Raw genomic sequence first — 57,671 nt, forward strand, 5'->3', positions numbered from 1 at the left:
ACTGGGCGGCGATCACCGTGTCCAGCAGGGCCAGCGCTTCCGGCTCGGGCAGCGCGCGCACCGTGTTCAACACGCTCGCACCGCGCAGAGCGCCGTCGAGCACCGCGGTCAGCGACGGTTCGTCCAGCTGCAGCACGACGTGCGCGCCGAGGCGCTTGCGCACCTCGGCGACGTGCTGGGCCAGCCCCTCGGCCAGGGAGGCGGAAAGGTCGCGCACCGCACCGGGATCGGTGAGCACGCGGTGACCACCGGGCAACTCGACCTGCGCGGCCAAGGTCAGCGGGCCCGCCGATTGCAGCTTCACCACACGGCCGCCATCGGACAGACCGGCGTTCTCCCACGCTTCCTCGAGCGCGTCCAGATCGGTCCGCAGCAGGTCATGGGCCCGCCGGGAGACCGAACCCGGGCGCTGCGCGAGCCGGTAGCCGCGCGGCGTGGTGTCGAAGCGCAGGTCGACCAGCAGGGCGGAGGCCCGGCCGATCAGGTCGGCGCCCGCGCCGCGTCCCGGCAATTCCACCAGGTGCGGCAGGTCGCCGAGTTCACCCACGATGGTCGCGGCGGCCTCGCGCGGGTCGAGGCCCGGCCAGGAGCCGACGCCGGTGGCGATTCCGCCTGGAAGGCGCACCGGCTCGGTCGCCACATCGGTCCCACTGTCTTGCGCCACGTCATCCGTGCCGATCTCGTCCACCGCGCCGTACTCCGTCCGTTCGATTCCGCCGTCACGCGATCCCGCAGCCGTCAGCGGCCGGACCCGTCTTTCGGTGCCTCCACAGCGCACAGGCCGTGAGGGACAAGAGCGCCGGAGGCCGCACCGCGCAGGCAGGTCCGGATCACCGGCTCGCGTCGGCCCTCGCTTCACTCGCGCCGGACTCGCGCGCGGTGCCGGAGATGGTCCCGCTGCCGATCACCTCGTCGCCCTCGGGATCCGGACGGTAGAGCACCACGGCCTGACCGCGCGCCACACCGGTCAACGGCTCGCGCAGTCGCGCGACCAGCCCGTCGCCCACCGTCTCGGCGACCGCGGGCGCGGTGCCGCCGTGTGCGCGCACCTGCACCACGCACTCGATGGGGCCCGCGGGCGCGGAACCGGAGGTCCAGATCGCACTCTCCGCCTCGATCGTCCAGACCTCCAGGTCCTCGGCCGAACCGACGCGGACGGTGCCGGAATCGGGATCGATGCCGGTGACGTACCGCGGCTTGCCGTCGGCGGCCGGGCCCGGCAACCCGAGCCCCTTGCGCTGGCCGATGGTGAAACCGTGCACGCCCTCGTGCCGCGCGAGCACCTGGCCGTCGGAGTCGACGACCGCACCGGGCCGGACGCCGATCTTCGCGCCGAGGAAGGCTCGGGTGTCACCGGAGGGGATGAAACAGATGTCGTGGCTGTCCGGCTTGTTCGCGACGGCGAGGCCGCGCTCGGCGGCCTCGGCGCGGATCTGCGGCTTGGGGGTGTCACCCACCGGGAACATCGCGCGCGAAAGCTGCCGCGCGGTCAGCACCGCCAGCACGTAGGACTGGTCCTTGTCGGCGTCGACGGCACGGCGCAGCACGCCGTCCGCCAGCCGCGCGTAGTGGCCGGTGACCACCGCGTCGAAGCCGAGCGCCACCGCGCGGTCGGCCAGCGCCGAGAACTTGATCTTCTCGTTGCAGCGCAGGCACGGATTCGGCGTCTCGCCCGCCGCGTAGGCCGCGACGAAATCGTCGATGACGTCTTCCTTGAAGCGATCGGCGAAATCCCAGACGTAGAACGGGATGCCGAGCACGTCGGCGGCGCGCCGGGCGTCACCGGCGTCCTCCTTCGAGCAGCAGCCGCGCGACCCGGTGCGCAGCGTGCCCGGCGTCGCGGACAGCGCCAGATGCACGCCGACCACCTCGTGACCGGCGTCGACGGCACGCGCCGCCGCCACGGCCGAATCCACACCACCGCTCATCGCGGCGAGTACCCGCATCAGACACCTCCTTTCGCACCGGCCAGACCCGCGGCCTTGGCCCGTTCCACTACCTGCGGCAATACTTCCAGCACGGCATCGACGTCGGCGCGCGTCGAGGTGTGCCCCAACGAGAAGCGCAGCGATCCGCGCGCCTGCCACGGCTCGACGCCCATCGCGATCAGCACGTGACTGGGTGTGGCGACACCCGCCGTGCACGCCGAGCCGGTCGAGCATTCGATCCCCGCCGCGTCCAGCAGCATCAGCAGCGAATCCCCTTCGCAGCCCGGGAAAGTGATGTGCGCGTTGCCGGGCAGACGCCGCTCGCCGACCGGCCCGTTGAGCACCGCGTCCGGCGCGGTCGCGCGGATGCCGTCGATCAGCGCGTCTCGCAACGTGACCAGTTCGGCGGTGCGAGCGGGGAGTTCGACCGCCGTTTGGCGCAGCGCAGCGGCGAGCCCCATGGCCGCCGCCGTATCCGAGGTTCCCGATCGCAGGTCACGCTCGTGCCCGCCGCCGTGCAGCAGCGGCACGCACGGCACCTGCCTGCCCAGCAGCAGCACCCCGACGCCGTGCGGACCGCCGACCTTGTGGCCGGCGAAGCTCGCCGCGGCCAGGCCGCTCGCGCCGAAATCCATGGGCAGCTGAGCGGCCGCCTGTACCGCGTCGCTGTGCATCGGCACGCCGAATTCCTGTGCCACCGAAGCCAGTTCGCCGATCGGCTGAATGGCGCCGACCTCGTTGTTCGCCCACATGACGGTGACCAGCGCGACGTCGTCGGGATCGGCGGCGAGCGCCGCCCGCAGCGCGCCGGGCGCGACCACGCCCTCGGCGTCCACGGGGAGCCAGGTCACCTCCGCGCCCTCGTGCCGCTGCAGCCACTCCACCGCATCGATCACCGCGTGGTGCTCGATCGAACTGGCGACGATCCGGTTCCGGCGCGGATCGGCGTCGCGGCGCGCCCAGAAGATGCCCTTCACCGCCAGGTTGTCGCTCTCGGTGCCACCGGAGGTGAAGATGACCTCCGAGGGCCGGGCGCCCAGGTCGGCGGCGATCGACTCGCGCGCCTCCTCCAGCAGCCGCCGGGCGGCACGCCCCGAACCGTGCAGCGACGAGGCGTTGCCCGTGGTGCGCAGGGCAGCCGTCATCACCTCGATGGCCGCGGGCAGCATCGGTGTGGTGGCCGCGTGATCGAGGTAGACCGTCTGGGGCGCAGCACCGTTGACCGGACCCGAAAAAGCCGACTTCATGACCAGTTAAGGATAGCCGTCACGGTCAGCCGGTTATTCCCCCCTCCCGCGCGCCCGCGCGGGCCACGTTCGGCGGCGTGCGCGGCCCTGTGAGCGGGCGAATCCGGTGATTTCTACCTATTGAATGTACCGCTAAATAGCGGTACGTTGTTTGATGTATTGATCGCGAGACGCCCGTTCCGCGGAGCGGATCGAGGGCACGCCGAGCGGTCGACTACCGGACGAATCGATCAGTGAGGAAGTTCCGATGGACCCACGCACCCATGGACGTACGCGACGTGTGCTGGCGCGCGCCGCCGCCGCGTCCGTACTGGCCCTGATGCCGATCACCGCCGTCGCGGTGCCCGCGCTCGCCGCACCGATCGTGCTCGAGCCCGCCGCCCCGATCGACCAGATCGACCCGGCACACGGCCGCCACGGCCACGGCCACGGCAGGCACGGCCACGACGGGTGGAACCACGGGCGGCACAACGACTGGAATCGGGGCCGGCACGACGACTGGTTCCGGGGCCGCAACCGCCACGACGACTGGGATCACGGCAGGCCGGGCTGGCACCACGGATTCCGGCCGCCCACGGGCAGCGGTTTCTGAGTCCCTACCGTTTTTCGGGGCGAGCCGACATCGGCTCGCCCCGGACTCGTATGCAGCGCGTCTCCACTCGACGCGGGGTCCTCACGCAGAATCGTTACCGGCTCCACCGGTCGAGATCCTCCTGGTAACGTCCGCTCCATGAGCGATGGGGGGACACCAGCCTCGATCACGAACCTCTCTGTCGTGCCGGAGAAGGTGCGCGAAGTCGGCATATATGTCTATGAGTTGGCGGAGGCGTTGCGCACGGCGTTGGATTCGGCTGCGAAGGACGTCAGCTCGCTGACGGATGGTTCTTGGACCGGCGACTACGCTACGGAGTTCGCCAACGGGTGGACTGATGTCCGCGAGGGCGGCGGCAAGATCATAGCCGCGTTGGCCGAGATCGCGGAGAAACTCGGCGTCACGGCGGATGCCTATCAGGCGCGTGACGAGAGCAACGCCGCACCGCTGAACACCTCTAGTTTGGATCTGCCGTGAGCTCAGAATTCTCGGTGGATTTGGACCACCTCGATGAGATCGTCACCAAGTTGTCCGCCCTTGCGGGGTTCATCGGTGAGCGCCTCGATGGGATCGATGACCGGGTTGCCACATTGACCGACACCGGCTGGGAAGGTGTTGCCGCGCAAGCTTATACAGAGGCGCACCGCGAATGGGTCACCGGTGCGCGCGAGTTCGTTGAAGGGCTCAAGGATATGAGCGATGCAGCCAAGAAGGCGCATGAGAACTTCACGCACGCGGTCGATCTCAACAGTAAAATGCTCAACGGGGGATAATCATGGCGCTGGCCGTCGACTGGCAGGTGTACTACGAAGCCGCCAAGAAATGTCACGACTTGGCCAGTGCGCTGCGCACCGCCGACAAGCCGCTGCACGACATGAAGAACGAATGCGTGGGCATGGCGGGCGATGCCAACGGCTGCAGGCAATGGGGCGAGAAGTATGACCAGGTGGCACGTGACACCATGCAGGCCTGCACCAACCTCGCCGACGCTTTGACGAATTTTGGGTACGTCCTCTACGCCGCTGGATATAACTACGGGACCCGTGGCAAAACCGATCCAGCGCCTGATCGGCCCACCGTTCAGGCGATATCGATGCACAAGGTGACGATCCCATCCTCGATCGGTAGCAACGGAAACGGCGTCGACAAGCACGACGACGGCATCGCCGAATTCTACAACGAACTCGTCGACAAGATCGCCGAGGAATTCGGCAAACTACCCAACGGAGACGTCGGCAAACTGAAGAAAGCAGCCGACGAGTGGAAGAAGTTTGCCGAAAATAGCACCGTGCTAGATGCCGAGCGGCAGATCGCAACGATCAAGTCCCTCTTCGACAAAATTCAAGACAAAACTAATCTACCCCCGGTCTACGAAAATCTGGACACACTCGGCTTCAGCGCGAAACAAGTCGCCGGCGGCTCAACGATCCTCGCCGGTCTCGTCGGCGACTACCACACCAGCACCGTCGCTGCGCGCAGCAGCTTCGAGAAGGAGATCAACGTCGCGGTCGCGGCCGCAGGAATAGCCGTGGCCGGCGCTTTGGTGTTCGCGGCCATCAGCTTCGGTGGCTCACTCCTTGCCGGAGCGGGAGCAGTCGGCACCATCGTCCTCAACTGCATCAACGCGATACGCACCGCCTACCAAGCCAGCAACCTCATCAAGGTTGTAGGACTCACGGCTGCCGCTGCCGGCGCTAGCGTAGTCCTCACCCATTTCGACAAAGTCCCCGGACTCGATGATCTCGTGACCGAAGGCGGAAAACTCGGCGCCATCATCCTCATGAAAGTATTTATCGACGGCGTCGACCCCTTTTGGGACCTGCCGGCAGCGCCGAACAATCCCGCGCCGGGCATGACTCAGGGGGCAGAGGATTACATACTCGGGAAGCACATCAAAGATGCTGCAAATTATGACCAATCGAAGGGTACTTGGCCTGACGGTACTACAGGCAAAGAACTCGACGATCTAGCCGATGCCGCCGAAAGCTCCCCTGCGCGAGGGCCGAATAAGGACGGAAATTATGAACGGGAAGTAGATGCCGGAAAAGCAATCGGCAGTGTGTCAGAGCAGTTGGGCGGTCACGTAACCAGCCGGTACAAGGTGGTTACCGATCGGTTTGGCGGCGTCATTACCATGTATCCAATCCCATAGAATTATGAGGTGAAAAATTGGGAATCGCGATAGTTATCCAAAATCAAGTTCACCAGAAGATCGAGACAATTACCGGACGGCCGTCGGAAACTCTCGAGAAGATGATCTGGGAGGCGCCGACAGGGTCGATGATTTGGGCTATTCACGGGCACGCAGATACGATGTTCAATACGACTCAGTTGAATGCCTTTCTGGATGAAATCGCGGGACTATCGCCGAGGGATGACAGGGAACAGGAGCTGTTCTCCGTGTTGCGCAACGCTGCGGAAACCGCGATCCGCCAGCGCGGATATCTGTGGTTCAGCGGGGACTAGACAGTCGTGCGCTTCAGCTGACTGATCTGCTCCTTCGCGGCGGAGGCAACGCGAAGAAGTGCCGCGCGACCGCCACCACCTCGTTCGACCGGTCAGCGGCGACGCCATGACCGATCAAATAGAAGAATCCGGTTTCGTGCGTGGCCGACAAAAGATCGAGCGGAACCGCTCCGGATCGCAGTCGGCGGCGGCGAGATCGAGAACTGCGAGCATACGAACCACTATCGCGCGGTATGCCGCGCCACAAAGCCCGACTGCGCATTCGTCGCCTACTGCGCGGCGGCGCTCCGGCGGCCGCGCAACATCGTGCGGCGGCGCGGCCTGCGCACCTCCGGGGCGCCAGCGGCGACCGACGGGTCCTGCACCCGGGTGTGCCCCGCCTCGATCCACTCTGTGGAGTCCAGCGCGCCGTGCCGCGGCAAGGCGGTTCCACGGACCGCGGCCTCACAGCGCCGGGCCAGTTCGCGCCGGTCGCTGCCGGGCTCCTGCACCGGTTCCAGCACCACTTCGGCGATCATCCCGCGCGAGCGCAGCACCCGCCGCGCGGAGGAGCCGAAGGTGTCGACGCCGACGAACCCGGGCACCGTGCACGGCACGCCGTGCCGGTCGAGGTAGCGCAGCCGCACCGGCTGGACCGGAGTGCCGGTGTCCACGGCCGCTTGGAACAACGCGGGTCGCATGGTGCCGTAGGCGCGGCCACACCAGGTGGTGCCTTCGGGGAAGACGCCGATCCGCTCGCCCGCCGCCAGCCGCGCCCCCACCGCGGCCACCACGCCGGGCAGCTGTCGCAGGCTTTCGCGCTCGATCGGGATCACCCGCATCAGCTCGGCGAGTCTGCCGATCAGCGGCCACTCCACCATGTCCGCGCGCGCCACGAAGCCCAGCGGCTGCACCGAGGCCAGCGCGACGATGTCGGTCCAGCCGATATGCCCGGTGACAACCAGTACGCCACGGTCCGGCGCGCCGAACCCGGCCGGTGCGAGCGCGGGGCCGCCCTCATCGACGACCCCCCGCTCCTCCGCGGCCCCCCGGTTGTCGACTATGCGCAGCCGCATGCCCAGACAACCGAGCAAGAGGCGCGCGTAGCCGCGCTGCAAGGGCACGCGCCTGCCACGCGGCGTCACCGCGTTCGCCACCGGGAAGCTGAGCAGCAGTCCGGCGACCCCGGCCAGCCGGGCGGCCACCCGTCCCGGCCCGACTTCATCGATCGAATCCAGGCAGCCGGGTCCACAGGGGCTCGACGGCATCCATGCGTGCGCGGTGGACATTGCGGGCGGCGCGTCGAAAACCACGGTCCTCACCGTCCCCCGTCGAGGGTCGCGGCGGCTTCCTGTAGTCGATCGAGATACCGGGTGTTGATGGTGTCCAGCCCGAGCAGCGCGACGAAGTCGGCGACCGCGAACGCGGGATCGTGCGCGGGCTCGCCGCAGATCTCCGCGCCCAGTCGCAGGTAGCCGCGCACCAGCGGCGGCAGTTTCGGCCGCGAGGGCGGCGTCAGTTCGTCCAGGGTCTTGCCGTCGACGACCACCGGGTTGTACGGGTGCACCCGGCGCTCCGGGTCGGATGCGTGGCGGCCGAGCAGCATGTCGCGCACCCCGCGCACGTTCACTCCGGGCGCGTCGGCCGCGGTGTCCTGCATCGGCACCGACACGCAGCCCATCACCCACTCGTAGCCGGTGAGCTGGATGTAGTGCAAAATGCCCGCCCACATGAGGGTGAGCACCGAGCCGTTGCGGTGGTCGGGGACGACGCACGCGCGCCCCATCTCCACGATGCGCATGCCCCCGGGATCCAGCTGGGCCAGATCGAATTCCGTTGCCGTGTAGTACCCGCCCGCCGCGGCGACCTTGTCCGGCGGCAGCATCCGGTAGCAGCCGACGAACTCACCGGTCGCCTCGTCACGCACCAGCAGGTGGTCGCAGTGCTCGTCGAAGTGATCGGCGTCCAGGCCGGTGCCGTCATCCGGGATCCGGAAGCCGGGCTCGTTGGCGAACACGTTGTAGCGCAGGCGCTGCGCGGCGACGCGGTGGTCGAGGTCGGAGGAGACCACCAGCGAGTAGCGCGACCGTTCCTCCCCGGAGTCCGTCGCTCGAGCCGGGGCTGTCAACACGGACGAAATAGTCATATCCATGATGAAGCCAGTCCGACAATGCGCCGCAGCAACCTCGAAGTGTCGCGACGATGCCGGTTCGGTTAACGAGACGGCTGTCACACCGAGCGTTCACCGAACAGTTCCACCGTGTTCGTCCATCGGCTTCGAAGTCGCCTCCGACGTGGGGATATCGAGCAATTACCGGATTGACCGGCAACCCTCACGATCACCAGGTTATCCGGAACGAACTCCGCGTTGACGACCCGAGAACACCGCAACCCCGGATAGTGCGACTACCACCTCACGCGCCCCGCTGACCTCAGCTCCCGGTTTCGAGCGAAGCGAGACCGAGCATGCGCCGTTGGCGCTGGACAAACAAACACAGCTCAGGCGGCGCGGCTGTGTTCGGCGAGTACGTTCGTCGAAGTCGCCTCCTCGGCGAAGCCGGGGCGTCCGGTGCCGATGAACGCGACCAACCACGAGGCGACCGCGGCGAAGCGGTTACGGAAGCCGACCAGGTAGAACAGGTGCACCGCGAGCCACATGAACCAGGCGATCACGCCGCGGAAGGTGATGCGCTCGTTGAGCTTCGCCACCGCGCTGAATCGGCTGATCACCGCCATGCTGCCCTTGTCCCAGTAGGTGAAGGGGGTGCCGGGCTGCTTCTTGCGACGGATGATGTCGGCGGCGTGCCTGCCCTCCTGCATGGCCACCGGCGACTGCCCGGGGTAGCCGTTGAGCGAGGTCATGTCGCCGATGGCGTAGATGTCGGCGTAGCCGCCGACGGTCAGGTCGGGGTTGATCAGCAAGCGGCCTGCCCGGTCGGTCGCCACGCCCGTGGCCTCGGCCAGGATCTTCGCGAATCCACCGGCCTGCACGCCCGCCGACCAGACCACGGTCTCGGCCGCGATGCCGTGTTCGACGCCGTCGCGCCCCTTGACGGTGACCTTGCCGTGCTCGATGTCGGTGACGAAGGTACCGAGCAGCACGTCCACGCCGATGCGGGTCAGCGACTTCTTCGCGTACTCCGACAGCCCGCCGCCGAACGGCGGGAGCACCTCGCCCGCGCCCTCCACGAGCGTGACCGAAACCTCTTGGTGGTAGTGCCGTTTCGCGAGTTCCTTCAGCTGGCCCGCCACCTCGACGCCGGTCGCACCCGCGCCGACCACCACGAAGCTCAGCAGCCTGCGCCTGGTCGGCTCGTCGGCGTGCGCGGCTTCGGTGAAGACGCGCTCGATCTGCGCGCGCAGCCGCCGCGCGTCATCGATGGTCTTGAGCGAGAAGGTCTTCTCGGCGAAATCGTCCCGGCCGAAATAGGACTGGCTGGCGCCGGTGGCCGCGATCAGCGAGCCGTAGCGGATGCGGTGGCGCACACCCTCGTGCTCATAAGTGACGATGGCCCGGTCGGGATCGACGTCGACCACCGTGCCCAGGCGCACGTCGGCCTCCCGATGGCGGCGCAGGATGCCCGCGATCGGCGGCGCGATCTCCTCCGATGCGAGCACACCGGTCGCTACCTGGTACAACAGCGGTTGGAACAGATGCTCGGGCGTGCTGGAGATCAGCACATAGTCCACCCCCGACTTGGCCAGCTGCTTGGCGGCGGCGAGCCCGCCGAACCCCGATCCGACAATGACGACACCCGCGGTTTCGATTCCCGCTTCCACGTACTGCATGACAGCCTCCTTCTCTCATTACCAACCGCGATCCGGAGGGCGGATATTTCAGGTGTGTGGGCGCATAATCTAGATGACTCTTATCTCGATTCGTAATTAATAGGAGGCCGCTGTGGAACTTCGGCAGCTCACCTACTTCGTCGCGGTGTGCGAGGAGCTCAGCTTCAGCGGCGCCGCGGCGCGGTGCTTCATCTCGCAGTCGGCGATCAGCCATCAGATCTCCCGGCTCGAGCGCGACCTCGGCGTGCAACTGTTCGAGCGCTCGACCCGCTCGGTGGTGCCCACCGACGCCACCGCACGGCTACTTCCCCTCGCGAAACAGATGTTGAGCCTGGAGTCGGCGATCCGCGCCGCCGTGCGCACGGTGGGGCCGCGCATCCGACTCGCCGCGAACATGTCCTTCGCCACCCGCTCGCTGTCGGCGATCGCGGGCGCGCGCGCCGCGCACTCGGAGGCGGAGATCGAGTTCGTGATCAAGCCCTTCCGTCAGCGCATCACCGCGGTCACCGACGGAGACTGTGATCTCGCGCTCATCCGCGGCCGCGTCGACCAGCCGGGCCTCGTGGTGGAACCACTCTGGGTCGAGGACCTCGTGATCGCCACCTCCAGCGCGCATCCGCTGGCGACGAAGGACACGGTGACCCTGGCGGACCTGAGTTCGTATCCCCTGCTGCTGCCGCCGGAGCAGGAACAGGTGTTGCTGCACACCGTGATTCGCAACGCGTTCGCCGAATTGCCCATGGGCCCCACCTTCGGGCCGCCCATTCCCCCGGACCACACCGCGACGATGGAGCTGATCAACCGGCCCGACGCGTGGACCGTGCTCTACGCCGAGAGCACCACGGAGGGACTGGTGGTCCTGCGATTGGCCGAGCACCAGCTGCGCATCCCGGTGTCGGCGGTACTGCGCGCCGACGCGCGGCGCTCGCCGATCCTGAACACCCTGCTCGAAGCGCTGCACCGCTGCTGAGCACGGTCATTCGTCAGCGGGCCGTCCATCGCTGCGAGACGACGGCGGTAGACGGTCGCCTAGCACCGGTCACGGAACCTGCTGGACCGTGCACAGCAACGATCGCTGCCGAGTTGATCGAGCGCGGCATCTTGCTCGACACCGTCGACCCCGGCGATCACGGAAGCGGAGTGAATCCGATTCCGATCGTGCCCGATCCTTGCGCTGCGATGTCATCCAGAATTCCGTGAATACCGGTGAACTGGAATGGCGCCCACGGTTTGAGAGGATTGATTGCGGAGGTGATCCCAACCAGACCGCTCCGCGTGGTCACCGGTCCACCGCTATCGCCCGGAATGACCGCAGCCCATGAACTGATGACATTGTTCTGGTACTCGATCACGAGCCCGCATGTCGTTCCGGACACCTGACCGTACTTGCACATGATGTCCGAGAGCGGAACCGGATGCACTCCGATCCGGCTGATCACGGTCCCGTTCGGCGTCGTATTGACCGGATTGATCTTCGTTTCGTCCAGCTTGATGACCGCGTAATCTTTGGAAGAGTCGGCCGGAAACCGCATCGACGGAAAGCCGGGCCAATTCGTCGGCCACGTGGCGTAGTACCCGATCGGACCCAGTCGGCGATTCCCCGTGAGGAATACTTCCTGAGTTCTGGTGCTCCGAGTCATCATGTGCCCGGCCGTGATAGCCACCAGGTTGCCGAGTCCGTCATATCCGACAGCCCCTACGGTGCCCCAGCTTCCGCAGGGCGGGCCGCCATCGGAGACGATCGACGTTCCCGGACCGAAATTCACACCGGATGACGGGGGCGTGCCGACATACGTGAACAAGACGCCGTTACTCGGCCCGCTCGGCGCGGTGACGGTGATGTGCACAACTCCCGTCGCGGCAGGAGAGACAGCCGTGATCTGCGTTGCGGAGTCGATCGTGAATGAGGTCGCCGGAATGGTTCCGAACCGGACCGCGGTAGCTCCGGTCAGATTCGTCCCGGTCAAGATGACCGTGGTTCCCCCGATGATCGGCCCCGAACCTGGGCTCGCCGAGATCAGAGTCAGAGCCGTAGACCGGGAAGTACTGGCAGACATAGTGCAACCTCCTCGACCCCGGCGGGGGTGGTTCCGCTGCGCCAGGGTCGCGAACCCGCTCGGGTCCTGGCTCTCTTCAGTAATGCGCCTACACCGGTACGTGGGCAATAGAAATCTCGATCCGTTTTCTTCCGTTTTCAGATTGATCCAGTGGTCGAGGAAGGTCGATGGCGCGGACGCAGTTGTGACCAGAAGTCGTGGCGTACCGCGTCCCACAGTCCGGTCAATTTCGGCAGCAGTTCACGGGCTTGCGCGAGGTCGGGGTAGGAACCGGGGCCGTACGAGGCGATCGGCGTCACGTCGGAAGTGCCGCGCACACCATGATCGCGATGCGGTGGCCTTCCAGCCGCCAGATCGTTTGAAAGCCCTCGGCTTCGGTGTTATGGATCTCGTGCATTCCGCATCAGTCCCGCTCTCTCCGCATGACGTCGAATGGTCCGGATGCCGGGTTGCGGGAATCCGCGACAGAGGAGGTGAGTGCGTCCAGCACATTCAGCAGTGTTTCCATGTCGGGGCCGGGAGATACGGCAAGTCGATCGGCGGGCGGTTCGAACGCCAGGCCACGGGCGGAGGCACGTTCGCGTGGGCTGGAGACCGGCGGAACGAGCTTGCCCGCCCGCACCAGACAGCTGAGCGCCGATGCCTTCCGTGGACAATTGGCGGCACGACATCCCCTGTGCTGCTGCATGATGCGATGCGACTCGGCGATCGTGAGGGCGTGGTCGGGGTGGGTGTGGCCGGAACCGATCGCACCGGGCTGAGCACGCGCCCAGGTCACCGCGGGGCACACCGTCTCGAGGTCGCATGTCTCGCAGACTCGGGCGGGGGTGTTGTCCACTGTGGTCAGGTCGTGGACGACGAGGGCGGCGGCGTGCACGCCGACCGCGATGGCCAGCGCATATCCGACCGGATCGACTTCTCTTGCCGGGGGTCGGACGGTGTAGAGGTAGTGGTATCCCAATTGTTCGGCGTGGCGGCATATCTCGGTCGCGTGCCGAGGTGCGTGCGGGCCGGACATGTCGATCCGTACCAGCCCTACCGCATTCGGTTTCCGTATCTTCTGTGTGGCGCGCCGGCCGGTCGTGGGGACCTTCTGGGTGTGCATCGTTGCTCCCGGATCATGGTGGTGGCGTGCGGTTTCGGCTTGGTTGAGAAGGCACCCTCGGCGGGTTCCACCTCGAACGCCGAAACCAGCACACCACCTGCGACCAGCGGATACGCTCGAAAACGAGTACCCATTCCTGATCTGCTCAATTACCCAGGACGGTGCTCGGTTCTCGAGCAGAACGAGTTCGATTTGCAATCCCGCACGACTCACTTCAAGGAGACCTGCGTGACCAGCCCTGATGAAGAAGGCCCCTCGTCCACCCTGCCGCGTCGCCAACTCGGACGCTTCCTGCGTGACCGCCGCGAAGCGGCGGGCTTCACCATCGCCGAGGCCGCCAAACTGGTCGATCTGTCCCGGGCCGTCCTCCAGCGCCTGGAGACCGGCCAGATTCAGAAAGTCCGCAAACAGGATGCACAGGCGCTATGCGAGGTGTACGGCGTCGATGCCACAGACACCAAGGCCGCGGTCGACCTCGCGGTGCAAGCGAAGGCCAAGAGCTGGTATCACGCGTATGGCGGTCTGTATAGCGGCGCTTTCAACATGTATGTCGGGCTGGAAGCCGCCGCGCGGCGGCTGACCACGTACCACGAACACGTCCCTGGCTGGTTGCAGACCACAGACTATGCACGCGCTGTGATCGGGGCGTCTCCGGGATTCAGCAGCGAGGATATCGAGCGGCGTGTGGAGCACCGCCTGAGGCGGCAGGCCATCGTCACCCGCAAAACCAAGCCGGTCGCTTTAGAAGTCCTGCTGCACGAATCCGCGCTCCACCGCATGATCGGCGGACCGAAGATCATGTCTACCCAGCACCGGCACATGGCCGAAGTCTCGAAGCTGCCGAACGTCACGCTGCGGATACACCCCTTCAGCGCGGGGCTGGCCTGGGGGATGCCGCATGGCCTGTTCATCATCATGGAGTTCGACTCGAACGCCAAAGGCGTGCCGGTCGAACCGCCGGTCGTCTACTTGGAGGGAGGACCGGCGCAGGATGTATACCTGGAGAAAGCCGAGGAAATTCGGCTCTACAGTGAGCTCGCCTCGGCCATCCGGGATACGTGCCTGGGTGAAGTGGAATCGCGAGACCTGCTCCGGCGGGTGGCAAGGAGTTACGAGCGGTGAACGATGACCTATCCGGGGCGAATTGGTTCAAGAGCAGCCGCAGCGCCAGCGGTTCGCAATGCGTCGAAGTGGCATGGCTCCACGGCGGCATGATCGGCGTCCGGGACAGCAAGAACCCGACCGGCCCCGCGTTGGTATTCGCACCAGGCGAGTGGGACGCCTTCACCACAGGCGTGCAGGGCGGAGAATTCAACCGCCCCGCCTGACGAGAACTCGCACACACCCAACGGAAACGACCGGCCCCGCACCGCCCACCATATGGCCGGAGCGGGGCCGCTCCACATGCGTCCATCGAATCCCACTAGCGCAACAACCATGCTGCGCATCTGAGCTGAACCATCCGTCAACCGCAGTCCGACTCCTCGCCGGACGAAACCGGCCCCGGCCCAACCGGGGCCGGTCGTATGACTCACCCCAGGTCAGACGCCCAATTCCGTCGATGCCAGCGCCGTACCCTCGATGCGCGCCCGGATCTTGGCGAATGCGGTCTCCCGAGAGGTGGAGGTGTCGTCGGCGAACGGCGAGAAGCCGCAGTCGTCGCAGGTGCCCAACCGTTGGACGGGAAGGAAGCGAGCGGCGAGCAGCACCCGGTCGCGGACCTGTTCGGGTGTCTCGACCTGCGGGTCGATCGGGTCGGTGACACCGATGAACACCCGCGCCTCGGCGGGCAGGTGCTCGGCCACCACGGCGAGCACCTTCTCCGGGTCCGGCTCGCTGGCGAACTGTAGGTAGAACGCGCCCACCCGCAATTGCAGCAGCTTCGGCAGCAATTCGACGTAGTCCACGTCCAGGCTGTGCGTGGAATCCTGGTCGCCGCCCGGGCAGGTGTGCACGCCGATCCTGGCCCGCTCCTCGTCCGAGAACCGGTCGAGCACCGTGTTGTTCAGTTCGATGAACTGGTCGAGCACGCCGCCGCTCGGATCCAGCTTGAGCGACAGCCGCCCCTCGGTGAAGTCGAGCTGCACCAGGTGCGCGCCCGCCTCCAAACAGCCGCGGATGTCGGCCTCGGCCGCGTCCGCGAGGTCGGCGAGGAACTGCTCGCGGGGGTAACCCTCGATCCCGTCGGCCGGATACAGCAGGCTCAGCGCCGACGGCGCGATGACGGCCTGCTTCACCGGCACGGTGGCGTGCTGCTGGGCGGCGCGCAGGTAGTCCGCCGCGTGTGCGGCGTAGCGGAACGGGCCCGAGGCCAACCGTGGCAGCTGTCTCTGATGTCCGTCGGCGAACGGGATGACCGCCCCGTCCGGAGCCAGATTCTCCAGCCCGGCAATCGGATAGGTGGCGAAGCTCGGCTTGGACTGCTCGCCGTCGGTGACAACGGGAGAGCCGAGTTCCTCCAGCTTGCGGACGGTCTCGGCGACCGCGCTCCGCTGGAGTTCGGCGAGCGCGGCGGCGTCGCCGGAATCGTCGGCCATGGCGGCCAACAGGTCGTGAGGTCGAGGGATGCTACCGATCGGTTCCGTTGGGATGCTCACCGGCCGAGTGTAAGTCCGCCACCTCCATCTCCGACGCCAAATCACCTGCACCGTAATTTCTTTCGCTTCGGCCACGATTTTCGCTCACCTGGCCTCGAGAGTTCGCACGAATTTCGCGCCGACCTTTTCCTGACCGAGCACAACAAACCAAGCGCTCGCTGATCGCGGGACTCGAGTTGCCGGTCGGCCGCCGCCGAACCGGCCTGCCTCGCAGCTTTTCGACAGGCCATCATCGGTCTCACACTCGAGTTCCGGCGGCCCGACCAGGCCGAATGGCGGTCGGAGGCGAGTATTTCGGGGGTGGTCGAAAACGGAACAGGACCACCGCGCAGCAATCGACGCGGTGGTCCTGGGGTCGTGCGGCAGATCATGCGGCAAGGGTGGTGCGGACTAGCTCAGCCCGCCCTCAGCACTTCGATCAGCGGAAGATGCCCACTCGCCAGCCGTTTCCTTCGGCCTTGCAGCTGTAATGGGGGACGTTGATGTCGCCCTCAGAAACGCGCCGCGCCTCCTCCTGCTTAGCGGCGACCAAGCATTCCTTTTCGTTCGGATACACCTTTGCCTGCGCCGCAGGTGCCAAGGCGATCAAGGCCCCCGTGGCCAGCGCGCCCATCAGCAGTCCCGTAACCGTCTTTTTCACTTCTGATCCCCTAGTGTCGATGACTCCCCCCCTTCGGGGGACTTGACGCCAATCAAACTAGCAAGCAACGCATGAGATCGGCGGATGGAGTCGACAACCGCGCCGACCACGGATCACGCTGTCGGGGCCGAGTGGGTCGCGGACGGCTTCGACGCGGGCGAGGTCTTCGGACAGCGACTCGGGGTGGTCGGCGATCTTGACTTTCGTGGTGCGGCAGCCGGAGCGAGTGGTGATCTCATGGGCGCGTTCGGGATCGAGCACCAGAACCGCAGACTGACCAACTCAGCAAAAGGCGGCCCCGGCCAGAAGATCGGGGCCGCCTTTCGACCGGCCGAAGGGTGTCAGCCCTTGTGCGACTTGACCGCTTCGGTCAGCTGCGGTGCGACGTTGAACAGGTCGCCCACGATGCCGTAGTCGGCGATCTCGAAGATCGGTGCCTCTTCGTCCTTGTTGACCGCGACGATGGTCTTCGAGGTCTGCATGCCCGCGCGGTGCTGGATCGCGCCGGAGATGCCCAGGGCGATGTACAGCTGCGGGGAGACCGTCTTACCGGTCTGGCCGACCTGGAACTGGCCCGGGTAGTAGCCCGAGTCCACCGCGGCGCGCGAGGCGCCGACGGCCGCGCCGAGCGAGTCGGCCAGCGCCTCGACGACCGAGAAGTTGTCGGCCGAGCCGACGCCGCGGCCACCGGAGACCACGATGCCGGCCTCGGTGAGTTCCGGACGGTCACCGGCCACGACCGGCTCGCGCGAGGTCACCTTGACCACGCCTTCTTCCTGCGCGGGCACCTCGACGGTCACCTTCTCGCCCGCACCGGCCTGCGCCGAGGCCTCGACGGCGCCCGGGCGGACCGAGATCACCGGCACGTCGCCGGTGGCCTTGGCGTCGACGGTGAACGCGCCACCGAAGATGGAGTGCACCGCGGTGCCGTCGGACTTCACGTCGATCACGTCGACCAGCAGGCCGGAACCGATGCGGGCGGCGAGGCGGCCCGACACCTCCTTGCCCTCGGCGGTGGCGGCGACGATGACCGCGGCGGGCGAGGCCGCCTCGGTCAGCCCGGCCAGCACGTCGACCTTCGGGGTCACCAGGTAGTTCTCCACATCGTCGGACTCGGCGATGTAGATCTTCTCGGCACCCGCGGCGGCCAGCGCCTCGGCCAGCTTCTCGCCGGTGCCCGCCGTGCCGAGCACGACGGCGGCGGGCTCGCCGAGGGCGCGGGCCGCGGTGAGCAGTTCAGTGCTGACCTTCTTGATCGCACCTTCGGCGTGCTCGACGAGCACAAGTACTTCTGCCATTTGTGTTCTCTCCTAGGAAGTCTGCAGCGCTGCCGAGATCAGATGATCTTCTGGCCGATCAGGTACTGGGCGATCTTGGTGCCGCCGTCGCCTTCGTCCGCGATCTTCTCGCCCGCGGTGCGCGGGGGCTTCGGCGTGGCCGCGGTGACGGTGGTGCCCGCGTTCGCGACGCCCACGGTCGTCGGGTCGACACCCAGGTCGGCCAGCGTGAAGGTCTGCACTTCCTTCTTCTTCGCGGCCATGATGCCCTTGAAGGACGGGAAACGCGGCTCGTTGATCTTCTCGGTGACGCTGACGATCGCCGGCAGGGTGGCCTCCAGCTTGAACACGCCGTCGTCGGTCTCGCGCTCGCCGGTGATCTTCTCGCCGTCGACGGTCAGCTTGCGCAGGTGCGTCAGCTGCGGCAGGCCCAGGTATTCGGCGATGATCGCGGGCACGGCGCCCGCCCGCCCGTCGGTGGCCTCGTTACCCGCGATGACCAGCTCGACACCTTCGACCTGACCGAGCGCACTCGCCAGCACCCACGCCGTCTGCACGGCGTCGGAGCCGTGGATGGCCGGGTCGTTGATGTGGATGGCCTTGTCGGCGCCCATGGACAGCGCCTTGCGGATGGCCTCGGTGGCGCGGTCCGGACCGGCGGCCAGCACGGTGACCTCGCCGCCCTGGGCCTCCTTGATCAGCAGCGCCTCTTCGACGGCGCGCTCGTTGATCTCGTCGAGAACGGCGTCGGCGGCCTCGCGGTCGAGGGTGTAGTCACCATCGGTCAGCTTGCGCTCGGACCAAGTGTCGGGAACCTGCTTGATGAGTACGACGATGTTCGGCATCGGTCTTCGTCGACCTCCTGTTCTGGTTACGCGTATGTGGTGGTCGCACGAGCTGCGCCGTACGTCCGGGTGGGTGGCTCAGGCCGTGACATTACCTTACGTTAAGTTACCCGTGGGTAACTTAGTGGCTTCTCTCTCACAAGTGGTTACCACGCGATACAGTGCGCCGGTTCGGCGACCCCTTCCAGGGCCGTCCGAAGCCGCGCTTCGGGGCCGACCGGGTGGGGTGTCCCGCGCGGATGCCGTGCCAGTAACGTCGGAACGATGAGCGAGGCTGTGATCCCTGCCGCAGTGGTCGACCCGACCGGTATCAGCGCGGACCCCGAGACGAGCACCGGCGCCGTCGAACCGCTGCCGCTGACCGGCGAGCGCACCGTCCCCGGCATCGCCGAGGAGAACTACTGGTTCCGCAGGCACGAGATCGCCTACGCCCGGCTGCTCGACCGCTGCGCCGGGAAGACCGTGCTGGAGGCGGGGTCCGGGGAGGGCTACGGCGCGGACATGATCGCCGAGGTGGCCGGCAAGGTGATCGGCCTCGACTACGACACCAGCGCCGTCGAGCACGTGCGCGCACGGTACCCGCGCGTGGAGATGATCCAGGGCAACCTCGCCGAACTGCCGCTGGAGGACGCCTCGGTCGACGTCGTGGTGAACTTCCAAGTGATCGAGCATCTCTGGGACCAGTCCCAGTTCCTGCGGGAATGCCTGCGCGTGCTGCGGCCCGGCGGCGAACTGCTGATCAGCACGCCCAACCGGATCACCTTCTCCCCCGGCCGCGACACTCCGCTCAACCCGTTCCACACCAGGGAACTGAACGCGGCCGAGCTGACCGAACTGCTGGTCGACGCCGGTTTCGAGGTCTCCAGGATGGTCGGCGTGCACCACGGCCCCGGACTGAAAGCCTTGGACGCAAAGCACGGCGGGTCGTTCATCGACGCCCAGATCGAACGGGCGCTGGCCGGAGAGCCCTGGCCGCCCGAACTGACCGAGGACGTCGCGCGCGTCACGGTGGAGGACTTCGTGCTGGTCGAGGCGGACATCGACGCGAGCTTGGATCTGGTCGCCATCGCGGTGAAGCCTTGACCGATCGCAGTACCGTGCCCGGCGGGCACGCCGCAAGCCCCGTGCCGGGCCAGTTCACCCTGGTCTTGCACTCCCACCTGCCCTGGCTGGCCCATCACGGCCGCTGGCCGGTCGGCGAGGAATGGCTCTACCAGTCCTGGGCCGCCTCCTACCTGCCCGTGGTGGAGGTCCTGCGCACGCTCGCCGCGGAGGGCCGTTCGCATCTGCTCAGCCTCGGCATCACTCCGGTGCTCGCGGCGCAGCTGGACGATCCGCACTGCCTGGCGGGCATGCACCACTGGCTGGGCAACTGGCAGCTGCGCGCCGACGAGGCCGCCATGGCGGGCAATGTCGCGCTGGGCAGGCACGAACACCGCCTGGCCGCCGCGGCGCTGGCCGAGTTCGAGCAGCACTGGCGGCACGGCGCGGCGCCGGTCTGGCGCGCGCTCGTCGACGCGGAGACCATCGAGCTGCTCGGCGGCCCGCTGGCCCACCCGTTCCAGCCGCTGTTGGATCCGCGACTGCGCCAGTTCCAGCTCACCGAGGGCCTGGCGGACGCTCGACACCGCTGGGGCCGCACACCCACCGGCATCTGGGCGCCGGAATGCGGATACACCCCGGGCATGGAGGCCGGTTACGCCGCCGCCGGTGTGACACATTTCATGGTCGACGGTCCCGCGCTGCGCGGCGACACCACGCTCGGCCGTCCGGTGTGGGATTCCGATGTGGTCGCGTTCGGCCGCGATCTGCAGGTGAGCTACCGGGTCTGGTCCCCCAAGTCGGGCTACCCCGGCCACGCCGCCTACCGTGACTTTCATCACTATGACCATGCGACGGGTCTCAAACCCGCCCGGGTCACCGGCAAGACCGTCGCCGGCCCGGACAAGGCTCCCTACGATCCCGCACTGGCCGCCGCCACGGTCAGCCGGGACGTGGAGGACTTCGTGCGGACCGTCCGAGAGCGGTTGATCTCCGAGTCCGAGCGGATCGGGCGGCCCGCCCTCGTCGTCGCGGCGTTCGACACCGAACTGTTCGGTCACTGGTGGCACGAGGGGCCGCAATGGCTCGCGCAGGTGCTGCGCGCGCTGCCCGAGGCAGGCGTCACCGTGGGCACCCTCGACGACGCGCGAACCCGCGGTTACCTGGGCGAACCGGTGCCGCTGGCCGACTCGTCCTGGGGTTCGGGCAAGGACTGGCGGGTGTGGGCGGGCGAGCAGGTCCGCGATCTGGTCGAGCTGAACGACGACATCGTGCGGCTGACTCTCGACACCGTCGACAAGATGCGCGCGGCGCAGGGCGGCGCCCCCGGTCTGCGCGACCAGGTGGCCGATCAGCTGCTGCGCGAGGCGATCCTGACCGTCTCCAGCGACTGGGCGTTCATGGTCAGCAAGGACTCCGCCGCGGGCTACGCGCGCGACCGCGCGCACCGCCACGCGCACGCGGTGCGGGAAATCGCCGCGGCCGTCGGGGCGGGCCAAGTCGCCAAAGCACGGCAGTTGGCGGCAGGATGGGGGGCGGCTGACGGACTCTTCCCCGGCGTGGACGCGCGACGACTCACCTCCGCGGGGTCCGTACCCAGCGTCACCGGGGCGATATCCGCCGCCGCGCCAGGACCGGGCCCCGCCACCGCGGACCACGGACCGGAACCGGCGGACCCGGGCTCGGCCGCAGAAGGACTTGCATGAAGATTTTGATGGTGTCGTGGGAGTACCCACCGGTCGTGGTGGGCGGGCTCGGCAGGCACGTGCATCACCTCGCCGTCGAACTGGCCGCGGGGGGCCATGAGGTGGTCGTCCTGTCCCGCCGGCCCTCCGGCACCGACTCCTCGACGCATCCCACCCACTCCTACATCGCCGACGGGGTGCTGGTGGTGGCGGTCGCGGAGGACCCACCGCTGTTCGACTTCGGCGAGGACATGCTCGCCTGGACGCTGGCCATGGGCCATGGCATGGTGCGCGCGGGCGTCGCCCTGGGCAAGCCGGGCATCGGCGACGGCTGGACGCCCGACGTGGTGCACGCGCACGACTGGCTGGTCGCCCACCCCGGCATCGCCCTGGCCGAGTACTACGACGTGCCGCTGGTGTCGACCATCCACGCCACCGAGGCCGGGCGGCACAGCGGCTGGGTCGCGGGCAAAGTCAACAAACAGGTGCACTCGGTGGAGTGGTGGCTCGCCAACGAATCCGACGCGCTGATCACCTGCTCCTCGTCCATGCAGGACGAAGTCGAGCGGCTCTACGGTCCGGAGCGGATCCCGATGACGGTGATCCGCAACGGAATCGACGTGGGCGCGTGGACGTTTCGTCCGCGCTCGCCGCGCAGCGGTCCGCCGCGGCTGCTGTACGTGGGCAGGCTGGAGTACGAGAAGGGCGTGCAGGACGCGATCGCCGCGTTGCCGCGCATCCGCCGGGCCCACCCCGGCACCACGCTGACCGTGGCGGGCGTCGGCACCCAGTTCGAGTGGTTGCGCGAGCGCGCCCGGGTGCACCGCGTCGCCCGCGCGGTGACCTTCGCCGGTCAGCTCGACCACGCGGAACTGCTCGGCTGGCTGCACGGCGCCGACGCGATCGTGCTGCCCAGCCGGTACGAGCCCTTCGGGATCGTCGCCCTCGAGGCGGCCGCGGCGGGCACCCCGCTGATCACCTCGACGGCCGGTGGCCTGGGCGAGGCCGTGATCGACGGCGTCACCGGCGCCTCGTTCGCGCCCGCGGACGTGGACGGCTTGGTCGAGGCGGTCCGCGCCACCCTCGACGACCCCCCCGCCGCGCAACAGCGGGCCTACGCCGCCCGGGACCGGCTGACCGCCGATTTCGCGTGGGACGTGGTGGCCGCGGAAACCGCCCAGGTGTACCAGTCGGCCAAGCGGCGGGTACGCAACCCGCTGGGCCGCCCGACCATCGTGGAACGTCCGCTGCCGGAACGCGATCCGAAGTAGCCCCGCCCGGGGTCAGGCCGCGAGCTTCTTGACGATGCGCTCGACGGTGAGCCAGGTGCGGGTGGTGATGTCTTTGCCGTACGTCTTGTCCAGCCAGGCCATGAAGTCCGGCGTCTTGCCCGGCTCGCTGTTGTCGATGACGGCGAGGAAGGCGCGCGCGGCCTCGTCGTAGCCCACGATCCGGGTGAGCGGGTCGGGTTGCTCGGGCAGGGTGGCCGGCGCCTTGGCTTCGTCCTTGAGGAACGTCGCGATAAGGTACGTCCCGCGCCCGTGGGTCAGGCCGGGGAACGGGTCGCTGTCCAGCAGCGCGCGCAGTTCGTCGTGGCTGCGGATGATCGTGCCGCCGCCGATCCCGAGTTCGCGGACCAATGCCTGCTGGATGCGCTCCTCCAGCGCGGGTACGTCGGTCTCCGCGCTGTGGAACACGATGTTGCCGCTGGCCAGCACCGAACCGACGCCCTCGAAACCGAGCGACTCGAACACCGCACGTAGCTTCTCGTTGCTCATGTTCGGATTGCTCGGCGCGATCCCGCGCAACAGGGCGGCGTAGGCAGTCATACCGGCGAACCTACTCGCCCGCACCGACGAAGCCGCGCGTCCACCGAGCGGCCACCCAGCCGAGCAGCGCACCGGTCAGGCGGACTGCGTGGCCCCGTTCTTCTTGCGCGCGATGTCCTCCAGCGCCGCAAGGTATTCGGCCCGCTGCTCGGCTCCGGCCTCCCAGGCCGCCTTGCGGTTCTTGACCACCTTGGCCGGTGCGCCGACGGCGATGCTGTAGTCCGGGATCTCGCCCTTGACGACAGCGTGCGCGCCGAGCACGCAGCCGCGGCCGACGCTGGTCTCGCGCAGCACGGTCACCTTGGCGGCGATCCAGGTGTCGGGGCCGATGCGGACCGGGCTCTTCACGATGCCCTGATCCTTGATCGGAACGTTGATGTCGTCCATCTTGTGGTCGAAGTCGCAGATGTAGCACCAGTCGGCGACCAGGGTCGATTCACCGATCTCGATGTCGAGGTAGGTGTTGACGACGTTGTCCTTGCCGAACACCACCTTGTCGCCGATGCGCAGCGAGCCCTCGTGGCAGCGGATCGCGTTGCCGTCGCCGATGTGCACCCAGCGGCCGATCTCCATCCGGCTCAGTTCAGGCGTCGCGTGGATCTCCACGCGCCGGCCGAGGAAGACCATGCCGCGCAGGACGATGTGCGGGTTGGCCAGGCGGAACTTGAGCAGCCGGTAGTAACGCACCAGATACCAGGGCGTGTACGCCCGGTTCGCGAGCACCCAGCGCAGCGACGCCGGCGTCAGAAAACGCGCCTGCTGCGGATCCCGGCGGCGCGATCCCCGCCAGCGCGAGCGCAACGGTGCGCCCCACATGCTCGTCACGAACGGCTCTCCTGTCGTGGTCCTACCGGCCGTCGTCCGCCTCGGCGGCGACGGATAGAGCCTATCGCCCGGGACGAGCGCCGCGACGGGCACCCGCGCCGACAACGCCGGGACTCGTTCACCCCGCATACGGGCCTCCCGTACAGTGACTCGTGCGCCGGAGACGGCGACGGCGAACGCCAACTACGACAGGAGTACGGCAGGTGCGAAGCGGCGGCGTACTGGCTACTTCCATGTGGCGACCGTCCCGGAAACGTGCCGCGGCCGTACTGGCCGTGCTGGTCACGGGCGGCGCGCTGGCATTGACCGGCTGCGGCACCGACTACGACGACATCACGGTCGGCACCGGCAAGGGCTGGACCGCCGCCTACCACGACGGCCGCAACAGCGGCACCAGCCCGGTCAGCGGATCGCGGAAGGTCGCGCTGAACTGGTCGCGCCCGGTCGGCGGACCTATCGCCCAGCCGGTCACGCTGGGGCCCGACAGCCAGCTGTTCGTCACCACGCGGCTGCCGAACTGCTCGATCTTCTCTTTCCAGATGGCCACCGGCCGCAAACGGTTCTGCAATGCCTTGGGGTCGAGCGCGATCGCCGCGCCGTCGGCGGTCGACGGGATGACCAACGTCTACGTCGGCGACGACAGCAGGGTGATCTCGTTCAACTACCTGGGGCAGCCGCGGTGGGCCACACCCGTCGCGGGGACGCCGGTCTCGGTGCAGTTCACCGGCGACGGAAAACTGCTGACGGTCACGCAATCCGGCCAGGTCGACGTGCTGTCGCGGCAGACCGGCGATCGAATGGTGCCGACCGTGCAACTGCTCGGCGAGCCGGACTTCCTCGCCCACGCCGGCCTCAGCTGGCCTGCCGCGGGTCAGGGACTGGACGACTGCGCCGCCGGTGGGCCGCAGTGCCCCGTCGCGAACATCTCCCCGATCGACACCGCCAGCGGCCGTTTCTACGTGACGTTGTGGCAGCCGGGGCGGCCCGCCGCCGCCTTGGTCGCGCTGCGCTACGCCGACGGCAAGGTCGAGCAGCAGTGGCGCGCCGAACTGCTGCAGCGCGGCAGCGCGACCAGCCCGGCCCTGTCCGCCGACGGCGGCACCCTCTACGTCGGCGACAACAGCAATCGGCTGATCGCCCTCGATACCGCCGACGGGCGGACCAAGTGGGTCCACCAGTTGGAGTGGTCGCCGCGCGGCGGAATCTCGGTGTCCGGCGACGGCCTGATCATCCCGTCCGGCGACGACGGCTACCTGCTCGCGCTGCGCGACAACGGTGACGCGGTCGAAACCGTCTGGGAGCGAAAGGACCTCGCGCTGCGCGGCCCTGCGGCGCAGACGGCGGGCGACACCGGATACGCGGCCGCGGCGATCGGTGACGGCCTCAACCTCGTCACCTTCGACGCGCGCACCGGGGCCACCATCGACTCCGACGTCCTGCCGGGCGCGAAGGGGACCGTCACGGGCACGTCGGTGGGCTCGAAGGGCGAGGTCGTGGTCGCCACCCGGATCGGCGAGATCTTCGCGTTCGAACCGGAGTAGAGTCACCTCGATCTTGTTGTGTTCTGGCTCGAGCGGGGGGAACTATGGCCAGGGGCGGAATTCTCGCGCGGCTCGGTAAGGCGACCGTAGTCGCGATCGCTCTACTCACGTCTACCGCCGCGTGCGCTGCCACGGTCGACGGGCATCCGGTGGCAGTGCCGCGAAGCCCGGCCGCGACCACACCGGCGAAGGTGACCGACGAGCCGTTCGTCGAACACGCCGTCGACGACGAGTGCGTGCTCAGCGGTGCGGAGATCAGCGCGCTCGCGGGCGTGAGCCTCGGCGACGGGCGGGACACCAGCACCAAACGCGACGACGGTTCCTATGGTCGAAGCTGCACCTACTACCTCACAGCCGGTGGCATCCTGTCCTTCACCGCATCCATCAAAGTGATGCGGCCACAACAGGGTTCGGTGACCGACGCGACCATCGCGCGGCTGACGAATCCGACCACCCGCAAACTCTCGGGGATCGGGCGATCGGTCCTCATCGACCCGAAGCCGGACTTCCCGCAGGCATGGGTCCTCACCGACCGGTTCGCTGTCCGCATCTTTCTCGTCGGCGGCAATCTGGCCACCCCGCCGACCGACCAGCGGTGGGCGGCCGCTGCGCGACTCGTCGTGGCCGAACTTCCCGCGTAGGAGCGCTTCGAGCGAACACCCGATGATCACGGGGTGGAACAGAGGAAGACCGTCGCGGCGCGGCCGACGCGAGTGATCACCAGCGTGTGCGGCCGGGTGCCGCGGAGTTTGAGGCGCGAACGAAGAGCATCAGGGTCGACGTCGACGCCCCGGGCGAGGACTTCGAGGGGGCCGCAGTCGCGGCGATGGAGTTCGGCGCGAAGGGATTTCTCGCGAAAGTCCAGGCGATCGAGGATGCGGAAGCCACGTACCCCGTCGGGGACGGTGTCGCCGGTGAGATAGGCGATGCGCGGATCCAATTGCCACAGGCCGTGTTTCGAGGCGTAGTGACGGACGAGACCGGCGCGCACGACAGCGCCGTCCGGGTCGATGATCCATTGCCCCGGCCCGCGCTCATCGATGTCGTCGGGGTCGGCATCGGTGATGGTCCACGCGGCGCCCTCGGACGAGAGCACCGTCGCGCGACGGGTGACACCGGGCTCGGTGAGTCCGGAAGACCACAGGCATGCCTCACGCACCGCGCCGTCGAGCGAGACCACCTCCACCTCACCGGACCAGGCCAGCCGGTCGAAATCCAAACCGGGAGCGCATTTCACGGCGAGATCGCGGTCCGTATAGGCCGCGAGCAGATCCGGCAGCGGTGGGCTCAATCTGGCCGGGTCGTGGGTGCGCCGGCCGTCGGCACGCCGAGCCGGGTCGGCGATGATCACGGTGTCGCGACTGCTCGGGCGCAACGCATCGGCTCTGGCCAGCATCACGTTTCGGGTCTGCGCCGAAGGACCGGTGGCGGGCGCTTGCGAACCCGGCTCCCCCGCCCCGAGCCGGTGCGGCCCCAGATTGTGCGCGGCGATAGCCAGCCGCACCTCGTCCAGATCGCTGCCGAGCACCGCCGGGCACACCCGGGCCAGCTCCACGAGTTCGGCTCCGATCGAGCAGGTGACGTCGTGCACCATCCGTCCGGCCAGCCGCGCGGCACGCTGCCGCGCCACGAGCGTCGGGGTGGCCTGCTGCAGCGCGTCGTCGGTGAACAGCCACTGCCCGGCATCGAGGAGTTTGGCGCCGGCTCTGCGCCGCAATCGCACCGTCTCGATCAGGGCGGCCGCCCGGTCGCCGTGCGCGCGACGCACCCGCTCCAGATCGCGCAGGTGCGTCGCCGGGGTCAGCTCCAACAGGTCCACCTCGGCCAGCGCGGCTCGACCGGCCACGCTACCCAGGTACCGGACATCCTCACGGGAAATGCGATAGCCCACTACCGATCCCCTGTGACGTCCGCCCCGCCGCCGTAATCGCGACGTGCCGCCTCGGAATCCCGGCACGGGAACGCTTCGCGCCCGCCCACCTCTCCGGCACCGGCCGTGCCGTCGAGGGGGGCGACATGGACGCGAAGGGTATCGCCGCCCACTACTTTCCGGCGGAGCTCGGCTTCACGCCGGTGATCATGGCGTTGTAGAAGAACTGGCGCGGCACCACGCGGCGCATCACGTTCTCGTCCACCCAGCTCAGTCCCAGCCAGGCGCGGTACATCGCCATCCGGTAGCGCCAGGTGAGCTTCTCGGCGGGCACGGCCGCCTCGAAGGTACGCACCGGCCAGCCCCACAGCGCGGCCGCGAATTCCTCCGTGTTGGCGGCCACCTCGACGGCGCCCGCCGAGCGGGCCATCGACTCCAGGGCGCGCGGGTCGAAGGTGTGCAGGTCGACGACCGCTTCCAGGGCCGCCGCGCGCGAGGACTCGTCCAGTTCCTCCTGCGGGCGCCGCCAATCGCTCAGGATCGGCAGCTTGGTGACCGTGGTGGTGGCCTTCCAGGTGATCCGGCCCAGCCAGCGAGCGTAGAAGTTGCCGACCGTGGTCGGCTCACCGGCGAACACGAAGCGGCCGCCCGGCTTGAGCACGCGCAGGCACTCCTTGAGCGCCAGCTCGACGTCCGGGATGTGGTGCAGCACGGCGTGCCCGACCACCAGATCGAAGGTGTCGTCGTCGTAGGGGATGGTCTCCGCGTCGGCTACCCGGCCGTCCACGTCCAGCCCGAGATGCTGTGCGTTGCGCAGTGCGACCTTCACCATGCCCGGCGACAGATCGGTGACCGAGCCGGACTTCGCCACGCCCGCCTGCATCAGGTTCAGCAGGAAGAATCCGGTACCGCAGCCCAGTTCGAGCGCCTTGCCGTAGGGCAGCGGCGCGGGACCGACGGCCAGGTCGAACCGGCCGCGCGCGTATTCGATACAGCGCTCGTCATAGGAGATGGACCATTTGTCGTCATAGGTCTCGGCCTCCCAGTCGTGGTAGAGAACCTGGGCCAGCTTCGTATCCTTGAGCGCTGCTTCGACCTCTGCCTCAGTGGCGTGCGGGTTCGGCGCGGGGTCGTCGGGACGTACCGTCATGGTCGGCAAGCCTACCCAAATCCCCAGTTGACGCCTGCTATCGCCCCACGAATTCCGCCGACCCGGGACCGTCGGCCAAATAGGAACCTGTTCCGATCAGGCGATCTTGCGTCGTGAACAGGCCGGACCACTCGCCGCGGGCCCGATCGAGGCCGTGCGGACCGGCTTCGAAGACCGCCTTCGCGGCCGCCAGCGCGCGGGCCGGACCGTCGACGAACCGGCACGCCCACCGCATGGCGGCGGTGTACACGTCGTCCGGCGCGACGACCTCGTCGACCAGGCCGAGCGCCTTCGCCTCCTCCGGCTCGACGAAGCGACCGGTGTAGACGAGGTCTTTCGCCGGGCCCGGCCCGATCAGCAGGGCCAGCCGCCGGATGCCCGCGAGCGGGATCAGGCCCGTCTTGATCTGCGGCAGACCCAGCTTCACGTTGTCCCCGATGACGCGGCGGTCGGCGCCCAGCGCCAGCTCCAGCCCGCCGCCGAGGCAGTAACCGCTGATCGCGGCGACAGTGGGCTGCGGAATCCTGGCCAGGCAGCCGAGAGCATGCTGGAGATCGGCCGCCATGGCGGTGGCCTGCTCGCTTCCGAGACCGAACAGTTCGGCCACGTCGTCGCCCGCCGAGAACACTCGTTCGTCGCCGTATACGACCACCGCGGCGACGCCCGGGTGCACGGCGACGGCGTCCGCCGCCTCGGCCAGCTCCCGCACCAGCTGCACGTTCAGCAGGTTCATCGGCGGGCGCGCGATCCGCAGGACGGCCACGCCCCGCGCGGCATCGCCCTCGGGCAGCTCCAGGGTCACGAATTCGGCCATGAGAGGCCACGCTACCGGGTGCGCACCGGCGTGAGCGGTCAGGCCCGGAGGCGGTAGCGCAGCGTCACCACGCAGGGCCCCGCGCACGCCGACAACAGACACAGCGTGAGCGGTCAGGCCCGGAGGCGGTAGCGCAGCGTCACCACGCAGGGCCCCGCGCACGCCGACAACAGACACAGCGTGAGCGGTCAGGCCCGGAGGCGGTAGCGCAGCGTCACCACGCAGGGCCCCGCGCACGCCGACAACAGACACAGCATGAGCGGGTCAGGCCCGGAGGCGGGCGGCGCCGCTCACGGGCGCACGGATCCCTTGAGCCGCCGGGGATCGGGGAGGTCGGCGAAATAGCGCTGGTTGTCCGGGAAGGACAGCAGCCGCTTGCCGTCTAGATCGGCCAGCACCGGCATGATCGGATCGATCGGCCGTTGCGCGGCCAGGATTTCGGCGGTGGACCGGAAGGAACCGAGCGCGACCAGCTGCGACCAGGTCGGCGGCAGCAGCACGTCGGCGCCCGAACGCCAGCGCTCCAGCGCCTCGGCCGGGGTGCTCCACTGCACCTGCGCCGCCTCGGACGTGGCGCCGTCGGCCAGCTGCCCGTCCGGCAGCACGGCGACGAAGAACCGGGTGTCGTAGCGGCGCGGCTCGATCACCGGGGTGATCCAATTCGCCCACGGCCGCAACAGGTCCGCGCGCAGCACCAACCGCTCTTCGGCGAGGAACGACGCCAGCGACAGTTCCCTGCGCTCCAACCTGCCGCGCGCGTCCCGGTACCCGGTGGTGTCGGAGACGACGCTGTCGGCGGCCGGACCGGCCAGCAGCACACCGCACTCCTCGAACGTCTCGCGCACGGCCGCGCAGACCAGCGCCTTGGCCGTGGCCTCGGTGGTGGCGAATCGCTCGGCCCACCAGGCGGGCTCGGGTCCGGCCCAGGCGATGTCCGCGGTCCCGTCGGACGGATCGACGCCGCCGCCGGGGAACACGGTCATGCCCGCGGCGAACGCCATGGCGCCGACCCGGCGCTGCAGGAAGATCTCCGGCCCGTCGGCGCCGTCGCGCACCAGCATCACCGTCGACGCGTCTTTCAGCGGCGGTGCCGGTTGCTGAGAGTCTGCCTGCGCCTCTTTCTCACTCACCCTTGCACCTTAACGGGCGCGGTCGGACGTAGTCCGTCCCTCAGCCCGCGCACGGCCGGAGCGACGGCGGAGGTACGCCTAACGCGTGCTTGGTGGGCGACGGCACGCCGTCCGAGTCAGCGGGTCCGGTGCCTGCCCGCGCGCCGTGAACGCCGCGCGAAGTAGCGGCCGTCGACTCGATCCAGCGCGATCGATTGGCGGAAGGCATCGCTGAGGTTCTCGGCGGTGAGCACGTCGGAGAGCAGTCCCTGCGCGACCACTTCGCCCTCGTTGAGCAGCAGGCCGTGGGTGAACCCGGGCGGGATCTCCTCCACGTGGTGGGTGACCAGCACGATCGCGGGTGCGTCCGGGTCGGCGGCGAGATCGCCGAGCCGCTCCACCAGCTCCTCGCGGCCGCCCAGGTCCAGGCCGGCGGCAGGCTCGTCGAGCAGCAGCAGCTCGGGATCGGTCATCAGCGCGCGGGCGATCAGCACCCGTTTGCGCTCACCCTCCGACAGCGTGCCGTAGGTGCGGTCGGAGAGGTGTTCGGCGCCCAAGCTTTCCAGCATGTCGATGGCGCGGTCGGTGTCCACGTCGTCGTAGCGCTCGCGCCAGCGGCCCAGCACCGCGTAGCCCGCGGACACCACCAGGTCGCTGACCTTCTCGTCGACCGGCACCCGGCTGGCCACCGCGGCCGACGAGAGCCCGATGCGCGGACGCAACTCGTTGATGTCGACCTTCCCGATCCGCTCCCCGAGCAGATGGGCGATGCCCCCGGTGGGGTGCATCTCGGCGGCGGCCATCCGCAGCAGCGAGGTTTTGCCCGCGCCGTTGGGGCCGAGGACCACCCAGCGTTCGTCGAGCTCGACCTGCCAGGTGACCGGACCGACCAGGGTGTGGCCCGAGCGGCGGACGGTTACGTCGGTGAAGTCGATGAGCAGATCGGGATCCGGTTGCGGCACGCGGTCCATCTTGGCCCACCTGAGGGGGCACTCGCCAACGCGGGGAGGGAAAAACGATCCGGTCGGTTGGATCTATGCCGGATCACCGCCGTCACGACCGCATCCGCCGCACCGTCCGACACGCCCATGCCGACCGCGAAGGTCTCGTGGAGCGTTCACCAGGACCGGGCGGGCACCGCGATCACCGTCATCGAGCCCGGCGCCACCTCGGTGAACCCCGCGTCGCGCACGGCGACCGCGCTGCCCTCGGCCACCTGCTCGGCCAGCGACGCCCAGCGCCGCGCGTCGGCTTCGCGCACCGCGCAGTGGAAGCCGAGTTCCGCCCAGCGCAGCGCGTCACCCACCGGGAGCGCACCGGCCAGCAGCATGCTCGCGTGACCCACCTGCGCGGCCGACTTGCCCAACGTCATCCCGAGCCCGCCGTTCACCCACAGCACCGGCAGGTCCGCGTCGGGCGGCCCGGGATCGTCGTGCTCGAGATCGGTGCCGCCGATCTGCAGACGCTTGATCCGCGGATCGACCGCGCCCACCGGGCCGGGGACCAGCGCCCGCGCCTGCGCGCCACCGATCTCGACGGTGACGCCCGGGACGGCACAAGTCGCACGCCATTGGGCGCCGCGGGCGCGCCGCGCCACCTTCCGGATCCGCGAGCGCTTCCACCCCAGATACGGTTGTTCCCACTCACCGCCGGGCCCGACGCGCTCGTCCAGGCACAGCGCCACCGCGGCCGACGCGGCGGCGGCGAGCAGCGCACCGCGCGGCGGCGGATCGGTCTTCGGCAGATGCAGCACCATCTGCATGGCCTGCACCATGGCGGGGTCCTCCGGATCGCCCGTGCCGTATCCACCGGACAGCTCCGCGTGCCGGACCCGGAACCCTTCGACGTCCGATACGGCCGGGCCCGTGCGGGTCTCGCCGTCGTCCCGGATTTCGGCGCCGCATTCCGGGATGCTCGTCATCACTCCACCTCGATCGTCAACGAAAACGTCCTGGCCGGCTCCAGGCCCTGTTCCCACGGACGCGTGTACTCCATCGTCAGCGCCGTCGCACCCGCCGCCGCGCCCACGAAAGTCCACACCGACGTTCCGCCCGCGCCCGGCGCGACGGGCACGGCCGGATCGGGTTCGAAATCGGCCTCGCCGTCCAGCTTCACCACGGCCGCATCCACTTTCGCGATACTCCAGGAGTAACCGGTAGACGGATTCGCCGGAAGCGCGACGATCAGCCGCTGCCCGACGTGCAGTCGTTGCTGTTGCCCGTCGTCGGCCACGCCGACGCGCACAACGGGATTCGCGGACCCGGTCGTCGTCCCGTCCGGCGAGTCACTGCCGCCGCACCCCGCCACCGCCAACCCGGCCAGCAGCACAAGCAGGGACTTGCGCACCCGTCCTCCGATCGCCGAATGATCAACAGCAGCGAGCCTACCGAGGCGGACGCGACCGGGCCGGATGCTCAGCCCAGCGGAACGCGGCGCAGCAGACCGTCCCTGGCGTCGGCGGCCTCCACTTCGTGCCGGGTGACCCCGAGGATGAACAGCACGGCGTCCAGATAGGGATGCGACAACGCGGCGTCGGCGATCTCACGCAGCGCGGGCTTGGCGTTGAAGGCGACGCCGAGCCCGGCCGCGTTGAGCATGTCGATGTCGTTGGCGCCGTCGCCCACCGCGACGGTCTGTTCCATCGGCACCCCGGCCTCGGCCGCGAACTTGCGCAGCGCGGTCGCCTTGGCCGCCCGGTCGACGATCTCCCCGACCACCCGGCCGGTCAGCTTGCCGTCCACGACCTCCAGCGTGTTCGCCTGCACGAAGTCCAGTTCCAGCTCGTGCGCGAGCGGTTCGATCACCTGCCGGAAGCCGCCCGACACCACACCGCAGCGGAAACCGATCCGGCGCAGCGTGCGGATCGTGGTGCGCGCGCCGGGGGTCAACTCGATCCGGTCGGCCACCTCCTCGATCACCGACTCGTCCAGACCGGCCAGCGTCGCGACCCGCTGTCGCAGCGATTCGGCGAAGTCGATCTCCCCGCGCATGGCGGCCTCGGTCACCCTGCGCACCTCGTCCTCGACGCCCGCGTGCGCGGCGAGCATCTCGATGACCTCGCCCTGGATCAACGTCGAGTCGACGTCGAACACGATCAGCCGCTTGCCCCGGCGGGCCAGGCCCGCCCGCTCCACCGCGACGTCCACCTGCTCGGCCACCGCCACCTCGGCCAGCGCCGTGCGCAGCCGCGAATCGGTGTCGGGTCCGGAGTCGATCGCGGTGACCATCAGCTCCATCCCGGTCACCGGGTAGTCGGCGATCCCGCGGATGGTGTCGATGTTCGCGCCCAATACGGCCAGTTGCCGCGACACCGCGCTGAACGCGCGCGCCGTGACCGGGCTGCCGAGGATGACCACCGCGTGGGTGGACATCGGCTGCCTGCCGATCGCCGCGTCCACCTCCACGTCGACGTGCATGCCGACGGTGTTCATGGCCTCTTCGAGCTCGTCCTGCAACGCCTCGGCGTCGTTCGGGCAGGTGACCAGGACGCCCAGGGTCAGCCTGCCCCGGATCACGACCTGCTCCACGTCCAGCAGGCTGACCCGGTGCCGGGACATCGCCGCGAGCAGCACGGACGTCACTCCGGGGCGGTCCGGCCCGGTGACGGTGACGAGAACGGTGGTGTCGGCCAATTGATGCGCTCCAAATTCGGTGTTCGCCGTCGCTGCCGGTGGACATCGTTGTCGCAACGCCAACGGTGCGTGTTGCTCTCCACAAAAGAGTGTGCACCCGCCGTCGCCAGCAGGTGCACACTCGTCGCGGTGAATCCGCCTCTTACTTCGTGACCGCGGCCGGCTCGTGCACCTCGGTGGCGTGCTTGCCCGCGCCCCAGCCCACGTGGGCCTCGGCGCGCATGCGTTCGATCATGTGCGGGTAGTGCAGCTCGAACGCGGGGCGCTCGGAGCGGATGCGCGGCAGCTCGTAGAAGTTGTGCCGCGGCGGCGGGCAGGTGGTGGCCCACTCCAGCGAGTTGCCGTAGCCCCACGGGTCGTCCACGGTGACCACCTCGCCGTAGCGGAAGCTCTTGAAGACGTTCCACAGGAACGGCAGCATCGACGCGCCGAGCACGAAGGCGCCGATCGTGGAGACCGTGTTCAGCCCCGTGAAGCCGTCACTGGGCAGGTAGTCGGCGTAGCGGCGCGGCATACCCTCGGCGCCCAGCCAGTGCTGTACCAGGAAGGTGGTGTGGAAGCCGAGGAAGGTGGTCCAGAAATGCCACTTGGCCAGGCGCTCGTCCAGCATCCGTCCGGTCATCTTCGGGAACCAGAAGTAGATGCCCGCGAACGTGGCGAACACGATGGTGCCGAAGAGCACGTAGTGGAAGTGCGCCACGACGAAGTAGGAGTCGGTGACGTGGAAGTCCAGCGGCGGGCTGGCCAGGATGACGCCGGACAGACCACCGAAGAGGAAGGTCACGATGAAGCCGAGGGAGAACAGCATCGGCGACTCGAAGGTCAGCTGACCGCGCCACATGGTGCCGATCCAGTTGAAGAACTTCACACCGGTCGGGACCGCGATGAGGAAGGTCATGAACGAGAAGTACGGCAGCAGCACAGCGCCGGTGGCGTACATGTGGTGCGCCCACACCGCGATGGACAGCGCGGCGATACCCAGCGTGGCGTACACCAGGGTGGTGTAACCGAAGATCGGCTTGCGCGAGAAGACCGGGAAGATCTCCGAGACGATGCCGAAGAACGGCAGCGCGATGATGTACACCTCGGGGTGACCGAAGAACCAGAACAGGTGCTGGTAGAGCAGGATGCCGCCGGTCGCGGGGTCGTAGATGTGACCGCCAAGGTGGCGGTCGTAGGCCAGACCGAACAGCGCGGCGGTCAGCAGCGGGAAGGCCAGCAGCACCAGGACGCTGGTGACGGCGATGTTCCAGGTGAAGATCGGCATCCGGAACATGGTCATACCGGGAGCGCGCAGGCAGACCACGGTGGTCAGCATGTTCACGCCGCCGAGGATGGTGCCCAGACCGGACACCGCCAGGCCCAGGATCCACAGGTCGGTGCCGACACCGGGCGAATGCAGGATGTCGGTGAGCGGCACGTACGCCGTCCAGCCGAAGTCCGCGGCGCCACCCGGGGTGATGAAGCCCGCGGTCGCCATGCTGGCGCCGAAGGCGTACAGCCAGTAGCTGAAGGCGTTCAGGCGCGGGAAGGCGACGTCGGGGGCGCCGATCTGCAGCGGGAGGATGATGTTGGCGAAGCCGAACACGATCGCGGTCGCGTAGAACAGCAGCATGATCGTGCCGTGCATGGTGAACAGCTGGTTGAACTGCTCGGTCGAGAGGAACTGCAGGCCGGGCCGCGCCAGCTCACCACGCATCAGCAGGGCCATCAGGCCGCCGATCATGAAGAAGCCCATCGACGTGGTCAGGTACATGACACCCAGGACCTTCGGGTCCGTGGTGGTGACCATCTTGTAGATGAACGAGCCCTTCGGCCCGGTCCGAGCCGGATAAGGCCGAGTCGCTTCCAACTGAGGGACTGGCTGGGGCTCTACGGCAGTCACTGATCCTCCTGAAAGGTGCCTTTAAGTCGCTCCGCAGGCTCCGCTGATCGCATCCATCCCTATGTCGGGACAGACGACAGTTCGCTTGCGCTCTTCGAATCGTAAACCCGCGCCCCCCGAGCCGACCGAACGGGTCCTACTCTCTGTCGTATTTTCGGCCGCACCTGCGGTGCGGCGTGTTCGCGGCCCCTTTATGGCTCGCGTCCGAGTGACCGCCGCTGGCGACTTCGTCGCGGACGCGGCGGCCACTCGGACGCGAGCCGGGCCGCGAACGGCGCATGCTCGGTCTCGCTTCGCTCGAAAGACGTGGTCGGGGGTGCGCTGGGCGCGTAAGGCGACACCGCTGCGCGGATGGTGACGACGATTGAGCGGGGTGGGGTCTGACAGGTCGGCTGCACATGCGCTACCGCTTGTCCGGGATCGTGGACCGATGAGTTCTGCGGGTGGGGGGCGTCTGCATCGGTGACACCGAATACACCTCAGGCCAGGAGACCAGTGATGACGAAACCGAACGGTACGAAGTCCGGCGATCCCTGTTGGGTCGATCTGTACACCTCCGACCTCGATCGGAGTATCGAGTTCTACCGCGACCTGTTCGGCTGGACCGCCGAGAGCGCGGGCGAGGAGTTCGGCGGGTACGTCACCTTCCGCAAAGACGGGCGCGCGGTGGCGGGCGCGATGGCCAGGATGCCCGGCGATACCGACAGCCCGGAGCAGTGGACGGTGTATCTGGCCAGCTCCGGCGCGCAGGCCACCGCGGACGTGGCGACGGCGGCGGGCGCGTCGCTGATCGTGCCGCCGATGGCGGTCGGCGAGCTGGGCACGATGGCCGTGCTGGGCGACGTCGGGGGCGCGGGCGTCGGCATCTGGGAGGCCGGGACGTTCCCCGGGTTCGAGACCATCGGCCTGGTCTCCGGTGGGCAGTGGCGCGACCACGAGGGCGCGCCGTCCTGGTTCGAGCTGCACACCCGCGCCTACGACGCCTCGCTGGCGTTCTACCGGGACGTGTTCGGTTGGTCGGACGTCTTCACCATCTCCGACGCCCCGGAGTTCCGCTACTCCACCATTCACGCCGAGAGCCCGATGCTCGGCGGCGTCATGGACGCCTCGGCGTTCCTGCCCGAAGGCGCCCCTGCCGCGTGGACCGTCTACTTCGGCGCCGACGACGTGGACAAGACCGTCGAACGACTCGTCGAACTCGGCGGCTCGGTGCTCTCCCCGCCCGAGGACACCCCGTACGGCCGCATGTCCGCCGTCATCGACGCCACCGGCGCCCGCTTCAGCATCGGCGGCGACCGAGCTTGATACCGGCTGCCCGCGCGAAGACGCTCTGTCCTACCCGGACATTTCGTGCGGGCTGACCCGCGGGCTGCCCTCACACCGCGCGTGTGAACTTCGCCATGGCGGCGTCGATCTTCGCGGCAACCGGTGAATCCAGTGGTCGATTCGTCGCACAACCCGACGAACTGTTCGTCTGCGCCGAGCCCGGCACACGAGTGCTCGCCCCGCGACCTCACCCAGGGGACGACCTGCGCCGACATGTACCCTCACTCGCATGCCGGTGAGCGACGTGATACATGGACGCACCCGAATTCGCGCAGTCCGCAATCGAAACGGCGCGACCGGTCGCCGGTTCCGGGCCGTCGTGGCCGGGTGTGCCGCGCTGATCGTCGCCGGTTGCGGCGGCACCGCCGACGATTCCGCCTCCATCGTGCGCACCACCACCAATATCGCCGGCGCGGGGGTCGTCGGGCTGGAGCGGGACACCACGCGCGCGTGCGCGCTGCCGAGCGCCCCGGATCCGGCGGGCGGGGCGACCCGCAGCGTCACCCACGCGGCGGGCGTCTCCGAGGTGCCCGCCGACCCGCAGCGCATCGTCGTACTCAGCACGGCCGCACTGGACGCGGTCTGCGCACTCGGCCTGTGGGAGCGTGTCGTAGGGACGGTGACCGTCGACGGACCGAGCCCGCAACCGGCCTACCTCGGTACCGGCGTGTTGAAGATCCCCGGTGTCGGCACCGCCGCCCAGCCCGACCCGGCCCGGGTCGCGGACTTGCGGCCCGATCTGATTCTGGGTGAGAACTCCACCGGCGCGGCGAGTTTCAGCGCGCTGCAGGCCATCGCCCCGACCGTGCTGGTCGGCTCGAACAACGGCTGGCAGGCCGAATTCGCCGCGTACGCAGCGGGTTTGGCACGTCGCGAAGCGGCGGAGACCGCACTGCGGGATTACCGCACCGAAGCGAACGACACCGGTACCGCGCTGGCGGCAGCCCAGACCCAGGCGTCGGTCATCCGGTTCACCGCCGACACCGACCGGGTGCAGGGCCGCGACAGCTTCTCGGGCCAGGTACTCGGCGACGCGGGCGTACAGCGTCCCGAAGCCCAGCGCGGCACGTCGTTCGACGTGCGCGAGGACGAGTTCGCCACGAAGGTGGAAGGCGACGTGATCTACGTGATCCTCGCGGGCCCGGAGGGCAAGAAGCACGGGGAAGCGGTGCTGCGCTCCGACGAGTGGAAGGAACTCGGCGCCGCCACCGACCGCCGGGTGTTCGCCGTGGAGGACAGCGTCTGGCACGGCGACGGCCTCACCGCCGCCCGCGCCCTGCTCACCGATCTGCGCAACACGCTCAACGGTTACGTGACCGACTGACCGCTCACCCCCCTTGGGTGGGATTTCCCCCACCCTGGGAGTGCTCGGACCAGCGCTGGGGTTGCTGTCGGAAGCCCGTCCCGAGGACGAGATTAAGAGGTACGCCAAACACCTCTTAATCGACACTCGAGGACACGACATGCACACGCTGACCGATTCGCTCGCCGACAACCTCTACGTCCTGCCGCCGGCCCAGCCCGTCGCCGTCGTCGATCCGCAGGCGGTCGTGGTCTCCACCGCCGATTGCGACCTCACCTACGCCGAACTCGATCGCTGGTCCAACCGCCTCGCCCGGCTGCTGCTCGGCATCGGCGCCGGCCCCGGCAGCCGTATCGCGGTGGCGATCGACCAGCCGATCGAGTCCGTCGTGACCGAGCGGGCCGCCATTAAGATCGGCGCCGACACCGTCCCGGTCACCGAGGACGGCTCCTACGCGCTCGGCACCACGGTGGGCATCACCACCAAGGATCAGCAGCCCGAGCACGACGGCGAGATCACCTGGCTGGTGCTGGACGAGCGCTCCACCCTGCAGCGCTACCTGACCAGCTCCGCCGCCCCGCTGCGCGCGGCAGACCTGGATCTGCTCCAGGCAGCCGCCTGACCGGGCAAACCCCTCCCCCCGCGACCCGAACAGCGATGTTCGGGTCGCGCAGTGTGCGCAATACCCCCGCAGCGCCGCCCGCGCCGGTTCAGAATTGAGTTGCCGCGAGCTGTGCGGCGGCAGGTACTACCGCTACCGCGGTGGCTACGGGCGGTCCTCGCCGGGTAGCCCGATCCGCGGTCAGAACGTAGGACACGTCATGCAACAGCCTTCCCTTTCGGCGAAAGATACGGACACGGTTCTTCCCGACGGGGCCTTCGCCCTGTCGGCGGCACAGCGCGGCATCTGGTTCGCCCAGCACGTCGCCGGTGACACTCCGATCTCCATCGCCCAGTACGTCGAATTGAACGGACCGATCGACCTGGATCTGCTCGCGCACGCGGCGCGGCAGGCCGGGCGCGAGTTCGGCACCGGCTACCTCCGGCTGATCGAAGTGGAGGGTCATCCGTTCCAATTCGTCGACACCACCCTCGACGACAGCCTGGAAACGCTCGACTTCCGCTCCGAACCCGACCCGGACGCGGCTGCGCACGCGTGGATGCGCGCGGAGTACGAGGCCCCGCTGGAACTGACCCGCGACCGGCTGGTGCGCATGACCATGCTGCGGGTCGGCGCCGACCGCTGGTTCTGGTACTCGCGGATCCACCACATCGTGCTCGACGGCATGGGTGCGCTGACCATGGTGCAGCGCACGGGTGAGCTCTACAACGCCGCCGTCGAGGGCCGCGAGCCCCCACCGGCGAAGGCGGAGGATCTGCGCAAGATCGTCGAGGCGGATCTGGCCTATCGCAGTTCGGAGCGGTTCAGCGCCGATCGCGAGCACTGGCTGGCGCACCTGGACGGCATGGCCGACCCGGTGAACCTGGCCGGTCGCACCGCGGGCGTGAACGGGCACCCGAGCCGGGTCGCGGGCGCGCTGCCCGCCGACACCGCGGAACTGCTGGACACCGTCGCCGATCAGGTGTCCTCCGGTGTCGCGCCGACCGTAGTCGCCGCCTTCGGCGCGTATCTGTCCGCGATGACCGGCGCACCGGAAGTCGTGCTGAGCCTCCCGGTGTCCGCGCGCACCACCGCGACGCTGCGGCGTTCCGGCGGCATGATCGCCAACGTGGTCCCGCTGCGCCTGCGGCTCACACCGGCCACGACGGTCGGGGACGTGATCCGCGCGGCCCAGGGCGAGCTGACGGGGGCGCTGCGCCGCCAGCGCTACCGGCAGGAGGACATCTTCCGCGACCTCGGCTGGCCGATGGACGAGGCCGGGTCGTTCGGCCCCTCGGTGAACCTCATGATGGTCGACACCAGAATCCAGCTCGGCCCGGTCACCGGGCGGCTGCACGTGCTGACCTCCGGGTTGATCGATGACCTGTTCGTCAACCTGTACCCGGGCGTCGGCGGCGAGAGCACGCATATCGACTTCCAGGCCAACGGCAATCTCTACTCCGACGCCGAGCTGAGCGCGCAGCACGGCCGGTTCCTGTCCTTCCTGCACCGCTTCCTCGCCGCCGGACCGGACGCGCCGCTGGCGACCGTCCCGGTGCTGTCGGAGGACGAGCGCGCCGATTTCGCTCCCGGGCGCGGCCCCGCAGGCGTCGCGGCGCGGACGCTGCCCGCCATACTCGCCGAGGGCGCGGCCCGCGATCCGCTGGCCACCGCGCTCGTGGAAGGCGAGACCGCGCTGACCTACCGCCAGCTGGACGACTACACCAACCGGCTGGCCCGGGCGCTGATCGCCGCGGGCGCCGGGCCCGAGCGCACCGTGGCGATCTCGATCCCGCGGTCCATCCGGTCGGTGCTGGCGACGATCGCGGTGGCCAAGACCGGCGCGGCTTTCGTGCCGGTCGACCCGACCTATCCGGCCGACCGCATCGAGCACATGCTCGGCGACAGCGGGGTCGTCGCGGGAATCACACTGGCATCCGCGCGAAAGTCGTTGCCGGACCGGGTGTCCTGGCTGATCCTCGACGACGAGGAGACCGAGCGGGCGGTGGCCGATCAGGACGCCGCGCCGCTGACCGACGCCGAGCGTACCGCCGCGGTGCACCCCGACCAGGTCGCGTACATCATCTACACCTCCGGCTCGACCGGGCTGCCCAAAGGCGTGCTCGTCTCGCACCGCGGGCTGGCCGACCTGGTGGCGAGTTCCGGCGCCGGATTCGGTATCGACGCGAATTCTGTTGTCGCCCATGCTGTCTCGCCCAGTTTCGATATCTCCGTCGAGGAGATCCTGGTGACCCTCGCGGCGGGCGCGACGCTGGCCGTTGTGCCGCCGTCGGCGTACGCGGGCGAGGAACTGGCCCATGTGCTGCGCACTCACCGCGTCACACACCTCAACGTGACCCCGGCCGTCGTGGGATCGCTGGACCCGGCGGCCCTGCCCGAGTTGCGTACGGTGATCGTCGGCGGTGACGCCTGCCCGCCGGAGCTGGTCACGAAATGGTCCGGCCGGACACTGCTGAACGGCTACGGTCCCACCGAGACCACCGTCACCGTCACTCTCAGCGCCCCGCTGTCACCCGACGGCCCGGTCACCATCGGCAGCCTGGCCCGCGAGGTATCGGCCGTGGTCCTCGACCCGTGGTTGCGACCGCTGCCGCCGGGTACCACCGGTGAGCTCTACCTCGCCGGTCCCGGCGTGGCCCGCGGTTACCACCGGCGCAACGGGCTCACCGCGGACCGATTCGTCGCCAACCCCTACGCGACCGGCGAACGCATGTACCGCACCGGCGACCTGGTGCGCTGGGTCGAGCACGACGGACGCGTCGAACTGGAGTACCAGGGCCGCAGCGACTTCCAGGTGAAGGTGCGTGGCTTCCGCGTCGAGCTCGGCGAGATCGACGCCGCCCTGCAGCGGCACCTCGATGTCGATTTCGCGCTCACCCTCGGTGCCGAAACCGGTACGGGCGCCACCGCGCTCGTGTCCTACGTGCTGCCGAAACCGGGAGCGGAAATCCATCCGGAGGCGCTGAAAGCCGCTGCCGGGGAATCGCTTCCGGCCTACATGGTGCCCGCGGTGATCATGGTGCTCGACAGCCTTCCGCTCACCCCGCTGGGCAAAGTGGACCGCAAAGCGCTGCCCGCACCGGAATTCGGCGCCCGCGCGACCACGAGCAGGCCGCCGTCCACGCCGCGCGAGGAAACGCTCGCCGCACTGTTCGCGCAGGTGCTCGGCCTGGAGGCGGTGGGTGTCGACGAAAGCTTCTTCGCGCTCGGCGGCGACAGCATCGTCTCGATCCAGTTGGTGTCCCGGGCGAAGGCGGCCGGAATCGGGTTCAGCGCGCGGGATGTCTTCGAGCGCAAGACCGTCGCGGCGCTGGCCGCGGTGGCCACCGATGTTCCGGTCGCGGTGGTGCACGAACTGCCCGGCAGCGGGGTCGGCGAGGTGGAGCTCACGCCGATCGTGCACGCCATGCTCGAGCCGGGTGACTCTTGGCGGCGGTTCGCCCAGGCCGTGCTGATCGAGCTGCCCTCCGACATCGAGCGCGGGAGTCTGGTCACCGCGCTGCAGGCGCTGCTGGACCGGCACGACGTGCTGCGCTCGACACTGCGCCGCGCCGGCGACGGCTGGAGCTGGGTGGTCGCCGAACCCGGCACGGTGGACGCGGGCACCGCGCTGGAGGTGGTGACCGCGGACGGCGATCTCGACGCGACCTGCGAGCGGGAATTGCAGCGCGCCGCCGACCTGCTCGACCCGGAGGCGGGCGTGATCGCGCGCTTCGTGTGGATCGAGCGCGCCGACGGCGCTCCGCTGCTGTGGCTGGTGCTGCACCATCTGGTCACCGACGGCATTTCCTGGCGCATCCTGCTGCCGGATCTGGCCACCGCCGCGCTGGGCGCCCCGCTCGCGCCGGTGGGCACCTCGTTCCGGCGCTGGGCGCACGGACAGCGTGAGCACGCGCCCACGCGCACTACGGAGCTGCCGCTGTGGCAACGCATCCTGTCCACACCCGATCCCGCGCTCGGCTCGGCGCCGATGGACCCCGCGCTCGATGTGGTGGCCACCATGGCGCAGCGGACGACCGTCGTTGCGCCCGACATCGCCCGGACCGTGCTCTCCACCGCGCCGGACCGTTTCCACTGCGGCGCCGACGACGTACTGCTGGCGGCACTCGCGCTGGCGGTGAACCGGTGGCGCGGGCGCACGTCGGCGCTGTTCACCCTGGAGGGCCACGGCCGCACGGAGAGCATCCTGCCCGGCGCCGACGTGGCGCGCACGGTGGGCTGGTTCACCAGCGTCTACCCCGTCGCGGTCGATCTGACCGGCATCGATGTGGCGGACGCGTTCGCGGGCGGCGCCGCGGCGGGCGCCGCGATCAAGGCGACCAAGGAACAGCTGCGCGCCCTGCCGGACAAGGGCATCGGGTTCGGGATGCTGCGCTACCTGGTCCCGAGCACCGCGGCGGCGCTCGCGGACGCCCCCACCCCGCAGATCAGCTTCAACTACCTCGGCCGCGCGTCCACCGGCGGCGAAGCGGAGCCTTGGCTGCCGCGCCGGTTCGCCGCGACCCAGGACGACCGCGCGCCGCTGGCCGCCACGGTCGACATCAACGCCGTCCTCACCGACACCGGCCTCGAGGTGACCTGGGCCTACGCCGGACGCCTGTTCGACGACGCGGATATCGCCGAACTCGCCACGCTGTGGGAGCGGGCGCTGGGCGCGCTGGCCGAGCACGCCGGATCCGCGAGCGCGGGTGGACGCACACCGTCGGACTTCGACCTGGTGACCGTTACCCAAGCGCAGATCGACGCCTGGGAGCGCGACTACCCGAATCTCGCCGATGTATGGCCGCTCTCGGCGCTGCAGTACGGCCTGCTCTTCCACGCGCTCTACGACTCCGACACCGCCGACGGTTACACGGTGCAGTCCTTGCTCACCCTGGCAGGCACCGTCGACGCGGCCCGCTTGCGCCGCGCCGCACAGGCTTTGGTGACCCGCCACGAGAACCTGCGCGTCGCCTTCGTCGAGACCGAGGACGGTCCTCGCCAGCTCGTGCTGGCCGACGCCGAGATCGACTGGCGGGAGGCGGATCTCACCGGCATCGCCGACGAGCACGAGCGGGCCGGGGAACTCGATCGGCTGATCGCGCTGGACGCGCGCACCCGGTTCGAGCTCACCCGTCCCCCGCTGCTGCGCTGCACGCTCATCCGGATCGGCTCCGACACCTACCGTTTCGTACTCACCAACCACCACCTGGTGCTGGACGGCTGGTCGACGCCGCTGCTCGTGCGCGAACTGCTCACCCTCTACGTCACCGACGGTGACAGCACGGCGCTGCCGCCCGCGCATTCCTACCGCGAGTTCCTGACCTGGCTGGCGACCAGGGACGACGCGGAATCCCTCGGGGCGTGGACCGAATCGCTGGCCGGCGTCGACACGCCGACGCGCGCGGTGCCGACCCTCGCGGGCATCGAATCGACCGAAACCGGGATGATCTCCGCCGACCTTTCCCGCGCCGCCGTGGCCCAGCTGGAGACCGCGGGCCGGGAAGCGGGCGCCACGGTGAACACCTTGGTGCAGGCCGCCTGGGCGATGCTGCTCGCGATGCTCACCGGTCGCACCGACGTGGTCTTCGGCGGCACCGTCTCGGGACGGCCGCCGGAGCTGGCCGGGGTCGAGGAGATGGTCGGCCTGTTCATCAACACGCTGCCGGTGCGGGTACGGCTCGATCCGGCGGAGAAGGTGTCCGACCTGCTCGCGCGCCTGCAATCCGAGCAGGCCCGGCTGATGGACCATCAGCATGTCGGGCTGGCCGCCATCCACCAGGCGGTCGGCCTGGCCGAACTGTTCGACACGCTGACCGTGTTCGAGTCCTACCCCATCGATCGCGAAGCGCTGTCGCAGGCGCTGGATATCGCGGGCATGCGGGTGCTCGACGTGGAAGGCACCGACGCGACCCCGTATCCGTTGAACCTCATGGTGATCCCGCTGCGCGGCGACGACGGCAGCGACACGCTGCGGATCACGCTGAAATACATGGCCGACCAGCTTCCGGCCGAGGAGGCGCGGCCGCTGCTGGATCGCTTCGTCCGGTTGCTCACCCAGCTCGCGGACAGCCCGCACGCGCTGGTCTCCCAGTTGCAGTACTGCGACGACGCCGAGCGTGCCGCGCTGGCGCCGGTGCGCGGTCCGGAGTCGGTGCCGCAGGCCACGCTGCCCGAACTGCTCACCGCGGGCGCACGGATCGATCCGGACGCGATCGCGATCACGACCGGTGAGCTCACCATGTCCTACGGCGAACTCGACGCCTGGTCCAACCGCTACGCCCGGGTGCTGCTGCGCCGCGGAGTCGGGCGCGAGGTGTTCGTCGTGCTGGCGCTGACCCGCTCGCTGGAATCGGTGATCGCCGTGTGGGCGCTGGCCAAGACCGGCGCGGCATTCGCGCCGCTGGACCCGAATTACCCGGTGGAACGCATCGAGCACATGCTCAGCGACTCGAAAGCCCCGATCGGCGTGACGGTCACCGCCACCGGCGAGACGCTGCCCGGCACGATCGACTGGCTGCTGCTCGACGACCTCAACACCATCCGGCGGGTGATGACCGTCTCCGAAGCGCCGATCACCGACGAAGAACGCGGCGGGCCGATCGACCTCGACCAGACGGCGTACCTGATCTACACCTCCGGCTCCACCGGCAAGCCCAAGGCCGTACTGCTCAGCCACCGCGGCATCGCCGATCTCGTTGCCGCGCAACGTGCGACGCTCGGGTTGAACCCCACCGCCAGCGCGCTGCAGGTGGCCTCACCGAGCTTCGACGCCTCGGTCTTCGAGCTGCTCATCGCGCACGGCGCGGGCGGCAGGCTGGTGGTGTCGCCACCGGACGTCTACGGCGGGACGGAACTGGAGAACCTGCTGCGCACGCAGCGCGTCACCCACGCGGTGATCACGCCGTCGGCGCTGACCACCATGGAACCCGCCGGACTGGAACACCTGCGCGTGCTCGCGGTCGCGGGCGAGGCGGCGACGCCGGAGCTGATCGAGAAGTGGGCACCGGGCAGGCGCATGGTGAACCTGTACGGCCCCACCGAGTTCAGCATCTGGGCGACGGGGCCCGCCGAACTCGTCGCCGGCGAGCCGATCACGATCGGCGGCCCCATCCGCGGCGCGGCGACCATTGTGCTGGACGCCTGGCTGCGTCCGGTGCCGGTGGGGGTGCCCGGCGAGCTGTACCTGGCGGGCCCCGCGCTCGCCCGCGGCTACTTCAACCGCTTCGAGATGACCGCGAGCAGGTTCGTCGCCGACCCCTTCGGCGAACCGGGCGAGCGGATGTACCGCACCGGCGACATGGTGCGCTGGGTCGCCAATGACGGCGGCTACGAGCTGGAGTATCTGGGCCGCAGCGACTTCCAGGTCAAGATCCGCGGTTTGCGCATCGAGCTGGGTGAGATCGACGCGGTGCTCTCCCGCGACGACGAGGTCGAGTACGCGGTGACCATCGGGCGCACCGGCCCGGCCGGGACGACTGTGCTGGTCTCCTATGTGCTGCCCACCGAGGGCGTGCGCCTGGACGTCGAGCGACTGCGCGCCCAGGTGGCCGCCGAGCTGCCCGGCTACATGGTGCCGGGCTACCTCGTCGTGCTCGACTCGATTCCCCTCACACCGGTGGGCAAACTCGATCGCAAAGCCCTTCCGGTGCCGGACTTCTCGGAGAGCCATCGGCCCTACCTCGCGCCGCGCACACCGGTCGAGGAGGCGGTGGCCGCGGTGTTCGGCGAGGTGCTCGACCGCGAGCGCGTCGGCGTCGACCTGTCGTTCTTCGAACTCGGCGGCAACTCGCTGAGCGCGACCAAGGTGGTGGCGCGGGTGAACGCGGCACTCGGATCGCGGATCGCACTGCGCGACCTGTTCGACGCGCCGACCGTGGCCCAGCTGTCGGCCCGGGTGGTCCCCGCCACCGGCGCGGCACCGGGCCGGTTCGTCCTCGCGCCGCGGATCCGGCCCGATCGCGTTCCGCTGTCCCCCGCGCAGCAGCGCATGTGGGTGCTCAACCGGATGGATCCGGCCTCGCCCGCCTACAACATCGCGGTGGCGCTGCGGCTGACCGGCGATCTGGACGTCGAGGCGATGCGCGGCGCTCTCGCCGACGTGGTCGAGCGGCACGAGAGCCTGCGCACGCTCTACCCGGCGGACGCGGAAGGCCCGCGCCAGGTGGTGGTCGGCGCCGACGTGGCCGTGCCCGCGATGCCGGTGACCGCCACCGAGGACGGCCCCGCACTGCGCGAGCGGATCACCGAGCTCGCGGGTACCGGATTCGACCTCGCCTCCCAACCGCCGCTGCGGGTGGGGCTGTTCCGGCTGCACGGCGGCCCGGAGCCTTCCGCGGGTGCCGGGCCGGTGTCATCCGGGCCTTCCACCGGCGAGGCTCCGGTCTCCTCCGGCCCCGTCGCCGGGAGCGCACCGGTGGCGTCGGGCTATGCGGCGGGTCCGGGCGAGTCCTCGGCCGCCACGCCGCCGGTGCACGTCGTCGTGCTGGTGGTGCACCACATCAGCGCGGACGGCGCGTCGATGGCGCCGCTGGCCGCCGACCTGGTCGCCGCCTACTCCGAGCGGGCCGGTGGCGGGCACGCCATCCGAGTGCCGTTGCCGGTGCAGTACGCCGACTTCGCGCTCTGGCATCGCGAAGTGCTCGGCGACGAAGTCGACCCGGAATCATTGGCGGCGCGCCAGATCGGTTTCTGGCGCGAGAGCCTGACGGGCGCGCCCGACGTGCTGGAACTGCCCGCCGACCGGCCGCGCCCGGCGGTACAGACCATGCACAGCGCCGACTTCGGCTTCACCGTCGACCGCGAGACGCACCGAGCGCTGGTGGACTTCGCCGCCGGGCACAGCGTCAGCCCGTTCATGGTCGTGCACGCCGCGCTCGCGGCGCTGCTCGCGCGCCTCGGCGGCACCGACGACGTACTGATCGGCACCCCGGTGGCCGGCCGTGGCGAGGAGGCGCTCGACCAGCTCGTCGGCATGTTCGTCAACACCCTGGCGCTGCGCACCCCGGTCGATCCCGGAGCGGGCTTCGCCGCGTTCCTGGACATCGTCCGGTCCGCGGACCTGGACGCCTTCGCCAACGCGGATGTGCCGTTCGAGCGGTTGGTCCAGGTGCTGGATCCGGCTCGCTCGACCGCGCACCACCCGCTGTTCCAGGTCTCGCTGTCGCTGCAGAACTTCGTCGAACCGGTGCTGGAGCTGCCCGGCCTGCGGTTCGAGGTGGAGGATTTCGATCGCAACGCCTCCCAGTTCGATCTGACCCTGGATCTGCGCGAGCGCTTCACCGACAGCGGTCCGGCCGGCATCGACGCGGTGCTGACCTACGCCACGGATCTGTTCGACGAGGGGACGATGGCCGCGTTCGCCAACCGGTGGCGGCGCGTGCTCGCGGCGGTGCTGGCGCGGCCCGAGGTGCGCATCGCCGACATCGACATCCTCGACGACGCCGAACGCGCGACGCTGGTGCCGGTGCGCGGTCCCGAAACCGTCGGGACGACAACCCTTCCGCGGCTGCTGACCGAGACCGCCCAGCGTTACCCGGAGCGGCCCGCCCTGGTGGTCGGTGGATACATCACCACTTACCGGGAGATCGACGCGCACGCCAACCGTCTGGCGCGGGTGTTGCGCGAGGAGGGCGCGGGCCCGGAAACCGTGGTGGCGCTGGGGCTTCCGCGCTCGGCCGAACTGCTCACCGGCGTGTGGGCCGCCGCCAAGGCCGGTGCGGCGTTCCTGCCGGTCGACCCGAAGCACCCGGTCGACCGCATCGACCACATGCTCACCGACTCCGGCGCGACGCTGGGCCTCACCCTCGCCGCGTTCCGCCCGATGCTGCCCGACAGCACGAATTGGCTGGTGCTCGATGACCTGGCCCTCGTGGAACGCTGGAGCGCCGCGAGCAGCCGCCCGCTGGACGAGCGTGAACTGCCCAGCCCGATCCGGCTGGACAACGCGGCATGGATGATCTACACCTCCGGCTCCACCGGCACACCGAAGGGCGTCTCGGTCTCCCACCGCGGCGTCGCCGATTTCGTCGCGGCGCAACAGAAGTTGCTCGAATTGGACGAGCACTCCCGGGTACTGCAAGTGGCGTCGCCGAGTTTCGACGCGTCACTGTTCGAAGCGCTCATGGCGTTCGGCTCCGGTGGCGCGTCGGTGGTAGCGCCGCCGGAGGTGTTCGGCGGCAGCGCACTCGCCGAGCTGATCGCCGCCGAGCAGGTCACGCACCTGGTGATCACACCCTCCGCGCTGGCCACCCTCGATCCCGCCGAACTGGCCGGCGTGCGGGTGCTCGCGTCGGTCGGTGAAGCGGTCGGCGCCGAGCTGGTCGAACGCTGGGCTACCGGACGCACTATGGTCAACCTGTACGGACCCACCGAATTCACCATTTGGGCAACGGGTTCCGCGCCGATGGAGCTCGGCATGCCGGTGACCATCGGCACACCGGTCCACGGCGCGGCCGCGCTGGTGCTCGACGACCGGCTGCGCCCGGTCCCGGTGGGCGTGGCGGGCGAGCTGTACCTCGCCGGCCCCGCGCTGGCTCGCGGCTACCACGCGCGGCCGAGTCTCACCGCGGCCCGCTTCCACGCGAACCCGTTCGGCGCGGCGGGCGAACGGATGTACCGAACCGGCGACTTGGTGCGCTGGATCCGCGGCGAGGCGGGACTGGAACTGGAGTATCTGGGCCGCACCGACTTCCAGGTCAAGGTGCGCGGCCAGCGCATCGAACTCGGCGAGATCGATGCGGTGCTCGGCCGCGCGGAAGGCGTGGATTTCGCGGTGACGCTCGGGATGCCCGGCCCCACCGGGGCGACCGCGCTGGCCGCGTACCTGGTCCACGCGCCCGGGGTCGAGCTCGACGTGGCGAAAGTACGCGCGTTCGCCGCCGACATCCTGCCCGGCTACATGGTGCCCTCGGCGTTCGTGGTGCTGGACGAGATCCCGCGCAACGCGGTCGGCAAGCTGGATCGCAAGGCGCTGCCCGAACCGGAGTTCACCGCCGACCGCACCGCCTACCGCGCACCGTCCACACCGACCGAACAGCAGCTGGCCGGGATCTTCGGTGAACTGCTCGGCGTCGAGCAGGTCGGCGCCGACGATTCGTTCTTCTCCCTCGGCGGCGACAGCATCCTGGCCATCCAGCTGGTGTCGCGGGCCAAGCAGCAAGGCATCAGTTGCACCCCGTTGCAGGTGTTCGAGCACCGCACAGTGGCGGCGCTGGCCGCGGCGGTCGACGCCGCGGGCACGGCGGTGACGCTGGACGAACTGCCCGGCGGCGGCGTCGGCGAGTTGCCGGTGCCGCCGATCGTGCACTACATGCTCCAGCGTGGCGGGAACTACAACCGCTTCGCCCAATCCGCGGTGTTGGAGCTGCCGGTGGGTATCGAACGCGCGCAGATCGTCGCGGTGCTCACGGCCGCGATGGATCGGCACGACATCCTGCGCGCCCGGCTGGTCGCCGATGCCGAGGACGGGCCGCGCATCGTGGTCGGCGCGCCCGGCTCGGTCGACGTGGACGCGCTCGTGCACCGCATCGAGTTCGACGCGATCGAGCGGATCGAGCTGCACGAGTTCGCCATGACCGAACTGGACGCCGCGGCCAACCGGCTCGATCCGGCGAACGGCACCGTGCTGCAGTTCATCTGGCTGGACCCGGTAGGCGTCGCGGGCACCCGCACCAGCGCGGGACGACTGATCGTGCTGGCGCACCACCTTGTCATCGACGGTGTGTCGTGGCGCATCCTGGTGCCGGACCTGGTGGCCGCCTGGGCTCAACTGTCGGTCGGCAATACCCCGGTGCTCGCGGAGACCGGGACCTCGATGCGGCGGTGGGCACACGCGCTGGCCGACGAGGCGCGCTCGGAACATCGGATCGCCGAACTGGCGTACTGGCATGACGTGCTCGCCGGACCCGATCCGTTGATCGGCGGGCGGGAATTGGACCCCGCCCTCGACCGGACCGGCGCGCTGCGCATGGTCGAGCGAGAGGTGTCGGCGGAGGTCACCGCCGCGCTGCTCACCACCCTGCCCGGTTTGTTCCAGGGCAGCGTCAACGACGCGCTGCTGGCCACCTTGGCGCTGGCGCTGGTGCGCTGGCGCGATTCCGACCCGTCGGCGCTGCTGCGCCTGGAAGGTCACGGCCGACAGGAAGAAGTGGTGCCCGGAGCCGATCTCTCGCGCACCATCGGCTGGTTCACCAGCATGTACCCGGTTCGCCTCGACCTGGCGGGAATCGACATCGATGACGCGCTCGCCGGCGGACCCGCGATGGGCGCGGCGATCCGCGCCGTCAAGCATCAGCTGCTCGCGGTGCCGGACAAAGGCATCGGCTTCGGCTTGCTGCGCTACCTCAACGCCGAGACCGCGCGGCAGTTCCCGCAGCGGCTGCCGGGACGGGTCGGCTTCAACTACCTCGGCCGGTACTCCACCGGCGACATCCCGGCCGGGTTGGAGGGCCTGGGGTGGCTGCCGACCGACGATCTTGGCGACGTGCACGTCACCGAAGATCCCGACGTGCCTTTGCAGGCGGCGATCGACGTGAACGCCGTGGTGATCGGGGACCGGCTGCGGGCGAGCCTCGGCTTCCCGTCCACCCTGCTCAGCCAGGAGGAGGTCGCCGAGCTGGCCGATCTGTGGATCGACACGCTGGGCGCGGCAGCTCGTTTCGCACAGACCCCGGCGGCGCGGATCGCCGCCGAGGAAGAAGCGGCCGCCACGGCGACACCTGCCGTTCCGGCGGCCGGTGGGCTCGGGCTGGACGTGGTGCTGCCGATCCGGCTCGGGGGCGAGGAACCCGCGCTGTTCTGCATCCACCCGTCGTCCGGAATGTCGTGGACCTACCTGGGATTCGCGGACGCGCTGGCGCCCGGCCGCCCGATCTACGGCCTGCAAGCGCCCGACCTCAGCGGACACGAACCGCCCGCGCGCTCGATCGAGGAGTTCGCCGACCGCTACGTGCGGGAGATCCGGGCGCTGCAACCCGAAGGCCCGTACCACCTGCTCGGCTGGTCGTTCGGTGGCCTGATCGCCCACGCGGCGGCGGTCCAGCTGAAAGCCCAAGGGGCCGAGGTGGGCGTGGTCGCGCTGCTGGATGCCGATACCTCCGACATCGACGGCCACAGCATCGAACGGCTCACCGCCGGGTCGTTCGTCAACTCGTTCGGGGCGGTGTTCGGCATCCACGACGTCCCCGCGGACGCGACCGCGCAGCAGGCGGCGGACCTGATCCGCGAACGGCTCGGCGGCGTCTCGCTGATCGACGCCGCCACGCTGGAGCGGATGGCCGGGTCGTACAACGCCGCCGCGCGAACCAGAACCGGTTACCAGCGCCCCGTGTTCGACGGCGACATCGTGTACTTCAGCGCGACCGTCGACACCTCCGACATCTTCGGTCCCGACGGCTGGCGGCCGTACGTGACCGGCGAGATCATCAACCACGACATCGACGTCACCCACGACGAAATGACGGCGCCACAGGCGTTGCCGATCATCGCGCGGGCGCTCGATGCACATCTTGGAGGCCGAGGATGAGTTCCGACCAAGGAGTCGTCGTCGAGGGAATCGAGAAATCCTTCGGCGCGGTCAAGGCACTACGCGGAGTCGATTTCACGGCCGAGCCGGGCGAGGTGCTCGGCATCCTCGGACCGAACGGCGCGGGCAAGACCACCACGGTGAACGTCCTGTCGACGCTGATCCGGCCGGACCGCGGCCGTGCCTCGGTCGCCGGGTACGACGTGGTGGCCGAGCCCGCGGCGGTGCGCCGCAGCATCATGCTGACCGGGCAGTACGCCGCGCTGGACGACATGCTCAGCGGCTACGAGAACCTCGTGATGTTCGGCAGGCTGATGGGCCTGCGCAAACGGGCCGCCCGCGCCCGGGCGGACGAGCTGCTGGCCGAGTTCGATCTCGAGCGTGCGGCGGGCCGCCGGGTCGGCACGTACTCCGGCGGTATGCGCAGGCGCATCGATATCGCCTGCGGGCTGGTCGTCCGGCCGGACGTGGTGTTCCTGGACGAGCCGACCACCGGGCTGGACCCGCGCAGCAGACAGGGCGTGTGGGATCTGGTCTCCGGCTTCAAGAAGGCGGGCATCACCACCCTGCTCACCAGCCAGTACCTGGAGGAAGCCGACGCGCTCAGCGACCGGATCATCGTCATCGATCACGGCGTGGTGATCGCCCAAGGCACCGCCGACGAGCTGAAGTCGCGCACCGGCGGCAGCTACTGCGAGGTCGTACCGCTGAACCTGAAGGACCTGCCCGCCATCGCCGCGGCCCTGGGTCCGCTGCTGCCGCGGGAAAGCCGAGCCGCGCTGACCCCCGATTCCGACCGCATCGCCGTGCCCGCCCCGGACGGCGCGAAGACACTCCTCGAGGCGCTGCGCCGGTTGGACAGCGCGGGCGTCGACCTCATCGACGTCGCGCTGCGCCGCCCTTCACTCGACGACGTCTTCCTTCAGCTCACCGGCCATCTGGCGACGGCGGAGGAGACCGCGCAGCCGGAGGTCGTGTCATGACGACGGCGACCTGGCTCTCCCAGACCCGCGCGGCGCCGCTGCGACCGCAACAGTGGTGGGTGCTGACCACCCGGCTGATCGTGCCGTCGGTCCAGACCGGCGAGGTGCTCACCTCGGTGCTGGCGCCCGCGGCGTTCACCGCCAGCTTCTACATCCCGCTGAAGACCATCATGACCGTCCTCGGCACCGGATTCAGCAGCTACGCGCAGTACATGATGCCGCTGGTGATCCTTCAGGCCGCCGCGTTCACGGCCGTGTCGGCGGCCTTCCGTGCCGCCACCGATTCGGTCGCCGGGCTCAACCGGCGCTTCGGAGCGATGCCGATCGGCCCGCTGGTCCCGGTCGCGGCGCGCCTGTCCGGCAGCGTCTTCCGGCTGGCCATCGGCGTGATCACCGCGCTGATCTGCGGTCACATCATCGGGTTCCGCTTCTACCTCGATGCCGCGCACACGCTCGGCTTCGTGCTGTTCTCGCTGCTCATCGGCCTCGCGCTGATCTGGGGCGGCGACGTGATCGGCACCGTGTCGCGCAACCCGGAGGCGACCGCGCAGGCGCTGGTACTGCCGCCGTTGATCTTCGGGATGCTCTCCTCCGGAATCGCTCCCGTCGATCAGTTCCCGGAGTGGGTGCAGCCGTTCGTGCGCAATCAGCCGGTCTCGCAGTGGGCTATCGCCCTGCGCGCGTTCGCCGGTGACAGCGGACCGAACGCGGGCCAGGTGAGCTGGTCGCTGCTGGGTCCCCCACTGGCCTGGGCGCTCGGCATCCTGATCGTCTGCGTTCCGCTGTCGATCCGGCTCAGCTCCAGGAGGGCGTGATGGTATCGCTGGCACATCGCCCGGATGAGCTGCGCACCAGCTCGGAACTGTCGCTGTCGGCCTTGGTGCTGCACACGCTGATCCAGACCCAGCGACTGCTGCTGCGCTGGGGGCGCAACCCGGTCACTCTATTGGAGACGCTGATCGTCCCGTGCCTGCTGCTGGTCATGCTGAACACCGTGATCGGCGGGCAGATCCAGAAGTTCACCGGCGAGAGCGCGCTGTACGGCTCGGTGCCCATGGTGGCTTTGGTCGGCGCGCTGTCCGGCGCGGTGGCCGGGGGCGTGCTGCTCGGCCGCGAACGCGACGCGGGCCTGCTAGCCCGCTTCTGGGTCCTACCGGTGCACCGCGCCTCCGGTCTGGCGTCGCGGGTGCTCGCGGAAGGCTGCCGCATCTTTCTGTGCACCCTCGCGGTCGTCCTGGTGGGCCTCGTGCTCGGGTTCCGCTTCCACCAGGGCGTCGCGGCGACCATCGTCTTCCTGTTCATCCCGGTGCTCTTCGGCCTCGCCTTCGCCACCATCGTCACCTCGGTCGCCGTCTTCACCGCGAAATCGACTCTGGTGGAGGGCATCACCATCCTCACCTCGCTGATGATGTTCTTCAGCACCGGATTCGTTCCGCTGGTCGCCTTCCCCAAGTGGATCCAACCGGTGGTGCGCAACCAACCCATGTCGGTGGCGGTCGACACCATGCGCGCGCTCGCTTCCGGCGGCCCGCTCACCCGTTCGCTCACCCTCACCGTGGTGTGGTCGCTCGGCGCGATCGTTCTCTTCGCGGTGCCCGCGAGCATCGGCTACCGCCGCGCCAGCAGGCGCTGAGTCCGCCCCGCCATCCACAGCGAACTCCCAGCCAGGCCCCAGCCGGTCAGGAGCGCCCGTTCCGGCATGCGGGTCTCGCTCACCGTGGGTGTCGCCGAGCAATCACAGAACACCCAGTCGGGCAACGGTCCCGGTGAGCGACCGCCCGGCGGCGGTGCACCCGGCGGTCGGCCGCCGCGTTAAGAGGCGGCCCCTGCGCCCGTCCATCACGGGCCAGGGCCGGACCCCTTCGGCAACGGCTATGCGGCGGCGAGCTGCCTGGCCAGCGCCCAAATGACCAGCACGTCGACGGCGATCAGCACCAGCGCCCAGAACGGGTAGATCGACACGAACAGGAAGTTGTCCAGGATGCTGATCGCCGCCAGCACGAGGCCGGCGAGAAAGGCCCAGGGCTTCCCGACGACTATGCCGAGGCCCGCGATCACCACCAGCACCCCGATGGTCAGGTGGATCCAGCCCCATGCGGCGACATCGATCAGGAACACCTGATCCTCGGTCACCACGAAGACCTCGCGGCCGCTGATCGCCGCGACGGCCGTCAGCAGGTGCAGCACACCGGCGACGAGGATGAGCACGCCTGCGAAGATCGTCATGTCGCCGAGTACCGGACGGGTGGTGATCGGACTGGTCATAACACTCACTCCTTCCAAACGCGTGGGACACCCTCGGCCCAACGTAGCCGCTCGCCGGGGCCGATCGGCGCAGGTGAGCGGCGGGTCAGCACCGCATCCGCCCGGTATCGCGGGCCGGATCGGCCACCGAGCGCCCGGTGACGTCCGGCACGGTCCACCTCCAAGCAATCCCGTGAATCGGTGAATCGGTACGCCCGGCAACGCTTTCGCGGCCCGGTGAAGGCGAGCGTCCGTACCTGTGTGCCGGGCAGTCGGCACCTCGGTCCTGGCTACGGAGGAAGGAATAGGCAAACATTCAGCGACCGATTCGGTCATCGGCACCGGTGTGGTCACCCCCGGACGCGTGCCGCACAATAGGGGGCCGCGCGCGGCGCGTCCCGGCGTTCTTACGCATGCAGGACGCGTGTCGCGGCGACACAAGGTGTTGTGCTACGCGGACATGTCACCCCCAAGGAGTAGTGTTCCGAGGGGAGACATTCCGTGACGGCAGCGTGCTCGGGAAGGGCGTGGAGGCAGGATGAAACTGATCGATCGGGTATCGGCCATCAACTGGAATCGGGTGCCCGACGAAAAGGACGCCGAGGTCTGGGACCGGCTGACCGGCAACTTCTGGCTGCCGGAAAAGGTGCCGGTCTCCAACGACATTCCGTCGTGGAACACCCTCACCGCCGACGAGAAGCAGCTCACCATGCGGGTCTTCACCGGCCTGACCCTGCTGGACACCATCCAGGGCACGGTCGGCGCGGTGAGCCTGATCCCCGACGCGCTGACCCCGCACGAGGAGGCGGTGCTGACCAACATCGCGTTCATGGAGTCGGTGCACGCCAAGAGCTACAGCTCGATCTTCTCCACGCTGTGCTCCACCCGCGAGATCGATGAGGCGTTCCGCTGGTCGGAGGAGAACCGCAACCTCCAGCGCAAGGCCGAGATCGTGCTGGGGTACTACAACGGCGAGGATCCGCTCAAGCGCAAGGTCGCCTCGACGCTGCTGGAGAGCTTCCTGTTCTACTCCGGCTTCTACCTGCCGATGCACTGGTCGTCGCGGGCCAAGCTGACCAACACCGCCGACATGATCCGATTGATCATCCGGGACGAAGCGGTGCACGGTTACTACATCGGCTACAAGTATCAGAAGGGCCTCGAGCTGGTCTCCCAGGCCGAGCGCGAGGAGCTCAAGAACTACACCTTCGAGCTGCTGTTCGAGCTCTACGACAACGAGGTCGAGTACACCCAGGACCTCTACGACGAGGTGGGCCTCACCGAGGACGTCAAGAAGTTCCTCCGCTACAACGCCAACAAGGCGCTGATGAACCTCGGCTACGAGGGCCTGTTCCCCAAGGACGAAACCGAGGTGAACCCCGCCATCCTCTCGGCGCTGTCCCCCAACGCCGACGAGAACCACGACTTCTTCTCCGGCTCGGGCTCGAGCTACGTCATCGGCAAGGCGGTCAACACCGAGGACGAAGACTGGGAGTTCTGAACTCCGCCGCTACGGCTACGGCTCGAGGCGATCGGTCCCTCGGATCGCCTCGTCCGGGCCGGATGCCGGAACAGCGCCTTCCAGTCGCCGCCGCAGGTCTGAGGCCGATGCCTCTGCCCTTCAGATCCCCAGCACCAACTTGGCCGTCGTGAAGTAGATGATCAGGCCGGTGGCGTCGACCAGGGTGGTGACCATCGGGGCGGAGACGACTGCCGGGTCGATGCGCAGTTTCTTGGCCAGCAGCGGCATGGTGCCGCCGATGGTGGCCGCCCAGCCGCAGATCAG

General features: G+C 69.0%; 47 protein-coding genes (1 of these 47 running past the window's edge). 21 read left to right on the forward strand and 26 right to left on the reverse strand.

Annotated features, from left to right (window positions below):
* The 3 genes from ON19_RS21475 to ON19_RS21485 all read right to left on the reverse strand — a co-directional run.
* Positions 1–640: methionine synthase (locus ON19_RS21475; protein WP_043695909.1), on the reverse strand; the 640-nt coding region annotated here is incomplete at its 3' end.
* A gap of 190 nt (positions 641–830) precedes the next feature.
* Positions 831–1,946 (reverse strand): tRNA 2-thiouridine(34) synthase MnmA, encoded by a 1,116-nt coding sequence (gene mnmA, locus ON19_RS21480; RefSeq protein ID WP_043695779.1) that lies wholly within the window; start codon positions 1,944–1,946, stop codon positions 831–833.
* A complete protein-coding gene (locus tag ON19_RS21485) occupies positions 1,946–3,175 on the reverse strand; it encodes a cysteine desulfurase family protein (protein WP_043695780.1) in 1,230 nt (409 codons plus the stop codon). The genes mnmA and ON19_RS21485 overlap by 1 nt, the downstream gene beginning before the upstream one ends.
* Before the next feature lie 247 nt (positions 3,176–3,422).
* Here ON19_RS21485 and ON19_RS21490 point away from each other — a divergent pair, with 247 nt between their 5' ends.
* From ON19_RS21490 to ON19_RS21510, 5 genes are all read left to right on the forward strand, one after another.
* Entirely contained in the window at positions 3,423–3,767 is a 345-nt protein-coding gene (locus tag ON19_RS21490) for a hypothetical protein (protein ID WP_157229776.1), read from the forward strand.
* A gap of 138 nt (positions 3,768–3,905) precedes the next feature.
* The gene (locus ON19_RS21495; RefSeq protein ID WP_043695782.1) at positions 3,906–4,244 is read left to right on the forward strand and encodes an ESX-1 secretion-associated protein; all 339 of its coding nucleotides are present in this window, start codon (positions 3,906–3,908) and stop codon (positions 4,242–4,244) included.
* Positions 4,241–4,540, forward strand: a complete 300-nt coding sequence (locus ON19_RS21500) for a WXG100 family type VII secretion target (protein WP_043695783.1) — start codon at positions 4,241–4,243, stop codon at positions 4,538–4,540. The genes ON19_RS21495 and ON19_RS21500 overlap by 4 nt, the downstream gene beginning before the upstream one ends.
* A gap of 2 nt (positions 4,541–4,542) precedes the next feature.
* A complete protein-coding gene (locus tag ON19_RS21505; RefSeq protein WP_043695784.1) occupies positions 4,543–5,919 on the forward strand; it encodes a hypothetical protein in 1,377 nt (458 codons plus the stop codon).
* A 17-nt stretch (positions 5,920–5,936) separates the two neighbouring features.
* Positions 5,937–6,233, forward strand: a complete 297-nt coding sequence (locus ON19_RS21510) for a hypothetical protein (protein WP_157229777.1) — start codon at positions 5,937–5,939, stop codon at positions 6,231–6,233.
* Between the two features lie 13 nt (positions 6,234–6,246).
* Here ON19_RS21510 and ON19_RS44715 read toward each other — a convergent pair whose 3' ends face one another.
* From ON19_RS44715 to ON19_RS21525, 4 genes are all read right to left on the reverse strand, one after another.
* On the reverse strand, positions 6,247–6,495 hold the full coding sequence (locus ON19_RS44715; protein WP_227954658.1) for a 2-oxoglutarate and iron-dependent oxygenase domain-containing protein: 249 nt from the start codon (positions 6,493–6,495) through the stop codon (positions 6,247–6,249).
* 7 nt (positions 6,496–6,502) lie between these two features.
* A complete protein-coding gene (locus ON19_RS21515) occupies positions 6,503–7,525 on the reverse strand; it encodes a lysophospholipid acyltransferase family protein (protein WP_227954657.1) in 1,023 nt (340 codons plus the stop codon).
* A gap of 5 nt (positions 7,526–7,530) precedes the next feature.
* Positions 7,531–8,358: a GNAT family N-acetyltransferase gene (locus ON19_RS21520; protein ID WP_043695912.1), complete on the reverse strand. Its 828-nt coding sequence runs from the start codon at positions 8,356–8,358 to the stop codon at positions 7,531–7,533.
* Positions 8,359–8,711: 353 nt separating this feature from the next.
* The gene (locus tag ON19_RS21525; protein WP_051169146.1) at positions 8,712–10,001 is read right to left on the reverse strand and encodes an NAD(P)/FAD-dependent oxidoreductase; all 1,290 of its coding nucleotides are present in this window, start codon (positions 9,999–10,001) and stop codon (positions 8,712–8,714) included.
* 112 nt (positions 10,002–10,113) lie between these two features.
* Between ON19_RS21525 and ON19_RS21530 the strand changes: the two genes are divergently transcribed.
* Positions 10,114–10,971, forward strand: a complete 858-nt coding sequence (locus ON19_RS21530; protein ID WP_043695789.1) for a LysR family transcriptional regulator — start codon at positions 10,114–10,116, stop codon at positions 10,969–10,971.
* 157 nt (positions 10,972–11,128) lie between these two features.
* Here the strand turns inward: ON19_RS21530 and ON19_RS39080 are convergent, their stop codons facing one another.
* Entirely contained in the window at positions 11,129–12,058 is a 930-nt protein-coding gene (locus tag ON19_RS39080) for an IPT/TIG domain-containing protein (RefSeq protein ID WP_083899528.1), read from the reverse strand.
* Between the two features lie 403 nt (positions 12,059–12,461).
* Complete coding sequence (locus ON19_RS42065) at positions 12,462–13,076, reverse strand: hypothetical protein (RefSeq protein ID WP_157229778.1); 615 nt, start codon at positions 13,074–13,076, stop codon at positions 12,462–12,464.
* 315 nt (positions 13,077–13,391) lie between these two features.
* Between ON19_RS42065 and ON19_RS42070 the strand changes: the two genes are divergently transcribed.
* Together ON19_RS42070 and ON19_RS21550 are read left to right on the forward strand one after the other, a co-directional pair.
* Entirely contained in the window at positions 13,392–14,285 is an 894-nt protein-coding gene (locus ON19_RS42070; RefSeq protein WP_043695923.1) for a helix-turn-helix domain-containing protein, read from the forward strand.
* Entirely contained in the window at positions 14,282–14,491 is a 210-nt protein-coding gene (locus ON19_RS21550; RefSeq protein ID WP_043695794.1) for a DUF397 domain-containing protein, read from the forward strand. The genes ON19_RS42070 and ON19_RS21550 overlap by 4 nt, the downstream gene beginning before the upstream one ends.
* A 213-nt stretch (positions 14,492–14,704) precedes the next feature.
* Here the strand turns inward: ON19_RS21550 and ON19_RS21555 are convergent, their stop codons facing one another.
* The 4 genes from ON19_RS21555 to ON19_RS21570 all read right to left on the reverse strand — a co-directional run bounded on the left by ON19_RS21555 (position 14,705) and on the right by ON19_RS21570 (position 18,522).
* Positions 14,705–15,760, reverse strand: a complete 1,056-nt coding sequence (locus ON19_RS21555; protein ID WP_043695796.1) for a cobalamin-independent methionine synthase II family protein — start codon at positions 15,758–15,760, stop codon at positions 14,705–14,707.
* 418 nt (positions 15,761–16,178) lie between these two features.
* Complete coding sequence (locus ON19_RS21560; RefSeq protein WP_043695800.1) at positions 16,179–16,400, reverse strand: hypothetical protein; 222 nt, start codon at positions 16,398–16,400, stop codon at positions 16,179–16,181.
* 341 nt (positions 16,401–16,741) lie between these two features.
* Entirely contained in the window at positions 16,742–17,698 is a 957-nt protein-coding gene (locus ON19_RS21565; protein ID WP_043695803.1) for an electron transfer flavoprotein subunit alpha/FixB family protein, read from the reverse strand.
* Between the two features lie 38 nt (positions 17,699–17,736).
* Entirely contained in the window at positions 17,737–18,522 is a 786-nt protein-coding gene (locus tag ON19_RS21570; protein ID WP_043695806.1) for an electron transfer flavoprotein subunit beta/FixA family protein, read from the reverse strand.
* Between the two features lie 264 nt (positions 18,523–18,786).
* On the opposite strand from ON19_RS21570, the gene ON19_RS21575 reads away from it, so the two are divergent.
* The 3 genes from ON19_RS21575 to ON19_RS21585 are packed head-to-tail and all read left to right on the forward strand — an operon-like array spanning position 18,787 to position 22,519.
* Complete coding sequence (locus tag ON19_RS21575) at positions 18,787–19,605, forward strand: class I SAM-dependent methyltransferase (RefSeq protein WP_043695808.1); 819 nt, start codon at positions 18,787–18,789, stop codon at positions 19,603–19,605.
* Positions 19,602–21,269 carry a 1,4-alpha-glucan branching protein domain-containing protein gene (locus ON19_RS21580; protein ID WP_051169148.1) on the forward strand — a complete coding sequence of 556 codons (1,668 nt, stop codon included), beginning with the start codon at positions 19,602–19,604 and terminating at the stop codon, positions 21,267–21,269. Before ON19_RS21575 ends, ON19_RS21580 begins: the two co-directional genes overlap by 4 nt.
* On the forward strand, positions 21,266–22,519 hold the full coding sequence (locus ON19_RS21585) for a glycosyltransferase family 4 protein (protein WP_043695811.1): 1,254 nt from the start codon (positions 21,266–21,268) through the stop codon (positions 22,517–22,519). Before ON19_RS21580 ends, ON19_RS21585 begins: the two co-directional genes overlap by 4 nt.
* A 12-nt stretch (positions 22,520–22,531) precedes the next feature.
* On the opposite strand, the gene ON19_RS21590 is transcribed toward ON19_RS21585, so the two are convergent.
* Positions 22,532–23,077, reverse strand: coding sequence for a DUF1697 domain-containing protein (locus tag ON19_RS21590; protein WP_043695814.1), 546 nt, complete (start codon positions 23,075–23,077; stop codon positions 22,532–22,534).
* 75 nt (positions 23,078–23,152) lie between these two features.
* Positions 23,153–23,902 carry an acyltransferase gene (locus ON19_RS21595; protein WP_043695817.1) on the reverse strand — a complete coding sequence of 250 codons (750 nt, stop codon included), beginning with the start codon at positions 23,900–23,902 and terminating at the stop codon, positions 23,153–23,155.
* A 233-nt stretch (positions 23,903–24,135) separates the two neighbouring features.
* Here ON19_RS21595 and ON19_RS21600 point away from each other — a divergent pair, with 233 nt between their 5' ends.
* Together ON19_RS21600 and ON19_RS21605 are read left to right on the forward strand one after the other, a co-directional pair.
* Entirely contained in the window at positions 24,136–25,443 is a 1,308-nt protein-coding gene (locus ON19_RS21600) for an outer membrane protein assembly factor BamB family protein (protein WP_043695820.1), read from the forward strand.
* A 149-nt stretch (positions 25,444–25,592) separates the two neighbouring features.
* The gene (locus tag ON19_RS21605) at positions 25,593–26,084 is read left to right on the forward strand and encodes a hypothetical protein (protein WP_157229779.1); all 492 of its coding nucleotides are present in this window, start codon (positions 25,593–25,595) and stop codon (positions 26,082–26,084) included.
* Between the two features lie 26 nt (positions 26,085–26,110).
* On the opposite strand, the gene ON19_RS21610 is transcribed toward ON19_RS21605, so the two are convergent.
* From ON19_RS21610 to ctaD, 9 genes are all read right to left on the reverse strand, one after another.
* Complete coding sequence (locus tag ON19_RS21610; RefSeq protein WP_043695826.1) at positions 26,111–27,334, reverse strand: THUMP-like domain-containing protein; 1,224 nt, start codon at positions 27,332–27,334, stop codon at positions 26,111–26,113.
* A 151-nt stretch (positions 27,335–27,485) separates the two neighbouring features.
* Positions 27,486–28,463: a class I SAM-dependent methyltransferase gene (locus ON19_RS21615; protein WP_043695829.1), complete on the reverse strand. Its 978-nt coding sequence runs from the start codon at positions 28,461–28,463 to the stop codon at positions 27,486–27,488.
* 37 nt (positions 28,464–28,500) lie between these two features.
* Positions 28,501–29,277: an enoyl-CoA hydratase-related protein gene (locus tag ON19_RS21620; RefSeq protein WP_043695832.1), complete on the reverse strand. Its 777-nt coding sequence runs from the start codon at positions 29,275–29,277 to the stop codon at positions 28,501–28,503.
* 290 nt (positions 29,278–29,567) lie between these two features.
* Positions 29,568–30,338 (reverse strand): NUDIX hydrolase, encoded by a 771-nt coding sequence (locus ON19_RS21625; RefSeq protein WP_086006684.1) that lies wholly within the window; start codon positions 30,336–30,338, stop codon positions 29,568–29,570.
* 185 nt (positions 30,339–30,523) lie between these two features.
* Complete coding sequence (locus ON19_RS21630) at positions 30,524–31,357, reverse strand: ABC transporter ATP-binding protein (RefSeq protein ID WP_043695835.1); 834 nt, start codon at positions 31,355–31,357, stop codon at positions 30,524–30,526.
* A gap of 146 nt (positions 31,358–31,503) precedes the next feature.
* Positions 31,504–32,307 (reverse strand): aminoacyl-tRNA hydrolase, encoded by an 804-nt coding sequence (locus ON19_RS21635; RefSeq protein ID WP_043695838.1) that lies wholly within the window; start codon positions 32,305–32,307, stop codon positions 31,504–31,506.
* On the reverse strand, positions 32,307–32,732 hold the full coding sequence (locus ON19_RS21640) for a protease inhibitor I42 family protein (protein WP_051169150.1): 426 nt from the start codon (positions 32,730–32,732) through the stop codon (positions 32,307–32,309). Before ON19_RS21640 ends, ON19_RS21635 begins: the two co-directional genes overlap by 1 nt.
* A 68-nt stretch (positions 32,733–32,800) precedes the next feature.
* Positions 32,801–34,018 carry a phosphoserine phosphatase SerB gene (gene serB, locus ON19_RS21645; protein ID WP_043695841.1) on the reverse strand — a complete coding sequence of 406 codons (1,218 nt, stop codon included), beginning with the start codon at positions 34,016–34,018 and terminating at the stop codon, positions 32,801–32,803.
* A gap of 142 nt (positions 34,019–34,160) precedes the next feature.
* A complete protein-coding gene (gene ctaD, locus ON19_RS21650; protein WP_083899533.1) occupies positions 34,161–35,903 on the reverse strand; it encodes an aa3-type cytochrome oxidase subunit I in 1,743 nt (580 codons plus the stop codon).
* A 498-nt stretch (positions 35,904–36,401) separates the two neighbouring features.
* Here ctaD and ON19_RS21655 point away from each other — a divergent pair, with 498 nt between their 5' ends.
* From ON19_RS21655 to ON19_RS21685, 7 genes are all read left to right on the forward strand, one after another.
* Positions 36,402–37,208 (forward strand): VOC family protein, encoded by an 807-nt coding sequence (locus ON19_RS21655; RefSeq protein WP_043695847.1) that lies wholly within the window; start codon positions 36,402–36,404, stop codon positions 37,206–37,208.
* 250 nt (positions 37,209–37,458) lie between these two features.
* A complete protein-coding gene (locus ON19_RS21660) occupies positions 37,459–38,553 on the forward strand; it encodes an ABC transporter substrate-binding protein (RefSeq protein WP_043695850.1) in 1,095 nt (364 codons plus the stop codon).
* Between the two features lie 139 nt (positions 38,554–38,692).
* Positions 38,693–39,154, forward strand: a complete 462-nt coding sequence (locus ON19_RS21665) for an AMP-binding protein (protein ID WP_043695852.1) — start codon at positions 38,693–38,695, stop codon at positions 39,152–39,154.
* Positions 39,155–39,353: 199 nt separating this feature from the next.
* Positions 39,354–52,658: a non-ribosomal peptide synthetase gene (locus ON19_RS21670; protein WP_043695855.1), complete on the forward strand. Its 13,305-nt coding sequence runs from the start codon at positions 39,354–39,356 to the stop codon at positions 52,656–52,658.
* The gene (locus tag ON19_RS21675; protein WP_043695858.1) at positions 52,655–53,641 is read left to right on the forward strand and encodes an ATP-binding cassette domain-containing protein; all 987 of its coding nucleotides are present in this window, start codon (positions 52,655–52,657) and stop codon (positions 53,639–53,641) included. Before ON19_RS21670 ends, ON19_RS21675 begins: the two co-directional genes overlap by 4 nt.
* Positions 53,638–54,456, forward strand: a complete 819-nt coding sequence (locus ON19_RS21680; protein WP_043695861.1) for an ABC-2 transporter permease — start codon at positions 53,638–53,640, stop codon at positions 54,454–54,456. The genes ON19_RS21675 and ON19_RS21680 overlap by 4 nt, the downstream gene beginning before the upstream one ends.
* Positions 54,456–55,274, forward strand: coding sequence for an ABC transporter permease (locus ON19_RS21685; RefSeq protein WP_043695866.1), 819 nt, complete (start codon positions 54,456–54,458; stop codon positions 55,272–55,274). The genes ON19_RS21680 and ON19_RS21685 overlap by 1 nt, the downstream gene beginning before the upstream one ends.
* Before the next feature lie 239 nt (positions 55,275–55,513).
* Here ON19_RS21685 and ON19_RS21690 read toward each other — a convergent pair whose 3' ends face one another.
* Positions 55,514–55,906, reverse strand: a complete 393-nt coding sequence (locus tag ON19_RS21690; RefSeq protein ID WP_043695868.1) for a DUF7144 family membrane protein — start codon at positions 55,904–55,906, stop codon at positions 55,514–55,516.
* Positions 55,907–56,423: 517 nt separating this feature from the next.
* Between ON19_RS21690 and nrdF the strand changes: the two genes are divergently transcribed.
* Entirely contained in the window at positions 56,424–57,386 is a 963-nt protein-coding gene (gene nrdF / locus ON19_RS21695) for a class 1b ribonucleoside-diphosphate reductase subunit beta (RefSeq protein WP_043695871.1), read from the forward strand.
* Between the two features lie 120 nt (positions 57,387–57,506).
* On the opposite strand, the gene mgtE is transcribed toward nrdF, so the two are convergent.
* On the reverse strand, positions 57,507–57,671 hold the 3' end of the coding sequence (mgtE, locus tag ON19_RS21700; protein WP_043695874.1) for a magnesium transporter. 1,200 nt of this gene lie beyond the right edge of the window; the window shows 165 of its 1,365 coding nt (coding positions 1,201–1,365); its start codon lies beyond the right edge, outside the window; its stop codon occupies positions 57,507–57,509.

Source organism: Nocardia abscessus NBRC 100374 (assembly GCF_000308455.1).
Taxonomy (GTDB): Bacteria; Actinomycetota; Actinomycetes; order Mycobacteriales; family Mycobacteriaceae; genus Nocardia; species Nocardia abscessus.

Excerpts from the sequence above, each read along its gene's own strand:
- ON19_RS21620 (WP_043695832.1), bottom strand. The coding sequence starts at position 29,277 with ATGGCCGAATTCGTGACCCTGGAGCTGCCCGAGGGCGATGCCGCGCGG.
- ON19_RS21585 (WP_043695811.1), top strand. The coding sequence starts at position 21,266 with ATGAAGATTTTGATGGTGTCGTGGGAGTACCCACCGGTCGTGGTGGGC.
- ON19_RS42065 (WP_157229778.1), bottom strand. The coding sequence starts at position 13,076 with ATGTCCGGCCCGCACGCACCTCGGCACGCGACCGAGATATGCCGCCAC.
- ON19_RS21565 (WP_043695803.1), bottom strand. The coding sequence starts at position 17,698 with ATGGCAGAAGTACTTGTGCTCGTCGAGCACGCCGAAGGTGCGATCAAG.
- ON19_RS21685 (WP_043695866.1), top strand. The coding sequence starts at position 54,456 with ATGGTATCGCTGGCACATCGCCCGGATGAGCTGCGCACCAGCTCGGAA.
- ON19_RS21655 (WP_043695847.1), top strand. The coding sequence starts at position 36,402 with ATGACGAAACCGAACGGTACGAAGTCCGGCGATCCCTGTTGGGTCGAT.
- ON19_RS21590 (WP_043695814.1), bottom strand. The coding sequence starts at position 23,077 with ATGACTGCCTACGCCGCCCTGTTGCGCGGGATCGCGCCGAGCAATCCG.
- ON19_RS21525 (WP_051169146.1), bottom strand. The coding sequence starts at position 10,001 with ATGCAGTACGTGGAAGCGGGAATCGAAACCGCGGGTGTCGTCATTGTC.
- ON19_RS44715 (WP_227954658.1), bottom strand. The coding sequence starts at position 6,495 with ATGCGCAGTCGGGCTTTGTGGCGCGGCATACCGCGCGATAGTGGTTCG.
- ON19_RS21615 (WP_043695829.1), bottom strand. The coding sequence starts at position 28,463 with ATGACGGTACGTCCCGACGACCCCGCGCCGAACCCGCACGCCACTGAG.
- ON19_RS21670 (WP_043695855.1), top strand. The coding sequence starts at position 39,354 with ATGCAACAGCCTTCCCTTTCGGCGAAAGATACGGACACGGTTCTTCCC.
- ON19_RS39080 (WP_083899528.1), bottom strand. The coding sequence starts at position 12,058 with ATGTCTGCCAGTACTTCCCGGTCTACGGCTCTGACTCTGATCTCGGCG.
- ON19_RS21665 (WP_043695852.1), top strand. The coding sequence starts at position 38,693 with ATGCACACGCTGACCGATTCGCTCGCCGACAACCTCTACGTCCTGCCG.
- ON19_RS21630 (WP_043695835.1), bottom strand. The coding sequence starts at position 31,357 with ATGGACCGCGTGCCGCAACCGGATCCCGATCTGCTCATCGACTTCACC.
- ON19_RS21690 (WP_043695868.1), bottom strand. The coding sequence starts at position 55,906 with ATGACCAGTCCGATCACCACCCGTCCGGTACTCGGCGACATGACGATC.
- ON19_RS21570 (WP_043695806.1), bottom strand. The coding sequence starts at position 18,522 with ATGCCGAACATCGTCGTACTCATCAAGCAGGTTCCCGACACTTGGTCC.
- ON19_RS21675 (WP_043695858.1), top strand. The coding sequence starts at position 52,655 with ATGAGTTCCGACCAAGGAGTCGTCGTCGAGGGAATCGAGAAATCCTTC.
- ON19_RS21490 (WP_157229776.1), top strand. The coding sequence starts at position 3,423 with ATGGACCCACGCACCCATGGACGTACGCGACGTGTGCTGGCGCGCGCC.
- ON19_RS21485 (WP_043695780.1), bottom strand. The coding sequence starts at position 3,175 with ATGAAGTCGGCTTTTTCGGGTCCGGTCAACGGTGCTGCGCCCCAGACG.
- nrdF (WP_043695871.1), top strand. The coding sequence starts at position 56,424 with ATGAAACTGATCGATCGGGTATCGGCCATCAACTGGAATCGGGTGCCC.
- ON19_RS21625 (WP_086006684.1), bottom strand. The coding sequence starts at position 30,338 with ATGCTGGTGCGCGACGGCGCCGACGGGCCGGAGATCTTCCTGCAGCGC.
- mnmA (WP_043695779.1), bottom strand. The coding sequence starts at position 1,946 with ATGCGGGTACTCGCCGCGATGAGCGGTGGTGTGGATTCGGCCGTGGCG.
- ON19_RS21600 (WP_043695820.1), top strand. The coding sequence starts at position 24,136 with ATGTGGCGACCGTCCCGGAAACGTGCCGCGGCCGTACTGGCCGTGCTG.
- ON19_RS21575 (WP_043695808.1), top strand. The coding sequence starts at position 18,787 with ATGAGCGAGGCTGTGATCCCTGCCGCAGTGGTCGACCCGACCGGTATC.
- ON19_RS21520 (WP_043695912.1), bottom strand. The coding sequence starts at position 8,358 with ATGACTATTTCGTCCGTGTTGACAGCCCCGGCTCGAGCGACGGACTCC.
- ON19_RS21495 (WP_043695782.1), top strand. The coding sequence starts at position 3,906 with ATGAGCGATGGGGGGACACCAGCCTCGATCACGAACCTCTCTGTCGTG.
- ON19_RS21680 (WP_043695861.1), top strand. The coding sequence starts at position 53,638 with ATGACGACGGCGACCTGGCTCTCCCAGACCCGCGCGGCGCCGCTGCGA.
- ON19_RS21635 (WP_043695838.1), bottom strand. The coding sequence starts at position 32,307 with ATGACGAGCATCCCGGAATGCGGCGCCGAAATCCGGGACGACGGCGAG.
- ON19_RS21505 (WP_043695784.1), top strand. The coding sequence starts at position 4,543 with ATGGCGCTGGCCGTCGACTGGCAGGTGTACTACGAAGCCGCCAAGAAA.
- ON19_RS21660 (WP_043695850.1), top strand. The coding sequence starts at position 37,459 with ATGCCGGTGAGCGACGTGATACATGGACGCACCCGAATTCGCGCAGTC.